Annotated in this window: 57 protein-coding genes; 30 read left to right on the top strand and 27 right to left on the bottom strand. The window is 63.5% G+C overall.

The window, feature by feature from the left end:
- Positions 1-68: 68 nt before the first annotated feature.
- Complete coding sequence (locus tag L2I41_RS13015) at positions 69-1388, bottom strand: peptidoglycan-binding domain-containing protein (RefSeq protein WP_237154005.1); 1320 nt, start codon at positions 1386-1388, stop codon at positions 69-71.
- 242 nt (positions 1389-1630) lie between these two features.
- On the opposite strand from L2I41_RS13015, the gene L2I41_RS13010 reads away from it, so the two are divergent.
- The 3 genes from L2I41_RS13010 (at position 1631) to ybaK (ending at position 3320) form a co-directional block, all read left to right on the top strand.
- A complete protein-coding gene (locus L2I41_RS13010) occupies positions 1631-1876 on the top strand; it encodes a DUF2249 domain-containing protein (RefSeq protein WP_237154004.1) in 246 nt (81 codons plus the stop codon).
- Between the two features lie 145 nt (positions 1877-2021).
- The gene (locus L2I41_RS13005; RefSeq protein ID WP_237154003.1) at positions 2022-2789 is read left to right on the top strand and encodes an alpha/beta fold hydrolase; all 768 of its coding nucleotides are present in this window, start codon (positions 2022-2024) and stop codon (positions 2787-2789) included.
- Positions 2790-2843: 54 nt separating this feature from the next.
- The gene (ybaK, locus tag L2I41_RS13000; protein ID WP_237154002.1) at positions 2844-3320 is read left to right on the top strand and encodes a Cys-tRNA(Pro) deacylase; all 477 of its coding nucleotides are present in this window, start codon (positions 2844-2846) and stop codon (positions 3318-3320) included.
- A 19-nt stretch (positions 3321-3339) separates the two neighbouring features.
- Here the strand turns inward: ybaK and L2I41_RS12995 are convergent, their stop codons facing one another.
- A complete protein-coding gene (locus tag L2I41_RS12995) occupies positions 3340-5307 on the bottom strand; it encodes a putative bifunctional diguanylate cyclase/phosphodiesterase (RefSeq protein ID WP_237154001.1) in 1968 nt (655 codons plus the stop codon).
- Between the two features lie 281 nt (positions 5308-5588).
- On the opposite strand from L2I41_RS12995, the gene L2I41_RS12990 reads away from it, so the two are divergent.
- On the top strand, positions 5589-6578 hold the full coding sequence (locus L2I41_RS12990; RefSeq protein ID WP_237154000.1) for a transporter: 990 nt from the start codon (positions 5589-5591) through the stop codon (positions 6576-6578).
- Between the two features lie 459 nt (positions 6579-7037).
- Here the strand turns inward: L2I41_RS12990 and L2I41_RS12985 are convergent, their stop codons facing one another.
- From L2I41_RS12985 to L2I41_RS12960, 6 genes are all read right to left on the bottom strand, one after another.
- The gene (locus tag L2I41_RS12985; protein WP_237153999.1) at positions 7038-8012 is read right to left on the bottom strand and encodes a 2-hydroxyacid dehydrogenase; all 975 of its coding nucleotides are present in this window, start codon (positions 8010-8012) and stop codon (positions 7038-7040) included.
- An 11-nt stretch (positions 8013-8023) separates the two neighbouring features.
- On the bottom strand, positions 8024-8341 hold the full coding sequence (locus L2I41_RS12980) for a helix-turn-helix domain-containing protein (RefSeq protein WP_237153998.1): 318 nt from the start codon (positions 8339-8341) through the stop codon (positions 8024-8026).
- Positions 8342-8420: 79 nt separating this feature from the next.
- A complete protein-coding gene (gene sucD, locus L2I41_RS12975; RefSeq protein WP_237153997.1) occupies positions 8421-9320 on the bottom strand; it encodes a succinate--CoA ligase subunit alpha in 900 nt (299 codons plus the stop codon).
- Between the two features lie 12 nt (positions 9321-9332).
- Positions 9333-10514, bottom strand: coding sequence for a malate--CoA ligase subunit beta (locus tag L2I41_RS12970; RefSeq protein WP_237153996.1), 1182 nt, complete (start codon positions 10512-10514; stop codon positions 9333-9335).
- Positions 10515-10764: 250 nt separating this feature from the next.
- Positions 10765-11727: an HpcH/HpaI aldolase/citrate lyase family protein gene (locus L2I41_RS12965; RefSeq protein WP_237153995.1), complete on the bottom strand. Its 963-nt coding sequence runs from the start codon at positions 11725-11727 to the stop codon at positions 10765-10767.
- 164 nt (positions 11728-11891) lie between these two features.
- On the bottom strand, positions 11892-13082 hold the full coding sequence (locus L2I41_RS12960) for an aminotransferase class V-fold PLP-dependent enzyme (protein WP_237153994.1): 1191 nt from the start codon (positions 13080-13082) through the stop codon (positions 11892-11894).
- Between the two features lie 416 nt (positions 13083-13498).
- On the opposite strand from L2I41_RS12960, the gene L2I41_RS12955 reads away from it, so the two are divergent.
- Positions 13499-14104, top strand: a complete 606-nt coding sequence (locus L2I41_RS12955) for a LysE family translocator (RefSeq protein ID WP_237153993.1) — start codon at positions 13499-13501, stop codon at positions 14102-14104.
- A gap of 14 nt (positions 14105-14118) precedes the next feature.
- Here L2I41_RS12955 and gcvA read toward each other — a convergent pair whose 3' ends face one another.
- Positions 14119-15015, bottom strand: a complete 897-nt coding sequence (gcvA, locus tag L2I41_RS12950; RefSeq protein WP_237153992.1) for a transcriptional regulator GcvA — start codon at positions 15013-15015, stop codon at positions 14119-14121.
- A gap of 383 nt (positions 15016-15398) precedes the next feature.
- On the opposite strand from gcvA, the gene amaB reads away from it, so the two are divergent.
- From amaB to L2I41_RS12930, 4 genes are all read left to right on the top strand, one after another.
- Positions 15399-16919 (top strand): L-piperidine-6-carboxylate dehydrogenase, encoded by a 1521-nt coding sequence (gene amaB / locus L2I41_RS12945; RefSeq protein ID WP_237153991.1) that lies wholly within the window; start codon positions 15399-15401, stop codon positions 16917-16919.
- 4 nt (positions 16920-16923) lie between these two features.
- Positions 16924-17721 carry a 4-hydroxy-tetrahydrodipicolinate reductase gene (gene dapB, locus L2I41_RS12940; RefSeq protein ID WP_237153990.1) on the top strand — a complete coding sequence of 266 codons (798 nt, stop codon included), beginning with the start codon at positions 16924-16926 and terminating at the stop codon, positions 17719-17721.
- A 272-nt stretch (positions 17722-17993) separates the two neighbouring features.
- Positions 17994-19664: a thiamine pyrophosphate-binding protein gene (locus tag L2I41_RS12935; protein ID WP_237153989.1), complete on the top strand. Its 1671-nt coding sequence runs from the start codon at positions 17994-17996 to the stop codon at positions 19662-19664.
- 129 nt (positions 19665-19793) lie between these two features.
- On the top strand, positions 19794-20972 hold the full coding sequence (locus L2I41_RS12930; protein WP_237153988.1) for an NAD(P)/FAD-dependent oxidoreductase: 1179 nt from the start codon (positions 19794-19796) through the stop codon (positions 20970-20972).
- Between the two features lie 725 nt (positions 20973-21697).
- On the opposite strand, the gene L2I41_RS12925 is transcribed toward L2I41_RS12930, so the two are convergent.
- A complete protein-coding gene (locus L2I41_RS12925) occupies positions 21698-22723 on the bottom strand; it encodes an LLM class flavin-dependent oxidoreductase (protein ID WP_237153987.1) in 1026 nt (341 codons plus the stop codon).
- Between the two features lie 223 nt (positions 22724-22946).
- Here L2I41_RS12925 and wrbA point away from each other — a divergent pair, with 223 nt between their 5' ends.
- Positions 22947-23546, top strand: coding sequence for an NAD(P)H:quinone oxidoreductase (wrbA, locus tag L2I41_RS12920; RefSeq protein ID WP_237153986.1), 600 nt, complete (start codon positions 22947-22949; stop codon positions 23544-23546).
- 74 nt (positions 23547-23620) lie between these two features.
- Here wrbA and L2I41_RS12915 read toward each other — a convergent pair whose 3' ends face one another.
- Entirely contained in the window at positions 23621-24172 is a 552-nt protein-coding gene (locus tag L2I41_RS12915) for a GNAT family N-acetyltransferase (RefSeq protein WP_237153985.1), read from the bottom strand.
- A gap of 57 nt (positions 24173-24229) precedes the next feature.
- On the opposite strand from L2I41_RS12915, the gene nrdR reads away from it, so the two are divergent.
- On the top strand, positions 24230-24688 hold the full coding sequence (gene nrdR, locus L2I41_RS12910) for a transcriptional regulator NrdR (RefSeq protein WP_237153984.1): 459 nt from the start codon (positions 24230-24232) through the stop codon (positions 24686-24688).
- 105 nt (positions 24689-24793) lie between these two features.
- Complete coding sequence (ribD, locus tag L2I41_RS12905; protein WP_237153983.1) at positions 24794-25945, top strand: bifunctional diaminohydroxyphosphoribosylaminopyrimidine deaminase/5-amino-6-(5-phosphoribosylamino)uracil reductase RibD; 1152 nt, start codon at positions 24794-24796, stop codon at positions 25943-25945.
- Here the strand turns inward: ribD and L2I41_RS12900 are convergent, their stop codons facing one another.
- A complete protein-coding gene (locus tag L2I41_RS12900; RefSeq protein WP_237153982.1) occupies positions 25946-27691 on the bottom strand; it encodes a methyl-accepting chemotaxis protein in 1746 nt (581 codons plus the stop codon).
- A 124-nt stretch (positions 27692-27815) separates the two neighbouring features.
- Positions 27816-29060 carry an NAD(P)/FAD-dependent oxidoreductase gene (locus L2I41_RS12895; RefSeq protein ID WP_237153981.1) on the bottom strand — a complete coding sequence of 415 codons (1245 nt, stop codon included), beginning with the start codon at positions 29058-29060 and terminating at the stop codon, positions 27816-27818.
- Between the two features lie 68 nt (positions 29061-29128).
- Between L2I41_RS12895 and L2I41_RS12890 the strand changes: the two genes are divergently transcribed.
- Genes L2I41_RS12890 through L2I41_RS12880 form a run of 3 tightly spaced genes read left to right on the top strand, consistent with a single transcriptional unit; the run spans position 29129 to position 31699 of the window.
- Positions 29129-30037: a dihydrodipicolinate synthase family protein gene (locus L2I41_RS12890; RefSeq protein WP_237153980.1), complete on the top strand. Its 909-nt coding sequence runs from the start codon at positions 29129-29131 to the stop codon at positions 30035-30037.
- A 5-nt stretch (positions 30038-30042) separates the two neighbouring features.
- Positions 30043-31044 (top strand): 4-hydroxyproline epimerase, encoded by a 1002-nt coding sequence (locus tag L2I41_RS12885; RefSeq protein ID WP_237153979.1) that lies wholly within the window; start codon positions 30043-30045, stop codon positions 31042-31044.
- Positions 31045-31054: 10 nt separating this feature from the next.
- A complete protein-coding gene (locus L2I41_RS12880) occupies positions 31055-31699 on the top strand; it encodes a GntR family transcriptional regulator (protein WP_237153978.1) in 645 nt (214 codons plus the stop codon).
- A 7-nt stretch (positions 31700-31706) separates the two neighbouring features.
- Here L2I41_RS12880 and L2I41_RS12875 read toward each other — a convergent pair whose 3' ends face one another.
- From L2I41_RS12875 to L2I41_RS12860, 4 genes are all read right to left on the bottom strand, one after another.
- Positions 31707-32681, bottom strand: coding sequence for an ROK family protein (locus L2I41_RS12875; RefSeq protein ID WP_237153977.1), 975 nt, complete (start codon positions 32679-32681; stop codon positions 31707-31709).
- Positions 32682-32761: 80 nt separating this feature from the next.
- Entirely contained in the window at positions 32762-33211 is a 450-nt protein-coding gene (locus tag L2I41_RS12870; RefSeq protein WP_237153976.1) for a c-type cytochrome, read from the bottom strand.
- Between the two features lie 33 nt (positions 33212-33244).
- Positions 33245-33499 (bottom strand): hypothetical protein, encoded by a 255-nt coding sequence (locus L2I41_RS12865; protein ID WP_237153975.1) that lies wholly within the window; start codon positions 33497-33499, stop codon positions 33245-33247.
- A gap of 105 nt (positions 33500-33604) precedes the next feature.
- Positions 33605-34297: a D-lyxose/D-mannose family sugar isomerase gene (locus tag L2I41_RS12860; RefSeq protein WP_237153974.1), complete on the bottom strand. Its 693-nt coding sequence runs from the start codon at positions 34295-34297 to the stop codon at positions 33605-33607.
- A gap of 206 nt (positions 34298-34503) precedes the next feature.
- Between L2I41_RS12860 and gatB the strand changes: the two genes are divergently transcribed.
- From gatB to L2I41_RS12815, 9 genes are all read left to right on the top strand, one after another.
- Positions 34504-35982 (top strand): Asp-tRNA(Asn)/Glu-tRNA(Gln) amidotransferase subunit GatB, encoded by a 1479-nt coding sequence (gene gatB, locus L2I41_RS12855; RefSeq protein ID WP_390634189.1) that lies wholly within the window; start codon positions 34504-34506, stop codon positions 35980-35982.
- Between the two features lie 103 nt (positions 35983-36085).
- On the top strand, positions 36086-36394 hold the full coding sequence (locus L2I41_RS12850; protein ID WP_237153973.1) for a hypothetical protein: 309 nt from the start codon (positions 36086-36088) through the stop codon (positions 36392-36394).
- A gap of 58 nt (positions 36395-36452) precedes the next feature.
- The gene (locus L2I41_RS12845; protein WP_237153972.1) at positions 36453-36755 is read left to right on the top strand and encodes a type II toxin-antitoxin system RelE/ParE family toxin; all 303 of its coding nucleotides are present in this window, start codon (positions 36453-36455) and stop codon (positions 36753-36755) included.
- Positions 36755-37045 carry an addiction module antidote protein gene (locus L2I41_RS12840; protein WP_237153971.1) on the top strand — a complete coding sequence of 97 codons (291 nt, stop codon included), beginning with the start codon at positions 36755-36757 and terminating at the stop codon, positions 37043-37045. Before L2I41_RS12845 ends, L2I41_RS12840 begins: the two co-directional genes overlap by 1 nt.
- Before the next feature lie 168 nt (positions 37046-37213).
- Positions 37214-37993 carry a motility protein A gene (locus L2I41_RS12835; RefSeq protein WP_237153970.1) on the top strand — a complete coding sequence of 260 codons (780 nt, stop codon included), beginning with the start codon at positions 37214-37216 and terminating at the stop codon, positions 37991-37993.
- Positions 37994-38033: 40 nt separating this feature from the next.
- Positions 38034-38897 (top strand): OmpA/MotB family protein, encoded by an 864-nt coding sequence (locus L2I41_RS12830; protein ID WP_237153969.1) that lies wholly within the window; start codon positions 38034-38036, stop codon positions 38895-38897.
- Positions 38898-39007: 110 nt separating this feature from the next.
- Entirely contained in the window at positions 39008-39715 is a 708-nt protein-coding gene (locus L2I41_RS12825) for a glutathione S-transferase family protein (RefSeq protein WP_237153968.1), read from the top strand.
- Between the two features lie 358 nt (positions 39716-40073).
- Complete coding sequence (locus L2I41_RS12820) at positions 40074-40340, top strand: SEL1-like repeat protein (RefSeq protein WP_237153967.1); 267 nt, start codon at positions 40074-40076, stop codon at positions 40338-40340.
- A gap of 176 nt (positions 40341-40516) precedes the next feature.
- Positions 40517-41194 carry an orotate phosphoribosyltransferase gene (locus L2I41_RS12815; protein ID WP_237153966.1) on the top strand — a complete coding sequence of 226 codons (678 nt, stop codon included), beginning with the start codon at positions 40517-40519 and terminating at the stop codon, positions 41192-41194.
- A gap of 9 nt (positions 41195-41203) precedes the next feature.
- Here the strand turns inward: L2I41_RS12815 and L2I41_RS12810 are convergent, their stop codons facing one another.
- From L2I41_RS12810 to L2I41_RS12785, 6 genes are all read right to left on the bottom strand, one after another.
- A complete protein-coding gene (locus L2I41_RS12810; RefSeq protein WP_237153965.1) occupies positions 41204-41773 on the bottom strand; it encodes a hypothetical protein in 570 nt (189 codons plus the stop codon).
- 177 nt (positions 41774-41950) lie between these two features.
- Positions 41951-42385: an arsenate reductase (glutaredoxin) gene (gene arsC / locus L2I41_RS12805; RefSeq protein ID WP_237153964.1), complete on the bottom strand. Its 435-nt coding sequence runs from the start codon at positions 42383-42385 to the stop codon at positions 41951-41953.
- A gap of 10 nt (positions 42386-42395) precedes the next feature.
- The gene (gene arsB, locus L2I41_RS12800; protein WP_237153963.1) at positions 42396-43466 is read right to left on the bottom strand and encodes an ACR3 family arsenite efflux transporter; all 1071 of its coding nucleotides are present in this window, start codon (positions 43464-43466) and stop codon (positions 42396-42398) included.
- A gap of 29 nt (positions 43467-43495) precedes the next feature.
- Entirely contained in the window at positions 43496-44023 is a 528-nt protein-coding gene (locus tag L2I41_RS12795; RefSeq protein ID WP_237153962.1) for an arsenate reductase ArsC, read from the bottom strand.
- Complete coding sequence (locus tag L2I41_RS12790; RefSeq protein WP_237154106.1) at positions 44016-44369, bottom strand: ArsR/SmtB family transcription factor; 354 nt, start codon at positions 44367-44369, stop codon at positions 44016-44018. The genes L2I41_RS12795 and L2I41_RS12790 overlap by 8 nt, the downstream gene beginning before the upstream one ends.
- A gap of 201 nt (positions 44370-44570) precedes the next feature.
- Positions 44571-45416: an EamA family transporter gene (locus L2I41_RS12785; protein ID WP_237153961.1), complete on the bottom strand. Its 846-nt coding sequence runs from the start codon at positions 45414-45416 to the stop codon at positions 44571-44573.
- A 97-nt stretch (positions 45417-45513) separates the two neighbouring features.
- Between L2I41_RS12785 and L2I41_RS12780 the strand changes: the two genes are divergently transcribed.
- Positions 45514-46011 carry a MarR family winged helix-turn-helix transcriptional regulator gene (locus L2I41_RS12780; RefSeq protein WP_237153960.1) on the top strand — a complete coding sequence of 166 codons (498 nt, stop codon included), beginning with the start codon at positions 45514-45516 and terminating at the stop codon, positions 46009-46011.
- 31 nt (positions 46012-46042) lie between these two features.
- Here L2I41_RS12780 and L2I41_RS12775 read toward each other — a convergent pair whose 3' ends face one another.
- Together L2I41_RS12775 and L2I41_RS12770 are read right to left on the bottom strand one after the other, a co-directional pair.
- Positions 46043-46930 (bottom strand): cation diffusion facilitator family transporter, encoded by an 888-nt coding sequence (locus L2I41_RS12775; RefSeq protein ID WP_237153959.1) that lies wholly within the window; start codon positions 46928-46930, stop codon positions 46043-46045.
- A gap of 206 nt (positions 46931-47136) precedes the next feature.
- Positions 47137-47901 (bottom strand): GntR family transcriptional regulator, encoded by a 765-nt coding sequence (locus L2I41_RS12770; RefSeq protein WP_237153958.1) that lies wholly within the window; start codon positions 47899-47901, stop codon positions 47137-47139.
- A gap of 491 nt (positions 47902-48392) precedes the next feature.
- Here L2I41_RS12770 and L2I41_RS12765 point away from each other — a divergent pair, with 491 nt between their 5' ends.
- From L2I41_RS12765 to L2I41_RS12755, 3 genes are read left to right on the top strand one after another with little or no spacing between them, the layout of a single operon-like run.
- Positions 48393-49370, top strand: coding sequence for a sugar kinase (locus tag L2I41_RS12765; protein WP_237153957.1), 978 nt, complete (start codon positions 48393-48395; stop codon positions 49368-49370).
- 43 nt (positions 49371-49413) lie between these two features.
- Positions 49414-50256, top strand: a complete 843-nt coding sequence (gene kduI, locus L2I41_RS12760) for a 5-dehydro-4-deoxy-D-glucuronate isomerase (RefSeq protein ID WP_237153956.1) — start codon at positions 49414-49416, stop codon at positions 50254-50256.
- A gap of 26 nt (positions 50257-50282) precedes the next feature.
- Complete coding sequence (locus tag L2I41_RS12755) at positions 50283-51068, top strand: gluconate 5-dehydrogenase (protein WP_237153955.1); 786 nt, start codon at positions 50283-50285, stop codon at positions 51066-51068.
- Between the two features lie 101 nt (positions 51069-51169).
- Here L2I41_RS12755 and L2I41_RS12750 read toward each other — a convergent pair whose 3' ends face one another.
- Together L2I41_RS12750 and L2I41_RS12745 are read right to left on the bottom strand one after the other, a co-directional pair.
- Positions 51170-51964, bottom strand: coding sequence for a carbohydrate-binding protein (locus tag L2I41_RS12750; RefSeq protein ID WP_237153954.1), 795 nt, complete (start codon positions 51962-51964; stop codon positions 51170-51172).
- Between the two features lie 213 nt (positions 51965-52177).
- Entirely contained in the window at positions 52178-52933 is a 756-nt protein-coding gene (locus L2I41_RS12745) for a DUF2161 domain-containing phosphodiesterase (protein WP_237153953.1), read from the bottom strand.
- Between the two features lie 781 nt (positions 52934-53714).
- Between L2I41_RS12745 and nusG the strand changes: the two genes are divergently transcribed.
- Positions 53715-54248, top strand: a complete 534-nt coding sequence (nusG, locus tag L2I41_RS12740; protein ID WP_237153952.1) for a transcription termination/antitermination protein NusG — start codon at positions 53715-53717, stop codon at positions 54246-54248.
- A 694-nt stretch (positions 54249-54942) separates the two neighbouring features.
- Positions 54943-55051: hypothetical protein (locus tag L2I41_RS21485; protein ID WP_237154611.1), on the top strand; the 109-nt coding region annotated here is incomplete at its 3' end.

Here is a 55051-nt window from a genome sequence, read left to right as displayed (position 1 = left end):
CTGACGGGCTTGCAGGCGAAGCTGCGAGAGGGATGGAGACCGGGCAGGCCGCCCGGCCTTTGGCCTTGTCAGAACTTCAGATTGCTCGGTACCGCCGCAGGCGCGGCGCTGGCCGCCGGCGCCGCCGAATCGTGGGGCAGGGCGCGACCGTCGAACAGCGACACGCGCAAGCCCGTCGCCAGGCCATCCTTCTCGGGGATCACCGCCGCGAAATAGGCGCCGCAGGTGCCGAGCAACTGCGCCACGCCCACCGCGCCGGTGACCGGGCTGCGGGCGAAGGCGCCAATGGCCGCCTCGCGGGCGTCGAGATCGCTGCCGGCCGAACGGTCACAGGCCGCCGAAGTCGACAGCACCATGTTCGGCGCTTCGATGATCGCCTTGATGGTCTCGCCGAGCTTGCCGACAATGGCTTCCTTGGGAACCGGCTTGGCAAACTCGATGTCACGGCTGAGGAAGTAGACCTTCTGGTCGGCACCCGATCCAATGGCAGCAAAGGAGGCCTTGTCGGTGAAGGCATCCGTCTTGCCGGCGCATTCGGTCAGACTGCCGGACGTCTGGCAACCACCCACGCCATTGGCAAAGGTCTGCGACGCCGCGCTCGCGCCATCGCCGAGATGCACGCCGAGCACGCTCGACTGCTTTGCGATCGCGTCGATATCCGCGTCCCCCAAAGCCTTGGCGGGCGTGATGAGCGAATCGAGCATGGCCTTGTCGGCCGCGCTCGCCTTCGGGGCCTCGACGGCTGCCACCTGCTGCTGGGGAACCTCAGCCGTTGCGATTGCCGGCGCGGCTTCCGCCGCCGCAGCCGGAGCGAAGTTGGTGACCGGAACGGCCACCGGCTGCGGCGCCACGGCCACCGGCACCATGCCTTGCTGTTGCGCCGGAGCGACCATGACAGGCGCCATCGGTGCCATCTGCGGCTGGCCGGTCATCGGTGCGAAGACATAGGCTGGCGGCGTGTCCACCGGTCCGCCGCCCATGGCAACGCCGATGCCGGCCTGACGCATCAGCTCCGAGTATTGTGGCTGCGTCAGCGTGCCGGTCGGCTCGTTGCCGAGGCTGATCTGGAAGTTGCGCACACCGGAACGGGTCCGGTTCCCCGGCACGCCGTCGGGTCGACCGACGCTGATGCCCACTTCATTGAGCGCCTGCTGCACGTTCCGCCAATAGGCCGTCACCGCGGGGTCGACCACCACCACGCGCGGCGCCCGATAGACATGCCGCGGCTGATTGTTCATCTGCGAGCCGACGATCGTGCCGATGATGCCGCCGGCGATCATGCCGCCGACAAAGTCGCCACCGTTCGCCATGGCGCCGCCGACGTTGGAGAGGCTGAGGGCGCAAGCCAGCGCGCTCGCCGAGCAAAGCTTCGTGAGATCGGTCTTCAAGATGAACTCCTCGAAAAAAGAGATGATCCAAACGCAGACTTGAACAGGGGAGAGGCCCGAGCGGGGCGTAGAAAAACGGATCGGACAATCAATCATATGCCAGCGCGCAATTGCTTGCCATTGGGAACACAACCACATGCACGCGGAAAATGCCATCGTCGTTTCGATGTTGTTGCTGCGCAAAGACGGTCGGCCTTGGGCAGGGCAAAATGACGGTCATTCACAGCCAAGGAGCCTTCCCAATGACCGAAGCCACCGCCGAAATCACCGCCGTGCTCGATGTGCGCGGTCTGCCCTGCGCCAACCGCCGCGCCATCATCTTCGGACACTTCGATTCGCTGGTCCCCGGCCAGGCCATCGAGATCGTCAACGATCACGATCCCGTCGGTCTGAAGTCGCATTTCGCCGAGCGTGCCCCCGGCGGCTTCGGCTGGCGCCCGCTTGAGGCTGGCCCCGACGTCTGGCGCATCGAGATCGCCCGCAACTGACGGTCCTTTACGTCAGTCATGCCGATTTCCAGTCTCCGGCTTTCCGTGCTATCGGCGTCAACCCGATCCAGAGGCAAGCCGGAGTACTCATGACCTGTCCCCTTGCGTTCGTCCTGTCCCGCCTTGCGCACCGGGCGGTCTAGCCATGGGCGTCCTTTCCCTGCGCCACCCGGGCGGCACCGGCGCCCCCATGCTGCTCGTGCACGGCTTCGGCGCCGACCATCTCACCTGGTCGGCCAACCAGCCGGCCTTGTCGGCGGCCGCTGACGTCTGGTCGCTTGATCTCCCCGGCCATGGCCAGACCCCTGCTACGGCCGACGAACCCACGCTCGACGCACTTGCCGGCACCGTCGCCGCTGGCGTGGACGACGCGGGCCTGCGGTCGGTCGATCTCGTCGGCCACTCTCTCGGTGGCGCCATCGTCGCGCGCCTTGCCGAACTGCGCCCCGATCTCGTCCGGTCCCTGTCGCTGATCGCACCGGTCGGCCTCGGCGCCACCGTCAACATGACCTTCCTCGCCGAGTATCCCGTGCTCACCGACCCGGCGATTGCGGAAGACCTGCTGCGCCATCTCGTCTCGCGTCCGCGCCTCATCAACCGGATGATGGTGTCCTATGTCCTTGCCGGCCTCGATACCCCCGGTCGCCGCCCCGCATTGACGGCCCTTGCCACCGCCATGCCAGCCATCTTCGCGCAAGCCCGCGCCTGTTTCGACCGCATCGCCACCACCGACCTGCCGCGCCTGGTCATCTGGGGCGAGGGCGACCAGATCCACGCGCTCGACCGTCCACGCCTTCAGGCCTTTGGCGGCAACACTCTGATCCTGCCGGAGTGTGGTCACATGCCTCATGTGGAGCACGCCATGATCGTGAACCGTCTGCTGACTGCCTTCGTCGGCGCGCTCGCCGCTTGACGGGTCGGCAACTGCAAGCTTGGATGCGACGACTTCAGATACCCGGATTCCACAATGTCCAAGACGACCCGTGCCACCCAGTTCCTCGATCGCGCCAAGGTTTCCTACGAAGTCCTCACCTATGACTACGACCCGGGTGCCGACCGGATCGGCATGCAGGCGGCGGAAGCCATTGGCGTCGAGCCCCATCGTGTCCTGAAGACGCTGATGGCCAAGGTGGATGGCAAGCCTGTCTGTGTCGTCGTGCCTTCCGACAAGGAAGTGAGCATGAAGAAGCTGGCGGCCACCTTCGGCGGCAAGACCGCGGCCATGATGCCCCCCGCCGACGCCGAGCGTCTGACAGGATACCATGTGGGCGGCATCAGCCCGTTCGGCCAGAAGCGCCTGGTGCCCACCGCCTTCGAGGCGGCGGCCATGCAGGAGCAATCGGTCTACATGAATGGCGGCCAGCGCGGCCTGCAGGTTCATCTGGCTCCGGCCGACGCCGTACGCGCGCTCGACGCCAAGGTTGCTCCGCTGATGGCCGATTGAGCCTCGCGCCTGCGCGGTGTCACACCGCCGCGCGGGCCGTCGCGCTCTTGATCCCGACCACGCGTTCGCCGGCGATGCGGGCGAGGGCCTCGTTGCCCGTCATCGGCTTGCCGTAGAAATAGCCCTGGATGTAGCGGCAGCCCAGCGTGCGCAGAATGATCACCTGCGCTGCGGTCTCCACGCCTTCCGTCACGCACATGCAGCCGAGATTGCGCGACAGGTCGATGATGGTGCGGATCAGGTCGCGACTGACCTTGTTGGCCTCGATCCCGCCAATGAAACTGCGATCGATTTTGATCTTGCTGAGCGGCAGCTGATGCACATAGGCGAGATTGGACTGCCCGGTGCCGAAGTCGTCCAGGGCGATCGAGCACCCCAGCGCGATCAACGCATCAAGATTGGCCTGCGCCACCGCGGCATCCTTCATCACCGACGTCTCGGTGATCTCGAAACTGATCCGGGCCGGATTGATCTTGGCCGTATCGATGATGGCGGCCAGGCGTTGCCCCATGTTCTTCAGCGACAGATCGTGGACCGACAGGTTGAAGGACAGCCCCACGTCGTCGGGCCAGCGATGCGCCTCGGCTAGTGCCTTGCGGAACAGGATCTCGGTCAGGCGGCTGATCATCCCCGAACGCTCGGCAATGGCAATGAAGGTTGCCGGGCCGATGCTGCCCAAGGCCGGGCTGACCCAGCGCGCCAGCGCTTCAAAGGCGATCGTCTTCTGCGTGTCCGTGTCGACGACCGGCTGATACATCAGGTGCATCTCGGCTTCGAGATTGGCAGCCTGCAGCGCCTGCTCGATGCGCGCTTGCTCGGACAGCTTTGCCTCATGCGAGCCGGAGAAAATGGTCGACTGGCCTCTGTTGTAATGCTTGGCGAAGTAGAGCGCATAGTCGGCGCGCTCGAACAGGGCCGCGCTGGCCCGCCCGTTTTCCGGAAAACGCGCAAAGCCGCAAGAGCCCGAAACGCGCGCGACGATGCCGCTCAGGTTGATCGGTTTGCGCAAAGCCGTACTCAGCTGGTCGCCGATCGCGTGCAACTCGTCGTCACTGGCGGCGCCGGAGATGATGACGCCAAATTCGTCGCCGCCGAGACGCGCCAGAAAGATGCGTTCGGAAGCCGCCGCTTGCAGCCGCAGGCCGGCCTCGATCAGCACCTTGTCGCCGACGGCGTGGCCGAAGGCATCGTTCACCGGCTTGAAGCCGTCCAGATCAATCACACCGACAACGAAAGCCCCGCCCACGGCCTGCGCCTGTGCAACGCGCTGTTCCAGCTCGTAGAGAAAGCGCCGGCGATTTGGCAGTCCGGTCAACGCATCGAGGTTGGCGAGACGGAAGTTCTCGTCCGACAGGCGTCGAGCGCTTTCCGTCTGCACCAGCAACTGCTTGCGCGAGGAGATGAGGCTGGCAAAATCCCGATAGTAGGTCAGCAGCACCGTCAGCATCGCCCCGGAAACCAGCGCGAAGTTGATGGCAATGGCCGTCAGGACGATGGACCCGCGCGTGCCGAAGAAAACCAGGAAGGCCGGCACCACGGCCGCGATCAGTCCCAGAGCCGCCGCCCGCAGATGCATCAGGCAGAAGACGATGCCGATCAGCGTCAGCGACATGTAATAGGCCAGGTGCATGTGCCGTTCCATGTCGCCATAGGGATAGAGCGACAGGCTCCAGACGGAGAAGGCAATGCCCAGCAGCACGGCGAGTGCAATCGTGCTGTTCAGTCGGCGCACCGCGATATTCGTCGGAATCTGGCGCCTGTGCGTACCAATCCAGCCCAGGAACCGCTTGAGGCACACTGCGAACAACGCACAGGGAACGCCCACCGTCAGCCACGCCGGCGCCATGTGGTAATGCGTCACCGAAACAGCGACCGTGTTCACAAGCAAAATGAAGTAGAGCAGGGGGATCTGATGGGCAAAGGCTGCCAGCTGAGCCTGGGCGAGCTCCGGATCATGCCGTGGAAACGAGAAACGGAAACGGGACATTCGGCAAGCTGCCAACTCTGCTGGGGCCGCGGGGACCCCGGGCTGTTCACATTTTGTGCGAGGATACTCGGGAGGTATGGTGGTCCGTGAATATTAACGTCCGGTGTATAGGTAAAAATAATGAACGAGCTGCGATTGTATTTGAACATTCAGATGCATGGCAAACGCTGCGTGCCTGATCATTTCGTTGCACAGAGCGATTGTGACGGATACACGGCTGTCATGAACTCATTCTATCCATGACCTGGAATTTGCCGGCGTAGCATTACGGGGAGCGGACCGTGCTGAATACCGAAATACCCGGCTTCGTCTGGGCTTACCGCTTCGATGGGACGGGCTCCAAGGGCGTCGCCCTGCCGGCGTCGACCAAGGGGCTCGATCTGGTCGTGCCGGAAGGCTTCGTCTGGTTGCATCTTGCCCTCAGCGATGCCCGCGTACCGAAGTTTCTGGAGAGCATCGCCGGCCTTCCGGTCGAGGCACGCGCCACGCTGACCGATCGCGACACGCACGTGACGCTGGCCACTGACGAGGGCGTGCTGCACGGCGTCTTCACCGACCTTGAACGCGCCTTCGACTACGAGACCCACGACATCGGCTGGTTCCGCTTTGCCGTCACCGGCCGGCTGATCATCACCGCCCGCCTGCATCCGCTGCGCTGCATCGAGGCTACGCGTCTTGCGGTCGAACGCGGTCTGTCGCTGCGCGAACCGGTGGAAGTGTTCGAATCCATCGTCCGCGAGTTCGAGCGGGTGGTCGATGGCCTCGTCGCCGACATGCGCGACGAGCTCGACACCATCGAGGACTATGTCTTCGAAGTGGCCCCGCGCGATGAACGCCGTCGCTTGGGTCCCGTGCGCCGCACAGTGGTGCGCCTGAACCGCCAGCTGCGCGCCTCCATCTCGCTGTTGCGCCGGGTCGGCCACGACGCCGATTCGCATGAGCTGCCCGCCGGCTCCGTCGATATGGCCGAGCGTCTGGTCGAGTATCTCGGCCCGGTCTACCAGGAGATCCAGTCGCTGCAGGATCGCGCCCGCCTGCTGCACGAAGAAATCGACTCCAAGATCTCCTCGGAAACCAACCGTCACCTCTACATCCTCTCGGTCATGACCGCCTTCATGCTACCGCCGACCCTCGTCACCGGCTTCTTCGGCATGAACACCGGCGGCCTGCCATTTGCCGGCGAGCATTTCGGAACTTTCCTGGCCTTTGTGCTCGGCTGCGCCTCGGTCGGCGGCGCCTGGTGGTTCCTGAAGCGGGCCGGCATCCTCTGAACGGCACTGTGCCCAACAAAAAAGAGGCCCCGTCCCTTTGGAACGAGGCCTTTTCAGTCTGGGTCCGCGCCCCCTTTGCGCAGACCGGAGGGTCTACATGCCGAGGGCCATTTGCATGTGGCTCTCGGTGTTCCGCATTGGAATTTCTCACGCATCTGTTGCAGGTGAGAAATTGCAGATGATCTCAACGAGCCGATGCGACAGCATCTGAGCGAGTTGGCCAAAGGGTTCGGATCATCCCCGTCCCCCAACGGGGATGATCCGGATGGCGGGGCGGGCAAGGAGAAGCTGCTGCCCGCCGCGCCATGTTTCGAGTAGAGCCTGACCTGAAACTCGCCGGGCTGCGGCAGTTGGCGTTGGTTTCGAGAACCGGAACGGAGCGAACTTGAAGTTCGTGAGTACCGGAAGCACAGAAATCGAAGCCAGATGCCTAGCCCAGTAGAGTTTCGAGGCAGGCTCTCAGGCCACCCGGTCGCGCGGCGTACTGCCGGCGAAGAAGGCCTCGAGATTTTCCAGAACCCGCCAGCCCATGGCCTCGCGGGTCGAGGCGGTGGCACTGCCCAGATGCGGCAGCAGCACCACGTTCTCGCATTCGTAGAGATCGGTGACGATGCGCGGCTCGCCCTCGAACACGTCGAGGCCGGCACCCTTGATCACGCCCTTCTTGAGGGCATTGGCCAGTGCCACCCCGTCGACCACCTCGCCGCGCGCCGTGTTGACCAGAATGGCCGTCGGCTTCATCAGGCTGAGGCGCGCGTCGTTGATCAGGTGATAGTTGTCCTTGCCGCCGGGCATGTGCAGCGAGACGACGTCGGCTTCCTTCAGCACCTCCTCGATGGTGGCGCGCTGCTCGGCCCCTGTCTCCGCTGCCAGTTCCGGCTTCACCGGGAAGGGGTCGAAGTAGATCACCTTCATGCCGAAGCCGAAATGCGCCCGCTTGGCCGCCTCGCGCCCGATCCGCCCGAAACCGAGCACACCGAACACGCCGCCCGACACCTTGGTGCCGATCATGTGGGTCGGGCGCCAGCCCGTCCACTTGTGGGCGCGCACTTCGCGCTCGCCTTCGCCGGCCCGCCGCGCCGCCATCAGCATCAAGGTGATGGCAAGGTCGGCGGTGCATTCGGACAGAACTTCCGGCGTGTTGGTGACGGCAAGCCCCGCCTTCCTGGCCGCTTCCGTGTCGATGTGGCTGTAGCCGACGCCGTAGCTCGCGAGGATCTTCGCCCGCGGGTTCTGAACGTCGAGCACCGCCGCATCCACCTTGTCGGAAACGGTGGGACAGACCGCGTCATAGTCCTTGAGCGCCTGCCGGATCTCAGCCCCGCTCATCGGCACGTCGCTGACATTGAGCGTGACGTCATAGAGCTGCTTCAGCCTGTCTTCGACCGCCGCCGGCCACTTCCGGGTGACCAGAACCTTCTTCTTATCCGACATATCGGTAGCCTCTAGCTGTTGCATTCCTGGCTTTTGTTTTCATCGTCAATTGCAGGTCCGTGACCGATATCTCTCGGGTTTAAAGTAATTCCGCGAAAAGCAGTCGTTATTCCAACGCTGTTGCCCGCTGAAAAGTCAATGCCACGTACTTCGAAGGCGTGACGAAGAGCTTGACGAGTTGCAGGAATTGGAATGCGTTTTTCAGATTCGAAATCGCCAATTGTTCTGGCAGAAACTTGCGCTGTTTCACTTAATTTATCTCTGGTCATATTGAGTGCTGCACGGGCCATACGGCATTGCGCCGGGCTCAGATCATTGATTTTCGACATCAGATAATCCCTTGTTTTGCCTCCATCAAAGCAAAGTAGAGATTAGCAATGTTTCCAGAAAATGGCAATCTTGCTGATTCTATTCGGCGGCTGCCCTCATTCCCAGCATTCCCTGCACCGTCGAGCCGAACTCGGCGGGCGTGGGGACGATGGTTACCCCGCAGGACTTCAAGATCTCAACCTTTTCCGCAGCACTTTCGCCGACCGACGACACGATGGCGCCGGCGTGGCCCATCTTGCGGCCCTTGGGCGCCGAGAGGCCGGCGATATAGGCGCAGACCGGCTTGGTCATGTGATCGCGGGCATACATGCCGGCTTCCACTTCCTGCGGCCCGCCGATTTCGCCGATCATGATCACGGCATCTGTCTCGGGATCGTTCTCGAACATTTCGAGGATGTCGCGATGCGAGCAGCCGTTGATCGGGTCGCCGCCGATGCCCACCGAGGTGGAAACGCCGATGCCGATTTCCTTGAGCTGGCTCGCCGCCTCATAGCCCAGCGTACCGGAACGGCCGACAATGCCGATGCGGCCAGGCAGGTAGATGTGGCCGGGCATGATGCCCACCAGCGCTTCGCCCGGGGTGATCACCCCGGCGCAATTCGGCCCCAGCAGGCGCATGCGGGCTTCCGCCTTGTAGCGCTTCATGTAGCGCTTGACGCGCATCATGTCCTGGGTCGGGATACCGTCGGTGATGACGACGCAGACCTTGATGCCGGCATCGGCCGCTTCCATGATCGAGTCGGCGGCGAACGGCGGTGGCACGAAGACGATGGAGGTGTCGGCGCCGGTGGCTTCCACCGCGTCCTTCACCGTGTTGAACACCGGCTTGCCGTGGGCTTCCGTGCCGCCCTTGCCGGGCGTGACGCCGCCGACCACGGGCGAGCCGTAGCGGATCATGTCTTCCGCATGGAACGAGCCGATCTTGCCGGTGATGCCCTGGACGATGATCTTCGAATTCTTGTTGATGAGTACGGACATGGCACTGGCTCCTCAGGCTGCGGACTTGGTGGCCGACTGGGCGGCGGCGACCGACAGGCGGGCAGCCTCGGCCAGGGTCTTGGCGGAGATGACGTTGATGCCGCTCTCCTCGATGATGCGGCGGCCTTCTTCCACATTGGTGCCCGCCAGGCGGACCACCAGCGGCAGTTCCAGCCCGGCCAGCTCCACCGCCTTCACCACGCCCTGGGCCACCCAGTCGCAGCGGTTGATGCCGGCGAAGATGTTGACCAGCACGGCCTTCACATTCTTATCCTGCGTGACAAGGCGAAAGGCCTTGGCGACACGCTCGGGCGTGGCACCACCTCCGATGTCCAGGAAGTTGGCAGGTGCCCCGCCTTCCAGCAGGATCATGTCCATGGTCGCCATGGCGAGACCGGCACCGTTGACGATGCAGCCGACGTCGCCGTCGAGGCCCACATAGGATAGGCCACGGTCGGCCGCCTGCGTCTCGCGTGGGTCTTCCTGGCTCTTGTCGCGCAGCTCGGAAATGTCCGGGTGGCGGAACATGGCGTTGTCATCGAAGCTCATCTTGGCGTCGAGGGCGATCAGCTGGCCTTCCTCGGTGAAGACAAGCGGATTGATCTCCAGCATGATGCCGTCCTTGTCGCGGAAGGCGCGATAGGCTCCGAGGATCACGCGGGTGGCGTCGGCAATCGCCGAGCCGGGCAGGCCGAGCTTGAAGGCCAATTCGCGGGCCTGGAAGGCCTGCATGCCCACCGCCGGCTCGACGGAGATCTTGACGATGCTCTCCGGCTTGGTCGCCGCCACCTCTTCAATGTCCATGCCGCCTTCGGTCGAGCCGATGACGATGACACGCTGCTCCGAGCGGTCCAGCACGAAGCCGAGATAGAGTTCGCGGGCGATATGCACTCCGCCTTCCACATAGAGGCGGTTGACCATCTTGCCGGACGGGCCGGACTGATGCGTCACCAGCTTGCGGCCGAGCATCTTCTCGGCGGCTTCCTCGACGTCGGATTCCGACTTGCAGACCTTGACGCCGCCCGCCTTGCCACGACCGCCGGTATGCACCTGCGCCTTGACCACCCACACCGAACCGCCGATTTCGCGCGCCCGGTAGGCCGCCTGCTCGGGGCTGTAGGCAAGCCCGCCCATCGGAATGGGGACGCCGAACTTGGCCAGGATCTCCTTGGCCTGATATTCATGAATGTCCATGGTCGTTTTCCCTCGGCAGTGTTTTTCAGGCGGAGACCGGGTTCACCTTGTCTCTGTCCCTCTCCCGCAAGGGGAGAGGGGACGCGGCTGATGCCACGCACCTGGCTGGATTGGCTGTTCTCTCAAGTTCTGCTCATCGTTCCCTCTCCCCTTGCGGGAGAGGGGGGGCGTCTCCGGCTCCGCAGAGCCTGATCTGAAATTCGCTGGGCTGCGGCAGATGCCCGGCCCAGTAGAGTTTCTGGTCAGGCTCTCACGCGGCCTTGGCGTTCTGCGTGGCCTTCGCTGCGATGGCGTCGGCCACGGTCACCACGTTCTGCGCCATGCGGGCGGAGGCGGCGTCGATCATGCGGCCGTCGAGCGAGGCAGCGCCCTTGCCCTGGGCGGCAGCTTCCTCGAGGGCGATGAGAATGCGGCGGGCGCGGTCCACTTCTGCGGGCGGCGGGGAGAACACGTCGTTGGCAAGAGCGATCTGGCTGGGGTGGATCGCCCATTTGCCCTCGCAGCCGAGGACCGCGGCCCGCTTTGCGCCCTTGATGTAGTCTTCGGGGGAGGAGAAATCGCCGAAGGGGCCATCGATGGCGCGCAGACCATAGGCGCGGCAGGCCGTGACCATGCGGTCGATGGCGGCATGCCACTGGTCGCCGGGATAATCGGGATTGAGACCGCCGATCACCACCGTGCGGGAGCGACGCGAAGCGGCGAAGTCGGCAACGCCGAAGTGGAGGGCCTCAAGCTTGCGGGAGGATTGGGCAATGATCTCCACGTTGGACATGCCGAGGGCGGTCTCAATCAGGGCTTCCAGGCCGATCTCGTTCTGGATGTTCCGGCCTTCGCGGATCTGCGCCACCATCGCTTCCACCATGTAGACGTCGCCGGGGACGCCCACCTTGGGGATCAGGATGGTGTCGAGATTCTCGCCGGCCTGTTCGACGACGTCCACGACGTCGCGATACATCCAGTGGGTATCGAGACCGTTGATGCGCACGCACATGGTCTTGCCGCGGGCGCGCCAGGGAATTTCGTTGAGCGCCTTGATGATGTTCTCGCGGGCCGGCACCTTGTCGTTGGGCGCCACGGCATCCTCAAGGTCGAGGAAGATGAAGTCGGCATCGGACTCGAGCGCCTTGGCAAACATGGCCGGGTTGGACCCGGGCACCGCGAGGGTCGAACGCTGAACGCGAGTCTTGACGGGCTTGTACTGGGTGAAGGACATGATGAGGCTTTCCTTGCGTCCGATACCCCCCTCTCCAACTCTCCCCCTCAAGGGGGGAGAGGGATCGAGGCTGGGATCGATCGCAACATTTGAGTGGTGTTGAGACGAGGGGATCGCTTCTCTCTCCCCCCTTGAGGGGGAGAGTTGGAGAGGGGGGTATTCCCTCACGCCGCCTTGGCGGCTTCGATATTCCGGCGGCCGCCATACCAAGTCTGGCAGGCTGCGACGCCGGAGCCGAGCTCTATGTCGGCACCGCAGTCCACCAGCGACATCTCTGCTGCCGCCACCGCGCCGAGCAAGAGCAGCTCCGAGGTCGCGCCGAGATGGCCGATGCGGAACACCTTGCCCGAGAGCTTGTTGAGGCCCGAACCGAAGCTCACGCCATAGCGGTCGAAGGCATGGCGGATCACTTTCACGGCGTCGATATTGGCCGGAACCTTGATCGCCGACACCGTGTCCGAATGCCACTTGGGCTCCTTGGCGCAGAGCTCGTAGCCCCAGGCCTCGATCGCCTTGCGCACGCCGGTGGCGATGTGATTGTGCCGGGCGAACACATTCTCGAGGCCTTCCTCGAACATCAGGTCGAGCGAGGCGCGCAGGCCCCTGAGCAGCGTGGTCGCCGGCGTATAGGGGAAGTAGCCGTCCTTGTTGGTGCGCATCATGTCTTCGAAGGAGAAGAAGCAGCGCGGGAACTTCGACGACTTGTGTGCTTCGAGCGCCTTCTGGCTGACGCAGATGATGGCGAGGCCGGTCGGCAGCATGAAGCCCTTCTGCGAGCCCGACACGATGCCGTCGACGCCCCATTCGTCCATGCGGAAATCGATGGAGCCCACCGACGACACGCCATCCACATAAAGGAGGGCAGGGTGCCCCGCCGCGTCCATGGCCTTGCGCAGACCGGCGATGTCGGAGGTGACGCCCGTGGCCGTCTCGTTCTGCGTCGCCAGCACGGCGCGGATGGTGTGGCCCTTGTCCTTGGCGAGAATGTCGTGGAAGGTCTCCACCGGCACGCCTTCGCCCCATTCGCAGTCGACGACCACGGTCTCGAAGCCGAGACGCTGGCACATGTCGGCCCACAAGAGCGAGAACTGACCGAAGGTGGAGATCAGCACCTTGTCGCCCGGGTTCAGCGTGTTGGTCAGCACCGCTTCCCAACCGCCGGTGCCGGAAGACGGATAGATGAAGGGCTGGCCGGTCTCGGTCTTGAAGACCTTCTTCAGGTCGGCGAACAGCGGCAGCGTCAGCTTCGGAAAGTCCGGCGAGCGCATGTCCTCCTGCGGCAGGTTCATGGCGCGGCGCACCTGATCGGGCACGTTGGTGGGGCCGGGAATGAAGAGGCCGGTGTGATAGCGCATGATCGTCTTGTCCCTCCGAAGTCGCTTGTTAGCGAATACTGACTTCCGAAGCGAACTCTCCCGTCCGTGCCCAAGATCATTTTCAGATCAGGCTCGCTAAGGACTTGAATTGTTCGGCTTCCTCCTGAAAATGATCCTGCTGCCGAAGCGTTTTCGGGAACAGTTCGTTTTTCTTCAGGGCATCAAAGGGAAATCTTAAGGGACTTTGCGGATGGCTTGGGATGCCGGCCTAAAAGGCGTTTTATAAGGTATTTCCGGGATCTGATTGAACTTGTCTATCAATCGACGGATTTTGACTGCGACGCCCGGTCGCGTTTTGTCATTCCTCCGGTGCGAAATCAGCAGACGACTTGCCTTGTCTGCTCCATGTTTCGGGCAGCGAAACGGATGGCGGATCGATTCCGTGGGGAGGGCGCATGTATCTGGTGCAGTTCATCGCCGTGGTGTCGCTGATGGAACTCACGCCGGGCCCCAACATGGGCTACCTCGTGGTCCTGTCGTTGACCCAGGGGCGCCGCGCCGGCCTCGCAACGGTCGCCGGCGTCGCCACCGGACTGACGGTGCAGGCCGTGATTGCCACCGTCGGCTTCGGCGCCATCATCGCCGATCATCCTCCGCTCTATCAGACGATGCGCTGGCTCGGCATCGCCATGCTGGCCTATCTCGCGGTCGAGGCCTGGCGGGAAGAACGCGAGAAACCCTCCGAGGACAGTCTCGCCGCCGATCTGGGGCGCCACTTTCTGCGCGGTTTTCTGACCAACGTGGTCAATCCCAAGAGCCTGGTGTTCTTCATCGCCGTCATCCCGGACTTTCTGCCCCCGCCCCCGGATGCGGCCCTGCATGACATGATCATCCTCGTCGCGATCTATCTTGCGATTGCCACGGCGGTTCACCTCGCCCTGGTGCTGGTCTCCGCGCGCATTCGGCCCTGGCTGTCATCGGGCCGCAATCAGACACTGGTGCGGCGGGCTTCGGCGGTGGCGCTCGCCGGCATGGTGGTCTGGCTGATGCTCGGCACCTGATTGGCTTCCGGCCCTCACCGGGCCGAGATGCTGCGCAGCCAGTCGCCGAAGGCCCGCACGATCCGCGAGCCCGCCTTGGCCTCCGGATAGACATACCAATAGCTGGTGCCCGAATTGAGCGGCAGGTCGAACAGCACCTTGAGCTTGCCCGATTTCAGTTCCTCCTCGATCAGGAAGCGCGGCATCAGTGCCGCCCCGAGCCCGGCCACCGCCGCCTCGGCCACCATGGCGAACTGGTCGAATCGCGGCCCCCGGAAGGCCAGCGCCGACGGTGCGCCGGCCAGATCCAGCCAGTCGCGCCAGGCCGTCGGACGCGTGGTCTGGTGGAGCAGGGTTATGTTGACGAGATCCGCCGGCGCGCCGATCTCATGGCTCGCCGTCAATCGGGGCGAGGCCACCGGCAGCACCTCCTCCGGGCACAGCGCCTCGCAGATCGCCCCCGGCCAGGTCGCTTCGCCGTGGTGGATCGCGGCGTCCAGCGGATCGTCGGCAAAGGAGAAGGGCTCCGATCGCACCGAAAAGTTGATCGTCGCGCCCGGATGTCCGTCGAGAAAGCCGCTCAGCCGCGGCAGCAGCCAGCGCGCCGCAAAGGTCGGCAGCACCGCCAGATTCAGCACCTCGGCCGCCCCCGCCGTCGCCATCACCCGCTCCGTCGCCGACGCCAGCTGCCCCAGCAGCTTCTGCACGTCCTTGTAATAGCTGCGCCCCCCGTCAGTGAGAAAGACGCGCTGGTTCACCCGCTCGAACAGATCGAGCCCCAGATCGGCCTCCAACTGCCGGATCTGCCGGCTCACCGCCCCTTGCGTCAGATGCAACTCATCGGCCGCCCGCGAGAAACTCAAGTGCCGCGCCGCACTCTCGAAGGCGGTCAGCGCCGACATGGACGGCAGGAACAGACGAGCCATGGTCATCCCACTTCATGAGAAATACTCATGATCCTACCATAAATCATCGTTTGCGGGGAATGATCTCTCCGGTGATAAACGCATCACACTGTCAGGGGAACTGCGTGGGATTTCGGTTGGCATTCTCGCCGCCGAGGAGTTCGACCGGAGACCGCGTTACCCCCCTCTCCAACTCTCCCCCTCAAGGGGGGAGAGAGCCCTAGATGGTTCCAGCCATAGCCTTTCGACCTAAAGAGGTTCTGGCGTGAACCGCGCGCATTCTCTCTCCCCCCTTGAGGGGGAGAGTTGGAGAGGGGGGTAACCCAAAGAAACGAAAGCGCAGTCCCTTCAAGGTTGCGCCAACTTTTGCGCCGTCCCCCGGCCCACACACCCAGCCCCAAGAGGCCCCCATGACCGCGTCCGCACTTGCCGCTGAAACCTCCGAAATCCTCGCCCGCCTCGGCGTTGCCGCATCCGCCTTCACCGGCGGCACCATGACCGTGCGCTCGCCCATCTCCGGCGAGGTGATCGGCGCGGTCAAGGAAGCGTCGGCCGCCGACATGTCCGCCGCCATCGGCCGAGCCCATGACGCCTTCCTCGCCTGGCGCAAGGTGCCCGCACCCAAGCGCGGCGAGCTGGTGCGCCTGTTCGGCGAGGAACTGCGCGCTGCCAAGGCCGATCTTGGCCGCCTCGTCACCATCGAGGCCGGCAAGATCACCTCCGAAGGCCTCGGCGAAGTGCAGGAAATGATCGACATCTGCGATTTCGCCGTCGGTCTCAGCCGCCAGCTCTACGGCCTCACCATCGCCACCGAGCGCGCTTCGCACCGCATGATGGAGACCTGGCATCCGATCGGCGTCGTCGGCATCATCTCCGCCTTCAACTTCCCCGTCGCCGTCTGGTCCTGGAATGCGGCGCTCGCCTTCGTCTGCGGCGACTCCGTCGTCTGGAAGCCGTCCGAGAAGACCCCCCTCACCGCGCTCGCCGTGCAGGCGCTCTATGAGAAGGCCGCTGCCCGCGCCGGCGCGCCGGCTGGCCTGTCCGAACTCGTCATCGGCGGCAAGGCCGCCGGCGAGGCGCTGGTCAACGACACCCGCGTGCCCGTCGTCTCCGCCACCGGCTCCACCGCCATGGGCCGCGCCGTCGGCCCGCGTCTGGCCGAACGCTTCGCCCGCGCCATCCTTGAGCTTGGTGGCAACAACGCCGCCATCATCGCCCCCAGCGCCGATCTTGATCTCGTCGTCCGTGGCGTCGCCTTCGCCGCCATGGGCACGGCCGGCCAGCGCTGCACCACGCTGCGCCGCCTCTTCGTCCACGACAGCATCTATGACGCCCTCGTCCCCCGCCTCAAGAAGGCCTATGGCTCCGTCAAGGTCGGCGATCCCCGTGAAGCCGGCGTGCTGGTCGGCCCGTTGATCGACAAGGCCTCCTTCGATCGCATGCAGGGCGCGCTCAGCGCCGCCAAGGCCGCCGGCGGCGTCGTTACCGGTGGCGAGCGGACGCGCGAGGATGTGGGCGCCGATGCCCACTACGTCCGTCCCGCCATCGTCGAGATGCCCGGCCAGGCCGACGTGGTGAAGACCGAGACCTTCGCCCCCATCCTCTATGTCATGCGCTGGTCCGATTTCGACGAGGTGCTGAAGCTGCACAACGACGTGCCGCAGGGCCTGTCGTCCTCCATCTTCACCAACGACCTGCGTCAGGCTGAAACCTTCCTGTCGGTGGTCGGCTCCGATTGCGGCATTGCCAACGTCAACATCGGCCCCTCCGGTGCCGAGATCGGTGGCGCCTTCGGTGGCGAGAAGGAAACCGGCGGTGGCCGCGAGGCCGGCTCCGACGCCTGGAAGGCCTACATGCGCCGCGCCACCAACACCATCAACTACGGACGCGACCTGCCGCTGGCGCAGGGCGTCAGCTTCGACGTGGAGTGAGCCGATGACGATCCGCGTGGTGGTGGCCGGTGCGACCGGCTGGACGGGCAGTGCGGTCGCCAAGGCCGTGCTGGCCGCCGAGGATCTGGACCTCGTCGGAGCGGTCGCCCGCTCCGTCGCCGGCCAGGACGTGGGCACGGTGCTCGGCGGCCCCGAAGCCGGCCTCAAGGTCTCCGCCACGCTCGCCGAGGCCTTGGCCGCCGGCGCCGACGTGCTGGTCGACTACACCAAGCCGCATGTGGTCAAGGCGCATGTGCTCGAAGCTGTCGCCAAGGGCGTTGCCGTCGTGATCGGCACCTCGGGATTGTCCGCCGACGACTATGCCGAAATTGCCGCCGCGGCCGACAGCGCCGGCGTCTCGGTCTTCGCCGCTGGCAACTATTCCATCACCGCCACGCTGATGACCAAGTTCGCCCTCCTGGCCGCCCGCTATGTCGCCGACGTCGAGGTCATCGACTATGCCTCGGCAAAGAAGCCCGACACGCCCTCGGGTACCGCGCGCGAGCTGGCCGAACGCCTCTCCGCCGTCCGTCTTCCGTCCACTGCCAAGCCGGTCGCCGAACTTGGTGGCGTCAAGGAAACACGCGGCGGACAAATAGGCGACGTTCAGGTCCACTCCGTGCGACTTCCCGGTTACATTCTGTCCTGCGAGGCGCAGTTCGGTGCGCCCGACGAGCGCCTCGTCATCCGCCATGACGCCGGCTCGTCCGCCGCGCCCTATGTCGCAGGCACACTGCTCGCCGTCCGCCGGGTCCGTGAAGTCAAGGGCTTGCGCCGCGGCCTCGATTGCCTGTTGGATTGAACATACACGCTTGCGATTGTCATGGTCCGCGAAGGCGGACCATCCATGCAGTCAAAAGCAAAAGAGTAGAATGCAATATGAAGTCGGGATGAACTGCGACGAGACCGGATGTCCGAAGTGAACCCGAATCTGGTTTGACCTTCGGACTTTCCTTGCCTGTGACTGCTTGGATGGTCCGCCTTCGCGGACCATGACAAGCGGATGGGGCGGGAAACGCCGGCTGGCTTGCGAATAGTCTTGGCCATACCGACATCGAACTGGAGTTTGGTTCCGTGACTTCTCAAGCAAAGCCCCGCACCGGTGGGCAGGTTCTCGTCGATCAGCTGATTGCCCAGGGCGTCGAACGCCTCACCTGCGTGCCCGGCGAAAGCTATCTCGCCGTGCTCGACGCCCTGCACGACGCCTCCATCGACGTGATGATCTGCCGCAACGAGGGCGGGGCCGCCATGATGGCCGACGCCTATGGCAAGCTCACCGGAAAGCTGGGAATCTGCTTCGTCACCCGTGGTCCCGGCGCCATGAACGCCGCCCACGGCGTCCATATCGCTGCCCATGACTCGACCCCGATGGTCCTGTTCATCGGCCAGGCCGAACGCGGCATGCTGGAGCGCGAAGCCTTCCAGGAGATGGACTACAAGGCCGTTTTCGGCTCCGTCGCCAAGTGGGTTGTCGAGATCAATCTGGCTGAACGCATCCCCGAACTCATCGCCCGCGCCTTCCGCGTCGCCCTGCAGGGCCGCCCCGGCCCGGTGGTGATCTCGCTGCCCGAGGACATGCTGCTCGACACGGTCGAGGTCGCCGACGCGCCCGTGGTCGAACCGGCGGAAACCTGGCCCGGCCTGCCTGATATGGTGCAGCTCCAGAAGCTGCTCTGGGCTGCAAAAAAGCCGCTGGTCATCCTTGGCGGCACTCGCTGGACCGAGCGCGCCCAGCGCGAGATCATCCGCTTCGCCGAGCGTTTCGATCTGCCCGTCACCACCGGTTTCCGCCGCGCCAGCCTCTTCCCGGCCGATCATCCCAACTATGCCGGCGACGTGGGCATCGGCCCCAATCCCAAGCTCGCCCAGCGCGTCAAGGACGCCGACCTGCTGATCGTCATCGGCAGCCGCATGAGCGAGATGCCGTCCTCGTCCTACACGCTGATCGGCATCCCCACGGCAACGCAGACGCTGGTGCATATCCACCCGGATCCGCAAGAGATCGGCCGCGTCTACCAGCCGGCGCTCGGCATCATCGCGTCGCCGCACGCCTTCGCTTCGGCGCTCTCCACCGTGCATCCGCCGGTGCAGATCCCCTGGAGCGAGCACACCGTCTCCGCCCGTGCCGACTTCCTCGCCTGGACCGAGGTGCCGCTCAAGGTGCCCGGTGACTTCCAGTATGGCGAGGTCATGGTCTGGCTGCGCAACCGCATGCCACCCGAAACCATCGTCTGCAATGGCGCCGGCAACTATGCCATCTGGCTGCACCGCTACTGGCGCCATAAGCGCTTTGCCACGCAGGTCGCACCGACCTCCGGCTCGGTCGGCTATTCCATTCCCGCCGGCGTCATGGCCAAGCGGCAGAACCCGGACAAGCCGGTCGTCGTCTTCGCCGGTGACGGCTGCTTCCTGATGAACGGCGCCGAATTTGCGACCGCCGTTCAATACGATGCGCCCATGGTGGTCATCGTCGTCGACAACGGCATGTACGGTACCATCCGCATGCATCAGGAGCGCGAATATCCGGGCCGTCCGTCCGGCACCTATCTCAAGAACCCCGATTTTGCCGCCTTCGCGCGCGCTTTCGGCGGCCACGGCGAGACGGTGCGCACCACGGACGAGTTCGCGCCGGCCTTCGAGCGGGCGCTCGCCAGCGGCAAGCCGGCCATCATCCACTGCTTCATTGACCCGCAGGCGATCACGCCCGCGCGGACGCTGGACCAGATCGCCGGTCGCGCGCCCTGAGGGCGCTGGCACCGGTGCAATGAGCCGATGCGTCAGCATCCTGGCGAATTGGAAAAGACAAGCGATGTCCGGGCAAGACCTCCCGGTTCGGGCGTCGCATGGGGAACAACAAGAACGAGATCTTGCAGCATGCTCAGCTATGACGTCGTGATCGTCGGCGGCGCCGTCACCGGCTCGTCCACGGCCTACCATCTTGCGTCCAATCCGGACTTCAAGGGCCGCATCCTGGTGATCGAGAAGGATGCCTCCTACCAGCGGTGTGCCTCCGCCCTGTCGGCCGCCTCCATCCGCCAGCAATTCTCCACAGCGGTGAACATCAAGATATCGCTGCATGGAATCGACTTCATCCGCTCCATCGGTGAGCGCCTGGAAGTGGACGGCGACAAGCCCGACATCGGTCTGAAAGAGGGCGGCTACCTGTTCCTCGCCACCGATGCGGGTCGTGAGATCCTCAAGGAAAATCACGTCCTGCAGACCGAACTCGGCGCCGACATTGCCTTCCTCGAGCCTGACGGCCTCAAGGCCACCTTCCCCTGGCTCAACGTCGAGGATCTCAACTCCGGCGCCTATGGTCGCACGGGGGAGGGCTGGTTTGATGGCTACGGCCTGATGCAGGCCTTCCGCCGCAAGGCGCGCTCGCTCGGCGTCGAGTACCGTGCCGCCAACGTGGTCGCCTACAAGCGAGACGGCAATCGCGTCACCGCCGTCGTGCTTGACGATGGCACGGAGATCGCCTGCGGCACCGTGGTCAATGCGTCTGGTGCCGACGGACGCAAACTCGCCGCCACAGCGGGCATCGACATTCCCATCGAAGTGAAGAAACGCATGATCTTCACCTTCAAGGCCGAAGATCGCATCGACAACTGCCCGCTGCTGATCGACCCCGACGGCACCTATGTACGACCGGAAGGCGAGGGCTTCATCTGCGGCTGGGCGCCGCCGGAAGAACAGGACCCCGAGGTCTACAACGACTTCGAGGTGGATTGGTCGCTGTTCGAGGACCACATTTGGCCGACGCTTGCCACCCGCATTCCCGCCTTCGAGCGCATCAAGACCGGTCGCGCCTGGGCCGGCTATTACGACATGTGCGCTTGGGACCACAACGTGCTGATCGGCCCCATGCCGGAAGTACCGAACCTGTTGTTTGCCAACGGCTTCTCCGGCCACGGTCTGCAGCAGTCGCCCGCCGTCGGTCGCGGCCTCTCCGAGCTGATCATCCACGGCCGCTATGTGACGCTCGACCTCTCCGACCTAGCCACCACTCGCTTTCGCGAGGGGCGCAAGGTCAAGGAAAAGAACATCGTCTGAGAGCGTTGCCCGAATTCGAGCATGTCCGGACCGTCGGCACAGCCGGCGGTCTTTTCGTTTCACAACCTGCGCGCAGGTTGCAATCCAATTTCGGTTGTATCATGGTGAACAAATCGAGATCGGAAGCAGCAGCGCCGACCCAGCGGTGCGACCGGGAAAGATTGGCTGTCCCGGCTGTGGCGAGCAGCCCTCGCTCTTGATGAAGGAGTCCAGACGATGCGGTTCAAACCGTGGAAGCTGGAAGTCACCGTCGCGAAGACTGCGGACCGCTGGATCATAACGGTCCGCATAACACTTCGTAGGTGACTAAAGGAGCGGGCGGATGCGACCGCCCGCTCCACTCCCGACTATACCTCATTCATGGCAATTTTCAACAATTACGGCGTGTAGGCGCGGGGTTGCTAGATGCATCTTGCTGCAATCGCTGATATCGTGAACAAATCGAGATCAGAAGCAGCAGCGCCACCCCAGCAGCGCGACCGGGAAAGATTGGCTGTCCCGGCTGTGGCGAGCAGCCCTCGCTCTCGGTGAAGGAGTCCAGACGATGCGGTTCAAACCGTGGAAGCTGGAAGTCATCTTCGCGAAGACGGCGGATCGCTGGGTTGTAACGATCCGCCTAACTTTGCGTAAGTGACTAAAGGAGCGGGCGGCGGCAATCCGCCCGCTCCACTCCCGATTATAGACAAAACCGCCCAAACTTCAAGATTGCGCTTTCCTCGCGCCGATCACATCAGGCCGTTCACGCGCGGCTTCACTTCGGTGCCGAGCAGTTCGATGTGGCGCAGCGCATTCTCGTGCGTCAGCGTCGAACCGTTGAGCAGCATGGTGATGCGCTTCACACCGCCGAGCGACTCGTCGATGTGGAGCATCTTCGCCGCCACGGTCTCCGGATCGCCCACCAGGAGCGCCCCGAGTGGGCCGCGCTGGGCGTCGAAGCTGCCGCGCGTTGTCGGACCCCAGCCGCGTTCGGCACCGATCTTGTTGAAGGTGCGCTGATACTCCGGCCAGAGAATGTCCGCCGCCTTTTCCGTCGTCTCGGCCACGAAGCCGTGGACATGCACGCCCACCCACAGCTTGTCCGGGCTGTGCCCGGCCCGGCGACCGGCCTCGCGATAGAGATCGATCAGCGGCCGGAAGCGGTGCGGCTCACCCCCTATGATCGCCACGATCAGCGGCAGACCAAGCGCGCCGGCGCGGGCAAACGACTGCGGTGTGCCGCCGACGCCGATGATGACGGGCAGGGGGCTCTGCACCGGCCGCGGATAGACGCCTTCACCCTTGAGCGGGGCGCGATGTGTGCCCGACCAGTGGACATTGATCTCGTCGCGCACGGTCAGCAGCAGGTCGAGCTTCTCGGCGAACAGCGTCTCGTAGTCCTTGAGGTCGAAGCCGAACAGCGGATAGCTCTCGATGAACGATCCGCGCCCCACCATGATCTCGGCGCGACCGTTGGAGATCAGGTCGATGGTGGCGAACTGCTGGTAGACGCGGATCGGATCGTCCGAGCTCAGCACCGTCACGGCGCTGGCGAGGCGGATGTTCTTGGTGCGCGCGGCCGCTGCGGCCAGCAGGATGGTGGGCGCCGAGGCGAGATACTCCTCGCGGTGGTGCTCGCCGATGGCGTAGACGTCGAGCCCGACCTTGTCGGCCATCTCGATCTCTTCCAGAAGCTCGGCGATCCGCTTCGCGTCGCCGCTCGGGCTGTCGTGGGTCCACTGGGTCGAGACGAAGCTGTCGATTCCGATTTCCATATGCTATGTCCAATCTGAGCTGTCCGGGAATGACGGAGGCGGTGCGCTTTGCACCGACGGTCGCGAGGAGCCCGGCATTTGTCTTCGCCCTACATATAGTGCACTCATTGTTCGCTGGGCGTGAACAAGGTGTCGCCGAAACCGTGACTGTGCCGCCTGTGCGATTCCCCTATGGTTCGGCGACCCGTCGTTGACGCGAATGGCGGTCCTCAAGGAGGCTGACATGGCAAAGGTTCTTGTTCTCTATTATTCCGCTTATGGCCACATCGAGACGATGGCGAATGCCGTTGCCGAGGGTGCCCGCTCCGCCGGCGCCACCGTCGATGTCAAGCGCGTGCCCGAGCTGGTGCCCGATGATGTCGCCAAGGCTTCCTATTACAAGATGGACCAGGCCGCTCCCATCGCCAAGGTTGAGGAACTCGCCGACTACGACGCCATCATCATCGGCGCCGGCACCCGCTTCGGCACTGTCGCCTCGCAGATGCGCAACTTCCTCGACCAGACCGGTGGTCTGTGGTTCCAGGGCAAGCTCGTCGGCAAGGTCGGTTCGGCCTTCACCGCCTCCGCCACCCAGCATGGCGGCCAGGAATCCACCATCCTCGGCCTGATCCCCACCTTCCTGCATCACGGCATGGTCTACGTCGGTCTGCCCTACGCCTTCCAGGGCCAGATGGGCGTTGAGGAAGTCAAGGGCAGTTCGCCCTATGGCGCCAGCACGCTGACCGACGGTGACGGTTCGCGTCAGCCTTCCGCCATCGAGCTGGAAGGCGCCAAGTTCCAGGGCGCCCACGTCGCCAAGATCGCCGCCAAGATGTTCGGCTGATTGTTCTGCTGATCCGAGAAGCCGCCGCGCGAGACCCGTCTTGCGCGGCGGTTTTCTTTTTCTATCGCAACGCCTTACGACACCGCCCGCCGGTTGCGGACCCACAAGCCGAGCAGCGTGCCATTGGCGTCCACATCGCCGTCCCGCCGGTAGCCGCACTGCTCTGCCAGCCGGATGGATGCCGTATTCTCCGGCGTGATGATCGCGATGGTCCTGTCGTCCATCAGATTGGCATCGGCCCAGGCCAGGCACGCGCCCAGCGCCTCACGCGCATAGCCCTTGCCCTGCGCTTGCGGTGCGAGAATCCAGCCGGCCTCGGGCACACCCGACACGGGCAGCTCATAGGGGCGATGGAAATCGGCGAGGCCCATTTCGCCGATATAGGCGCCGGTCGCCTTCTCCTCGACGCCCCAGTAGCCAAAGCCGAGCAGCGGCCACAGCCCGCCGTAGCGCAACAGGCGCATCCAGCTCTCGTGCTCGTTCGCCGGCTTGCCGGAAATGAACCGTACGGCCTCGGTGTCTCCCCAGATGGCCGACAGCGCCGGGAAGTCCGCACGGGTGATGGCCCGCAGCACCAAACGGTCGGTGACTATCGTTGGTGCAGAGTATGAGACCCTTTGTGGCATGTGCCCTCCCAGACCGGTATACTCTTGTGCCATAACAGATTCGCAGGAGAATGCGGCATGCGGTGCCCCTATTGCAGCAACGAGGACACCCAGGTGAAGGACAGCCGCCCCACCGAGGACGGCACTTCCATTCGCCGGCGTCGCGTCTGCACGGCCTGCGGCGGACGGTTCACCACCTTCGAGCGGGTGCAGCTGCGCGAGCTCGTGGTGGTCAAGCGGTCGGGCCGGCGCGTTCCCTTCGATCGCGACAAGCTGACCCGCTCGGTTCAGATCGCCTTGCGCAAACGCCCGGTGGAGCCCGAGCGCATCGAGCGCATGATCACCGGCATCGTCCGCCAGCTGGAAAGCCTTGGCGAGAATGACATCGAGGCCGGCCAGATCGGCGCATTGGTGATGGAAGGCCTCAAGACCCTCGATCCCGTCGCCTATGTGCGCTTTGCCTCCGTCTATCGCGACTTCCGCGAGGTGAAGGACTTCGAGAGCGTCCTCGGTGAGCTGAACAGCGAAAACGACTAGAGATGTCTTCGACCAGGTTGCATGACCTGGTCGCCCAGCTTCAGCACCAAATCCTTGTTTGAATTGAACTCCACATCGGACTCCTGACCCTGAGGCGGCACGGCAATGGCACCCAACGACCGTCCCCCGACCGAACTCGACCGGCGCTTCATGGCGGCCGCCATCGAGCTGGGACGCCGCAACAACGGCCTCGCCCGCCCCAATCCGTCGGTCGGTGCCATCGTTGTTCGCAAGGAAGCCCATGGCTTCGAAGTCATCTCCCGCGCCGTCACGGCACCCGGTGGCCGCCCGCATGCGGAAGCGCAGGCGCTCGCGCTGGCGGGCGCCCGCGCCAAGGGCGCCACGCTCTACGTCACTCTGGAGCCCTGTTCGCACCATGGCGTAACGCCGCCCTGCTGCGAGGCGATCGCCCGCGCCGGCATTGCCCACGTGGTCGCCGCCCTTGACGATCCGGATCCTCGCGTTGCCGGCAAGGGCTACGACTATCTGCGCCGCCAGGGCATCGCCGTCACCACGGGCGTGCTTCAGCGCGAGGCCGCCTTGTTGCACGCCGGGCATGTCTCGCGCGTCACCCGCGATCGGCCGCACGTCAATCTGAAGCTCGCCGCCTCTGCTGACGGCTTTATCGGCCGGGAAGGCGAGGGGCAGATCGCCATCACGGGTCCGCGTGCCAAGGCCTTCGCCCTGGGTCTGCGTGTCGAGCACGATGCCATCATGGTCGGCATCGGCACGGTCCTCGCCGATGATCCCGCCCTCACCAATCGCCTCGCCGGGTGCGAACGGCGCAACCCTGTTCGCGTGATCCTCGACGCCGACGCCCGCACGCCGCTCACCGCCAAGGTGGTGGCTGCCGCCTCGAGCTCGCCGACCTGGCTCTTTGCCGCGCCAGATGCGCCGGAAGACCGGATGAAGGCGCTGGCACACAAGGGCGTGTTGATCGAAGTCGCCGAACGCGACGCCTCGGGTCGTCTCGACCTGCAGGACGTCCTGTTCCAGCTTGGTCGTCTCGGCATCACTTCGGTCATCTCGGAAGGCGGAGCCCGGGTCGCCCGCGCCTTGCTGGAAGCCGATCTCGTCGATGAAGTGAACCTGGTGCGCTCCGATCTCGTTCTGGGCGCGCGTGGTGTCCCGGCGCTTGCCGGTCTGCCGATCGCGTCATTGGCTCAGGACGAGCGATTCACGCTGATCGAGCGCCGCCGGCTTGGCGAGGATCGCCTGATGCGTCTTTTCCGCCGCTCGGCCTTGCCGAAGGGATGATCAAAGGCGGCTTGCAATGCGCAGTCCGCCCCAGTGCCGCCCCTGAATGACGAGCGGCACGTCCACTTCCTTCATCATCACGATCACGCCGTTGCCCATGTCGCGCGGATAGTTCTGCACCAGGAAGGGGCGCGTGTTGCGCGCCGCCAGGAGCCCGGCGCGATCGTCGAAGATGCGCTTGTTGCGGGCGTTGGCCGCGTTCCAGATCGGATCGTTCGGCCGCTGCGGCTGGGCGAACTTGGCGTTGTGCACCGGCAGATAGCCATTGAGGTCGAGCGCGACGCAGAAGGCGAGATTGGTGTTGCCGCTGACGACACGATCCTGGATGGGGGCCAGCACGCGCTCCAAGGCGGGCAGGGCACGCGTCGTATACTGTTGCGGGTTGGTGCCGGTAATCGGACGATAGTCCGTATCGAACAGGTCGTTCAGGCTGAGCCGACCCGCGCCGATCTCGCTTTCCAGCGCCGAGACCATGGCCCTGGCCGTGTCCTGGCCAAGCGTGATGTGCAGCGCCGCGTCCGCCTTCAGCTTTTCGAGCCGCGCTTCCAGCGCCTTCGCCACGGTGGGTTCTTCGCCCTCAAAGGCAAGATGAAGGCCGAGGGCGCTGCTGCCGGCCACGCGCACCGGCAGCGTACCGATCCCGTCGAGCCGCAGATCACCGCGCCCGCCGCTCGGCTTGCGGTCCGCCTCACAACGAACCAGCGCGCCGCCGCGGCTGATATCCGCCGTCCGTACGGACAGTGATTGGCCGCCGACACGCAACTCGCCGGCGATCTCCACCGGCCAGCGATCATGTCGCCGGCGGTCCGCCCCTTCATTCTGCCGCAACACCGTCAGCATGCGGCCGGAAGCTTCCGTCACGGTCCGATCCATTGCAACCGTGGCGGTCTCCGCGCTCTTGGCTGCGTCCACCGCCGCCTGCGCGGCGGCACTGATTTCTTGTGCCGCAGTGGTCACATCTTCGCTCAGGCGTACCGTTGCGACTGCAGCCTCGTTGATCGTATCGACGGTAGACGCCTGTTCGGCCACCGCAGCGCCAACGCCCTTCAGCACCGGCTGCAGATCCTCGATCCAGTGAATGATCTCCTGCACGGCCCCCACTGCGGCAGCGTTGCGTTCGCGCAGGGCAGCAATGGTCGCGCCGATCCGGTCGGTCGCCTTGCGCGTTTCGACTGAAAGCGCCTTCACCTCGCCGGCCACAACGGCAAAGCCGCGGCCAGCTTCACCGGCCCGAGCAGCTTCAATGGTGGCGTTGAGGGCCAGAAGATTGGTCTGTCCGGCGATGCCGGCGATCAGTTCCACCACCGTCTCGATCTCGGAGATCGCCTGCGCCAGCGCCGCCATCTGGGCGCCGGCATTGCCGGCTCCCTTTTCGGCGTCGCTCAGAATGCCGATCGAGCGATGGGCGCGTTCGTTGATGTCCCTGTTGACGACCACTACGCGCTCCAGCGCCGTCGCCACGTTATGCATGCTCTCGTCGGCGCGCGCCGTCTGTCCGATCAGGCGCTCGGTTCCGGCGCTGATTCCGGCGATCAGTTCACGGCTGGCGCTGACCGCACGCCGCATGTCGACGCCGGATGCCGCAACCTGCTGTCCCATGCGGCGCAGGTCCATTTCCACCATGGAGACGATCGGTTCGACGGAGGCATGTTTGGGCCCGTCCAAGGCCTCGCCATCAGGCGCAGCCTCCACTGCGGCGGGCAACATCTCCTTGGCAACACGCTCCGACCGGAATCTTGCAAACATCGCCTGTACCCGAAATTTCACGTTGGTACATAGTCGGGTTGCATGGTTACCAATCTCTGAAGAATGGCGAAAAACCGGTCAAAACTGCCCGAAAAAATCCGGGTTTTCCATGCGGTGTTTGCTCCTATTTGAAGCGCCCGAGCGAGAAGGGCTCCAGAATCGGGTTGCTGTTGCCGCTTGCGAGCAGGTCCAGCAGGTGGAAGGCCGTGATGGGGCCGAGTGTTAGCCCCAGATGCTGGTGTCCAAAGGCATAGAACAGGTTGTCCACCCCGTCCGCCTTGCCGATGGCCGGCAGATAATCGGGCAAGGTCGGGCGCGAGCCATACCAGCGCCGGAAGGGCGGTCGCAGCGGCAATCCGAGTTCGGCCACATGCTGTTCCAATCGCTCCCAGCGGCGCGTCACAGGCGGCGCGTCATGGCGCGACAGCTCGACAAAGCTCGACGCCCGAACGCCACCGGCAAAGCGCGTGACGATCATCGATCGTTCCTCGAATACCAGCGGCGGCTGGCTTTCAGGCCAGTCGTGGCTCTCGGCCTGAATGTGGTAGCCGCGCTCGGCAATGATCGGCGCCTTGATCCCGAGCGGCTTCAGGAGCGCCGCGCTCTCGACACCGGCCGCAACCAGGATCTGCCGCCCCTGCAGGCGCGTTCCGCCACAGGTCACCGCGACGGCCTGTCCTGCCTCCACATCGATCTTGGACACGCTATCGGCGATGATCCGCCCGCCGGCTTCCAGAAAGGCATCCTTCACCGCCGTCAACACGGCGCCCGGATCCAGCACTTGCCCTGTCTTGCCGAAAGTGACGCCACCGGCGGGCCGCGCATGCAGCAGTGAGGCAGCCCGATCAAGCTCAGCCGTGTCGGACGGGCGACAGGTTGCCGTGCCAATGTCGGCGGCGAACCAGTGATCGGCGCCCCGCCGTGCCGCCTCGGCGCCGTGCCACACCACCATATGCCCACCTTCGATCAGGAGATCCGGGCGGTTCAAATCGGTCACCAGATGTCGCCAGGCGGGCAGGGCGTCCTTCAGCAGCGCCTTCAAGGCCGCCTTGCCCGCTGCAAAGCTGGCAGGCCGCGAGGCCAGCATCAGGCGAAGACCGAAGGGCAGCCACGTCGCGATCTCCTGCGGCGGCAGCGCCAGTGCGCCGCCAGCCAGCGTCAGGCGTCTTGGCACGGACGCCAGCGCGGCCGGCGAGGCCAGTGGCTCCACCTGTTCGGTGGCAATATGGCCGGCATTGCCCCACGACGCCGGCGGACGCTCGCGGGCTGGGTCGATCAGGAGCGTCTGAACATTCGCCTTCTGCAGCGCCAGCGCCGCAGTCAGGCCGACGATGCCCCCACCGACGACGAGCGTCTGATCTCTCTCCACTTGACCGACTCCAATTCATTTTCGTATATCGTATACGATTATAGAAACCCCTTAGCGAGGCTCAGTCAATGCCCACCTCCTGGAAAGGCGTATTTCCCGCCGCCACTACGCAATTTGCCGAGGATCTGTCGATCGATCTCAAGGCCACCCAGGCCGGCTATGACGCCTTGGTGCGCGACGGCGTCGACGGTCTGATCGTGCTCGGCACCTGCGGCGAGAACAACTCGCTCGATCCCGACGAGAAGCGCACCGTCCTGAAGGCGGTCGTCGAGGTGGTCGACAAGCGCGTGCCGGTCATCACCGGCGTGTCCGAATTCGACACCCGCCGCGCGGTCGCCTATGCACGCGCCGCCGAAGCCGCGGGCATCGACGGCCTGATGCTGCTGCCGGCCATGGTCTATGTGCCCAAGACGGAAGAGCTGATCGCCCATTTCCGCGCTGTCGCCGAGGCGGTTAGCCTGCCGATCATGCTCTACAACAACCCGCCGGCCTATCGCGTCAACATCGGCAAGGAAGTGCTCGATGCGCTGGCCGACGTGCCGAACATCGTCGCCGTCAAGGAAAGCGCCCCGGACTCGCGCCGCTTCACCGACCTCATCAACGCCTTCGGCAGCCGCTACGAGATCTTCGCCGGTCTCGACGACGTCGCCCTCGAAGGTCTGATGCTCGGCGCCAAGGGCTGGGTCTCCGGTCTCACCTCCGCCTTCCCGCACGAGTCCGTCGAGCTGGTGGCCGCCGCCGCCCGTGGCGACTGGATGCGTGCCCGCGAGATCTATCGCTGGTTCATGCCGCTGCTGCATCTCGACGCCGAGCATGATCTGGTGCAGACCATCAAGCTGGCCGAACAGATCATGGGCCGTGGCTCCGAGCGCGTGCGCATGCCGCGCATGATCCTGTCCGGCGCCCGCCGCGCCGAGATCATCGCCATGGTGGAACAGGCCGCAGCCACCCGTCCCGTCGGCCCCAAGAAGATTTGAGGTTCATGATGCGCCACACCTTCTTCTGCATCGACGGGCATACGGCCGGCAATCCGGTGCGGCTGGTGGCCGGTGGCGCACCGCTCCTCAAGGGCGCCAACATGTCGGAGCGCCGCCAGGATTTCCTGGAGCGCTTCGACTGGATCCGCACCGGCCTCTGCTTCGAGCCGCGCGGCCATGACATGATGTCCGGCGGCTTCCTCTATCCGCCGACCCGCGAGGATGCCGATTGCGGCATCCTCTTCATCGAAACGTCCGGCTGCCTGCCCATGTGCGGCCACGGCACCATCGGCATGATCACCTTCGGCCTCGAACATGGCCTGATCACGCCCCGCACGCCCGGCAAGCTGCGCGTCGAGGTGCCCGCCGGCGTCATCGACATCGACTATGGCGCCGAGGGCGACAAGGTCACCTTCGTCAAGATCACCAACGTCCCCGCCTTTGTCGCCGTCACGGGCGTGGAGATCGAGGTGCCCGGCTTCGGCCCGCTCACGGTCGACGTCTCCTATGGCGGCAACTTCTACGCCATCATCGAGCCGCAGGGCCCCTACACCGGCCTCGACGACCTCGGCGCTTCCCGGATCATCGAGCTGTCCAACGTCGTGCGTCGCCTGATGCGCGAGAAGGTCGAGCCGGTCCATCCGCTGAACCCCACCATCCGCGGCGTCAGCCACGTGCTCTGGGCCGACAAGCCCAAGGGCAACGGCGCCCACGGTCGCAACGCCGTGTTCTACGGCGACAAGGCCATCGACCGTTCCCCCTGTGGCACCGGCACCTCCTCGCGCCTCGCCCATCTCGCCGCCAAGGGCCTGCTCAAACCCGGCGAAGCCTTCGTGCACGAGAGCTACATCGGCAGCCGCTTCATCGGCCGTGTCGAGGCGATCACCGAGGTGGCCGGCAAGCCCGCCATCATCCCGTCCATCCAGGGGTCGGCCATCGCCACCGGTTTCAACACCATCTGGATCGATCGCGCCGACGACTTCTGGAAGGGCTTCCAGGTCGTCTGAGGGATCACAAATGCTGCAGAAGTCGAACCTGGCCGATCAGATAGCCGCCATCCTGCAGGAGCGCATCGTTGCCGGCGACATCCCCGCCGACTCCGCGCTCAAGCAGGATGCGCTGGCGGCCGAGTTCGGCGTCAGCAAGATCCCCTTGCGCGAAGCCTTCGCCAAGCTGCAGCAGAACGGCCTCGTCACCTCGCAGGCCAATCGCGGCTTCTTCGTCCGGCCGCTCTCGTCAGCCGAGGCCTTCGACGTCTTTGACCTGCGCCTGCGCATCGAACCCGACGCGGCCGCCCGCGGCGCCGAACGGGCCGATGCGGCCGCTCTCGAAGCCACGCGCCGCGCTTTCGAGGCGCTGCACAACGCCGTCGCCGTGCGCTCGTCGCGCGTCGGCGCCTTCAACCGCGCCTTCCACATGGCGCTGATCCAGCCCGCCGGAGCTCCGGTGACGCTGGAGATGATCGAGCGATTGCATGTGATTGGCGAGCGCTACGTGGTGCGCCACCTCAGGCCCGAAGGCCGCACCGAGAGGGCGCAGGCCGAACACGCGGCCCTCTACAGCGCCTGGAAGGATCGCGACGCCGCCAGGGTTCGCGATCTCGGTGAACGGCACATCGCCGCCACGCTGGCCGATCTCCGCGCCGAACTCGACGCGGAGTGATTCACCCTCAGTTCGCGCCGTCCCGCGCCGCCGCCACGGCCGCCTGAACCGCGCCATGCAGACCCGCTTCGCGGCCGAGCGCGCTCACCTCGACCCGCACGGGGAAGGGCAGCAGCTTGGCGAGATTGGCCTTGAGCAGATCGGCAAATTCCTGCCGCGCGCCAATGCTGCCCGCCAGCACCACCACGTCCGGATCGATCAGCGCGACAACGCTCGCCAGGCCGAGCGCACCCGTGCGCGCCACCTGCTCGATCACCGCCTGTGCCTTCGCTTCGCCCTTGGTCGCCCGCTCGAAGATTTCGAACACGCTGGTGCCGTCATCGCTATAGGCGCCGCGGAAGCCGGGCGATCCCACGGCCAGCTCATAGAGCCCGGCCTTGGTCCGCTCCTCGTCCGCATAGGCGTCCCCACCGAGCGGCAAATAGGCGATCTCGCCCGTCCGCCCGCCGACGCCGCGCACCATCTTGCCACCGATCACGAGGCCCATGCCCGCGCCGGTGCCGAAGGAAATCAGCGCCAGCGCGCCGGTGCCGCGGCCATGACCGAGCACGGCCTCGCCGAAGGCGGCAACATTCACGTCATTTTCCACATTCACCCGGCAGCCGAGCCGCTCGCCCAGCACCACCGCCAGCGGACGCGTCGGGTCCAGCTCCAGGTTCGGCGACAGCGAAGCGAGACCCGTCACCGGGTCCACGGCCGCCGGCACGCCGATGGTCACCTGCGCCAGCCGTGACCGTTCCACGCCTGCCGTTTGGCAAAGTTCGGCGACGATCTCTTCGATCTGCCCCAGCACCGGCGCGCCCTTGCCATGGCGGGTCGGCTGCTCGACATTCGCCAGCATCTGGCCATCGAGACCGGCAAGGCCGGCCATCAGCTTGGTACCACCAAGATCAATGCCGATGGCGACGGGGCCGGATGAGGCAGCTTCATGGGGCGCAGAGGCGGCGGAGGGCGTGAGGGCGTGTGACAGTTTTCGGTCCAACGAATGCTGAAATGAGGATGTGCAGGCTTACCGGCACAGCGACGATCCGGTCAAGCCGGATGCTACCTAGTCCACGGGGTTCATTGCGTTTCGTTGCGTAAAGCGGTGAGCGCCGCGATCGATGGCGGGTTTTCACGCGCCTCGGCAAAGTCTCTCGCGCTCGGCACGTCGTCCATCGAGCCGCCGTTCAGCTCCACCAGGATGTAATAGGCGATCTGCACCATGTCCTCGGGGCTCGGCGACAATTGTGCCGGCATCGGCTGATTGCCGTAGGGCGAAGTTCCGCTCAAGAACGTGCCGCTCATGCCCGCCGCCATCACACCGGTGAGATAGGCCCCGGCCTTGCCCCCGAGCCTCGACCACAGATCGGTTCCGGCGATCGGCGGCGCTGACGTCGTCCCCACGCCGCCCGGACCGTGGCAAGCGCCACAGGTCGCCTCATACAGCGTCTCCCCCTGTCCGGCCAGGGCGTCGCCACTGGCCACCACGAGGCAGAACGCCACCATTGCCATCGGAAGCTTCAAGCGCATGCGCATGTCGAAAAACGATTCGCCCTCAGGCGCTCAGTAGAAGGTGTCATCCCGCTTCGCCAGCAGCATCACGGCAAAGCCCATCTGCACGCTGGAGAAGGTCAGCCCCATGGAAAAGGTCAGCACCACCGTCGCCAGCACCCCCGACGAGGAAGAGCCGATCAACGTCGCGATTCCCCCGATATCAAAGGCCAGCAGCAGCCCGACGAAGGTGATCGCCAGCCCGAAGCCGATCAAGGCGTGGCGGAACAGAAATCGCACGAGCTTGGGCAGGGGCTTGGACGGCATGGGCATGTTTTCCTGGTGTGGCCGGGCCAAAGGCGGCCAACACCACGCATGTTAACCCACACCGCCGGCATTTTGAATCATAAATGCCCGACCTCTGCCCTCAACTTAAGCAGACAGCCCCGCAATGTCCGTCACGATGGGCCGGAAAACCGCCGCATCTTCCTCGATCGGGCTGAAGCGAGCCAGCGGCTCGGCAAAGATATTGTCAGTCCGGTCGTCATTGACCGACGATACTTCCCCGGCCACCACGTCGCCGCCTTCGCCCCAGAAGGAGTGATAGGTGGTCGGAAACAGCGTGATCGACTCACCCGGGTTGAGCTTCACCACGCTGCCCGGCGCCAGTTCCCGGACCATCCCGTCGAGATGGGCGACGACAGGCAGGCTCTTCGACAGCGACCCATCTGGAGCTGCCGTATAGAGGCGGATCGCCAGCGTTGCGCCGTCGGTGAGGGCCGCACGGTTGATGATGTCCTCCACCTTGGTGCCATGCCGGTGCATCGGTGTGACCTGATCCCTGCGCGCGATCATGATCTTTTCGGCATAGGGGCGGTTGCCGAAGCCGCCGGCGATCTTGCCGTTGCGCACGGTGAACAGCAGCAGCCCCTTGGTGCCAAACCGTCCCTCGGCGAAATCGGTGACATCCCAGCCCAGTCCCGTCTCGATCATGTCCCTGGCGGGCGCGCGCTGCGCCTTCCAGTCTTCGAGGCTCCATTTGGCAAAGCCGGGCAGGGCAAAACCCACCTTGGCGAAATCCGCTTCCGCCCTGATGATGGCGTCGTTGATCTCGGAGCGCTTCATGAACCTTTCCTCGCAATGGCAGTGACGTGGGCGAGAGATAGCAGATCGGCCATGAATGGTCCCTAGCAATGTTTGCGTAAGCGCAGGTGCCCCCCGCGCGACCGTGGCCAACGCCTTCCCCGTGTCTTTCCTCTTCCGTGAGGCGCGAAAGTGGGTTATCCCCCCATAAGTCAGTCCTCACTTACTTGAGCCCGAGAGAGCCTTCGATGAACATGGCCGTCCGCACACCCGATCCCAAGAAGATGATCAAAGGCGCCACCGGCGACTGGGAAATCGTCATTGGCATGGAAGTGCACGCGCAAGTCACGTCCAAGTCCAAGCTGTTCTCGGGTGCTTCGGCGGAATACGGCGGCGCGCCCAATGCCCATGTGTCGCTGGTCGATGCGGCCATGCCCGGCATGCTGCCCGTGATCAACGAGGAATGCGTGGCGCAGGCCGTGCGCACCGGCCTCGGCCTCAAGGCCGAGATCAACCATTATTCGATCTTCGACCGGAAGAACTATTTCTACCCGGACCTGCCGCAGGGCTACCAGATCAGCCAGTACAAGCAGCCGATCGTCGGTGAGGGCAAGGTCATCCTCGACATGCCTGAGGGTGTGGTGGAAGTCGGTATCGAGCGCCTGCATCTTGAACAGGACGCCGGCAAGTCGATCCACGACCAGCACCCCACCATGTCCTTCGTCGACCTGAACCGCTCGGGTGTGGCGCTGATGGAGATCGTCTCCAAGCCCGACCTGCGCTCGTCCGACGAGGCCAAGGCCTATCTCTCCAAGCTCAGGACCATCCTGCGCTATCTCGGCACCTGTGACGGCAACATGGAAGAGGGCTCCATGCGCGCCGACATCAACGTGTCCGTGCGCAAGCCCGGCGCGCCGCTCGGCACGCGTTGCGAGATCAAGAACGTCAACTCCATGCGCTTCGCCGGTCAGGCCATCGAATATGAAGCGCGCCGGCAGATCGCCATCCTCGAAGACGGCGGCAAGATCGATCAGGAAACCCGCCTCTACGACGCCGCCAAGGGCGAGACGCGCTCCATGCGGTCCAAGGAAGAAGCGCATGACTATCGCTACTTCCCCGATCCGGACCTGCTGCCGCTCGAACTCGATCCCGCCTGGGTCGAGGGTCTGAAGGCGCATCTGCCCGAACTGCCGGACGAGAAGAAGGCGCGCTTCATCGCCGAATATGGCGTCACCCCCTATGACGCCATGGTGCTGACGCTGGAGAAGATCTCCGCCGACTATTTCGAAGCGGTCGCCAAGGGCCGCGACGGCAAGGCCGTAGCCAACTTCATGATCAACGAGCTGTTCGGCCGTCTCAACAAGGACGGCAAGAGCATTGAAAACTCTCCCGTTTCGCCCGATCAGCTTGGCGCCATCGTCGACCTGATCCGCGACGGCACTATCTCCGGCAAGATCGCCAAGGATCTGTTCGAGATCGTCTACACCGAAGGCGGCGATCCCAAGGACCTGGTCGAGAGCCGCGGCATGAAGCAGGTCACCGACACCGGCGCCATCGAAAAGGCCGTCGCCGACGTCATCGCCGCCAACCCCGACAAGGCCGAGCAGGCCCGCCTCAAGCCCACGCTCGCCGGCTGGTTCGTCGGCCAGGTCATGAAGGCCACCGGTGGCAAGGCCAACCCGCAGGCCGTCAACGACCTGGTCAAGGCCAAGCTCGGCGTCGAGTGAGAATGACCTGCCTGTAGTTCCGGACGCCGCTACAAGGGCGTCCCCGAGAGCTGCGGGCAGAGCTTGGCGCGTCGAATGCCGCTCAGGGCATTGGATGTGAGGAATGAGTCTGTTTTTCAGGCTCATTCTCTCTTGCCTTGGGCTATGCCACGGCCTTCTGGCTGGATTCCAGCTGATAGAGGACCGCCCTCTTTGGACGGGTGGAGCCTTCGCTGATTTCAAAGTGCGGCACTATCGCTGCCCCAACATGTCCGCTGACAAGCTGACGTACCAGCGCAATCGGGTGGTCGGGTTGTGCCGTGCCAAAATTGCACTCGATTTTCCTGATCGCTGCCTTAGTGTGGAGTTTCCGGTTTCGGCCCAGTCAGGCGATCTCCACGGCTATCAGCTGTCCTTCTGGCAATCAGACTGAGCTAACCGCTACTGTCGTCAAAATCCTTGATTTCCGTATCCTATGGGATACAATATCCATGATCGAAGTCCGTCAAACTGCCCAATATGTCAAGTGGTTTGCAGGCCTGAAAGACGCGCGGGCGCAGGCGCGGGTGAACGTTCGCATTCGCCGACTTTCCCTTGGCAACATGGGTGATGTGAAGTCGGTCGGCTCAGGTGTCCACGAGCTCCGCATCGACTACGGGCCGGGTTATCGCGTCTACTTCACCTATCGTGGGGTGGAGATCGTGCTGCTTCTGTGCGGCGGAGACAAGTCTTCGCAAGATGCCGACATTCGCCGCGCGCAACGCTTGGCGTCCGAACTTGAGGAGAGCGGGTGATGACGATAGAGATCACCAAATGGGACGCCGCCGACCATCTTGATAGTGATGAGAAGGTTGCGCTTTACCTTGAGGCTGCCTTCGAGGATGGCGATCCGGCCGTGATTGCCGCGGCCATAGGCGACGTGGCGCGGGCGCGAGGCATGGCTCAGGTGGCCAAGGACGCCGGGCTATCGCGGGAAAGCCTCTACAAGGCTTTGAGCGAAGCCGGAAATCCGGCCTTTGCAACGATCATGAAGGTCACCAAGGCTCTCGGCTTCACGATGACCATTGCTGCGCATCGGTCCTGAAACGCAAAAGCTTCTGCTCCTTTCCAGTCGATCTCTGCCGTCTTCATCCCCCGTTAACCCTGTTCCTTAAGCGGCCATTATCCGCATCATCGTTAATCTGATCCTGCTGGGGAAAGGGTGCTTCGGTGCCCGTTCACATGTTTTCAGTCCCCCTGGCGCGGGTTGGCAATGGATATCGCGACGCTTCTCGGTGTGTTCGGCGGCTTCGGCGTTCTCTACATGGCCGTTGTGCTAGAAGGTTCGAACATCATGATGTTCATGAACCTTCTGGCGACCAACGTCGTGATCGTGGGCGCGCTTGTGGCCGTACTGGGTCGCTATACGTTGAAGACCTTCCCCGCAGCGGTATTTGGCGGCTTCAAGGAGGCCGTCATGTACAAGACCCACGACACCTTGCATCTGCTCGAACAGCTGACCGAGATCGCCGAAGTGGCCCGCAAGCAGGGCCCGCTCGGGCTCGAAAAGCTTGAGATCGACGAGCCCTTCCTCAAGAAGGCCATCCAGATGATCGCCGACGGCTATTCGGCCGAAACGATCCAGCATGTTCTCGAACGCGAGCGCGATCTGCAATACGAACGCCTGCACATGGGCCACACCGCCTGGGCCAAGATGTCGGAAGCCGCGCCGGGCATGGGCATGGTAGGCACCATCATCGGTCTCGTCTCGCTGTTCGCCCACATGTCCGATCCCAAGCAGATCGGTCCCGCCATGTCCATCGCGCTGCTGACCACGCTCTATGGCGCCGTCATCGCCAACGTCATGGCCTCGCCAATCTCCGACAAGCTGGGCAACCGCGCCAATCATGAGGCGGAGATCCAGTCGATGATCATCGACGCGGTGATCCTGATCCGCGAAAACAAGAGTCCCAAGCAGGTGCACGAAGAATTGCTGTCCTACCTGCCGCTCAAGCATCGCGCGAAGGCCGAAGCCAGCAAGGAAGCGGCTTGATCGGTTTGCTCTCCAGGGCACGTGCTGAAGGAATGCGTTCATGAGCGGCAAGAAGAAAGGCGGAGGCGGAGGCGGACATGGCGGCGCGCCATGGGTCATCACCTTTGCCGACCTCATGAGTCTGCTCATGGCCCTGTTCGTGATGATCGTGTCCTTCTCCAGCCAGGACGAGCAGAAGCTGCACGAGGCCGCCGGCTCCATGCGCGACGCTTTCGGCTACCAGTCGGTCCAGCGTCCCGCCGGCATGATCGAGCAGGGCGGTCTGCCGGAACGCAAGTTCCTGCGCGACGTCCAGCCCCTCAGCCTCGCCGACACCGTCGAGTTTGCCTCCCATTCCAACGACGCCTTCGAGAACCAGGGGCCGGAAGTGGATACCAACCGCTTCGAGAAGTCAGCCGAGAACAAGCCGCGTGAGTTCCTCACCGCCGCCGAGTCCCTGCGCCAGTCGCTGCAGGACCTGCCCGACTTCGCCGAACTCTCCAAGCAGATCATCCTGCAGAACGAGAAGGACGGCCTGCACATCTCCATCATCGATCAGGACGGCCGGCCCATGTTTGCCTCGCAATCGCGCCAGCCGACCGATCGCATGAAGATCCTGCTGTCGCGCATCGCGCCTGTGATCCAGCAGATGCCCGGCCGCCTGCAGATCATCGGCCACACCGAATCCACCGGCGACATGGCCATTCCCGGCGGTGCTGCCTGGTCGCTGTCGGCCGAGCGTGCCCTCAGTGTCGCCGAGATCATGGGCAACTATGGCCTCGGCGCAGGTTCGCTCGCCCAGGTGATCGGCGTCGCCGACAAGGAGCCGCTGTTCCCCGACGATCCCTTCCTCTCCGGCAATCGCCGCGTCGAGCTGGTCCTGCTCAAGGAGGCCCCGCCGATGCCGGGCGCCAGCCTGTTCTGATCCGCCAGATCCCCCTCTGCATCACCATCTGGTGATCGGCGGTCATCTTTTCCTAAGCGCCCGTTGCCCCTATGTTGGCGGTCCAATCCACGCCAAATCGAGGTAACGGCATGGCCCATACTCAGACCGCCCCGATCGATCTCTATTACTGGCCCACTCCCAATGGCTGGAAGATCTCCATCCTGCTGGAAGAGCTCGGCATTCCCTACAATCTGCATTTCATCAACATCAGCAAGGGCGAGCAGTTCGAGCCGGCCTTCCTCAAGATCTCGCCCAACAACAAGATGCCGGCCATCGTCGATCCCGAAGGTCCGGACGGCAAGCCGATCTCCGTCTTCGAGTCCGGCGCCATCCTGCAGTATCTCGGCCGCAAGTTCGGCAAGTTCTATCCCGCCGACGAGCGCGCCCGCGTCGAGGTCGACCAGTGGCTGATGTGGCAGATGGGCGGCTTCGGCCCGATGCTCGGGCAGAATCACCACTTCAACATCTACGCGCCCGAGAAGATCCCCTACGCCATGAAGCGCTACACCGACGAGACACACCGTCTCTACGGCGTGCTGAACAAGCAGCTCGAAGGGCGTGACTATGTGGCCGGCGACTATTCCATCGCCGACATCGCCATCGTCGGCTGGGCCAAGCTCTGGGACCGCCAGAAGATGGACATCGAGGAGTTTCCCAACGTCAAGGCCTGGCTCGCCCGTGTGCTGGCCCGTCCGGCTGTCGCCAAGGGCATCGCCATTGCCGCGCCGGTCCCGCCGACCAATCTGGCCGACGACAAGGAAGCGCAGAAGGTTCTCTTCAACCAGCGCGCCCGCTGATCTCCCCGCTTTCCGACCTTCCCGATCCCTCGCGACCCCGTCGCGGGGGATTTTTCATTGGCCGGCCGGATTCTAGGTAGTTCTCCGTCCAGAAGAAAATCTCGTCTCTGATTCCATGGTGAAGCTTTCGTTTAAAAAATCCGGCGCTTCGTGAGTCATCGAATCCTGCTTGTTGCCGGCTTTCCGCGGAATCGATGGTTTATATTGATTCACGGTAACCCATGATTCAGTTTTGATTCTGCTCTTGTTAAGTCTGCTATTTAAGACGCTTTTTAATCAAATGCCGCAACATGATCTCAACTTCGGAACACGAAGTAACGAGGCAAAAGACCTCAAATATAAAACAGGGAAATAGATCATGGCTCGTCTTGAACTGAACTCCGTAGATCATCTTGCTGAAGGGGCTAGCGCCTCGGGCGATATCCTCTTCCAGCTTGGCGTCATGTATGCCGTCGGCCGCGACGTGGAGCGCAACTATGTTGAAGCCCACAAGTGGTTCAACATCGCCGCGCTGCGCGGTTCCAAGGATGCGGTCCGCTATCGCCGCGAACTCGCCGAGGAAATGTCCTCTTCCGAAGTGGCGCTGGCTCAGCGCGAAGCCCGCGAGTGGATTTCGATCCATTGATGGAACGCGACGAGACCCCAATCGTCCGCCCGTCCTGCATCTCCAAACCGTCTCCCCGAAAACGGTGGCCTCTCGCGAGCGCCGCCGTTTTTGTTGTTGGGCAGCGCGGGTAAGGCGGGACTCCGGCTTTTCAGTATGCTATGGGCGGCAAAATCCCCGTGCCGAAGGACAAGCTCATGGACAAGTCGTTCATCGCCTCGCAGACCGCCCGCATGATGCTGGAAGTCAAGGCGATCCAGTTCAATCCCGACAAGCCCTTCATCTTCACCAACGGCTGGGCCAGCCCGGTCTATGTGGATTGCCGCAAGCTCATCTCTTTCCCGCGCCTGCGCAAGCGGATGATGGGCTTTGCCGCCGAGATGATCCTGTCGGAAGTGGGCGCCGAGTCCCTCGACGCCGTGGCTGGCGGCGAGACCGCGGGCATCCCCTTCGCCGCCTGGATTTCCGATCGCCTCGAACTGCCCATGCTCTACGTGCGCAAGAAGCCCAAGGGCTTTGGCCGCAACGCGCAGATCGAGGGCGATGTGAAGGAAGGCCAGCGCGTCATCCTGGTCGAGGACCTGACCTCCGACGGCAAGTCCAAGCTCGTCTTCACCAAGGCCCTGCGCGACGCCGGCTGTGAAGTGGCCCACACCTTCGTGGTCTTCCACTACGGCATCTTCAAGTCGTCCACCGAGGCGCTCGCCGCCGAAGGCATCAAGCTGCACGCCCTGGCCACCTGGTGGGACATCCTGGCCGAGGCCAAGGCGTCCAACGCCTTCTCGAGCGAAATGCTGGCTGAGGTGGAGAAGTTCCTGCACGCTCCGGCCGAATGGTCGGCAGCCCACGGCGGTCGCGCCTCCTTCGAGGCGTGAAGCTTCCGCTCAGGCGCCCCGTTGCCCGAACCGCGTCCGCCTGTCGGCGGATGCGGTCGATGCCATGCTGACCCGTTGCACGGCAACGGGCTCTGACGGCGCGATACGAGGCCTCTCCGCGATCCGCAATCGATCGGCCGGATTCGGGGCCTTGCTGGCTTTGGGCAGCGACAGCGTCCAGGCTTCCTTGGTGAAAAGCTCCTTGCCGAAGACAACGAGCAGCGTCAGCACCAGCAGGAAGCCGCCGGAACCCAGTCGATTGCCGATCTCGTTGTAGAAGGGCGCAACGCCTATGCGCCCGTTCGAGGTCGATTTGACCAGCGACAGCGCCTTGGGATCCTGCTTCGTACCGAACACGGCATAGTCGAGCGTGAACGTCTCGCCTGGTCGCTCGCTGCGGCTATAGGCAATGTTGCAATAGGTCACCATCCAGCGGGACCAGCACTCGGCCTTGACGATCTCCGCATCATAGGCCGGTACGGCACTGCCGAAGAACGTGTCCAGCAGCACCGACGGCCCGATGAACACGAACCACATCAGTGTGGCCACAGGAAGCATGATCCGGGTGACGAGGCCCAATCGCATCTTGCCAGTCTCTCTTGCAACAAGCTGCAAAGAGTTTCGCACATCCCATCAGCGGTTGTCGCGTTCTAGGCCTTCTGTTGGTGTCTGTTTGGTTAAGGCATGGGGCGGCTGGCGAGCGCGTCTGGCTTCTGAAGCCTTCTTCCGCAAGTCAAATCGCCCCACGCGCCGATCCTATCCCACGCGCTTGCCGTCAGCGTCCACCATCAGCTCGCCGTCTTCCTTGGCAAACGGCCCGGGCGGCAGTCGGTCGAGGAGGTCGAGCACCGTCTCGCTCGGGCGGCAGAGCTTCACGCCCTTGGCCGTCGCCACGATCGGGCGGTTGACCAGCACCGGATGCTTGAGCATCGCCTCGAGGATTGCCGCGTCGCTCACCGCCGGGTCGGTGAGGCCGAGTTCGGCGGCTGGCGACTTGCTCGTCCGCAAGGCATCGCGCGGTGTCAGGCCGGCGGCGGCGAACAGCGCGAGCAGCTGAGGCCGCGTCCAGCCCTCGCTCAGGTAATCGATGACGGTGGGCGCATAGCCCGCCGCCTCGATCACCTTCAGCACGTTGCGCGAGGTGCCGCAGGCGGGATTGTGGAAGATGACGACGTCGGTCACGGCAGTCATGGGATATCCTTCAGTTGTCGTTGAGTGCCGGTTTGCCGTGATTCCAGGTTCCCGCAAAGCGCAGGGCCACCTGCACCAGCAGGATCAGCGCCGGCACCTCGATCAGCGGCCCGATGACGGCGGCAAAGGCCACCTTCGAGCCGAGGCCGAAGGCAGAAATGGCCACGGCGATCGCCAGTTCGAAATTGTTGCCGGCCGCCGTGAAGGCCACCGCGGTTGTGCGGGGATAGTCAGCCTCGATCAGCTTGCCCATGAAGAAGCTGATGGTGAACTGCAGCACGAAATAGATCGCCAGCGGCAGGGCAATGCGCAGCGTATCCATCGGCAGGGCCAGCACTTCGCCACCCTTCAGGCTGAACATGGCCACGATGGTGAACAGCAGCGCGGCCAGCGTGATCGGCGAGATCTTGGGCACGAACACCGTATTGTACCAGTCCGCGCCGCGCCGGGCGATCAGCGTGCGACGGGTGAGGAAGCCGGCGAGGAAGGGGATGCCGAGATAGATCAGCACAGCCTCGGCGATCGTCCAGAAGCTCACGTCCACCACTTGCCCTTCAAGCCCGATCATCGGCGGCAATACGCTCAGGAAGAACCAGGCGTAGACCGAGAAGAACAGGATCTGGAAGATCGAGTTGAAGGCCACCAGGCCAGCCACATATTGATTGTCGCCGCGCGCCAGCTGGTTCCACACGATCACCATGGCAATGCAGCGTGCCAGGCCGATCAGGATCAGGCCGGTCATGTATTCGGGATAATCGCGCAGGAACAGCACCGCCAGCACGAACATCAGCACCGGGCCGATCAGCCAGTTCTGCACCAGCGACAGGAACAGCACCCGCTTGTCGGCGAACACGTTGTGCAGTTCCTCGTAGCGCACCTTGGCCAGAGGCGGGAACATCATGGCGATGAGGCCGATGGCGATGGGAATGTTCGTCGTCCCGACGCTGAGGCTGTCGATGAAGGCCGGCAAGCCGGCAAATGTCGACCCCAGCCCGATGCCGAGGGCCATCGCGGCAAAGATCCACAGGGTGAGAAATCGGTCGAGGAACGACAGGCGCGAACCTGGCTTGGGCGTGCTCATGGGGGAATGTCCGGCAAGAGGAAGAGAACTCAGGATTGTTGTCTGGCCATCTCTGTGGCGCCGTTCTGGCGGCCGATGTCCTTGAGGTGCGCGCTCAGTCGCAAGCGGTCGAGCGTTGCCAGCGGCAAGGCGGTGAAGAGGCTGATCCGGTTCTTCATGAACCGCATCGTTTCCACAAAGGCGGCTTCCTGCTCCAGGCTGGTTCCGGTGGCTGCTGCCGGATCCTCCATCCCCCAATGGGCGGTCATCGGCTGACCGGGCCAGACAGGGCAAGCTTCGCCGGCGGCATTGTCGCAGACGGTGAACACGAAATCCATCTGGGGCGCCTCCGATCCGGCAAACTCCTCCCATCCCTTGGAGCGTAACCCTTCGATGGAATAGCCGACCCGGTCCAGCACCTTCAGCGCCAGGGGATGAACGTCTCCCTTGGGGTGGGAACCAGCCGAGAAGGCATTGAACCGGCCGGCACCGTCCTTGCGCAGGATGGCTTCGGCAATGATGGACCGAGCCGAGTTGCCGGTGCACAGGAACAGGACATTGAACGGGCGGTCAGGCATGGGAGTCCTCCGGGGAACAGCAGGAAACGGCTTGCGGCGGCAGTGGCGCGCATAGCTCGGGATGGCCGCCGCAGCAGTCCACGATCAGGTGGTTCACGACCGCCCCCAGCCGTTCGAGGCTGGCGCGATAGACAATCTCGCGGCTGCGCCGTTCCGACGTCACCAGTCCAGCTTGCGCCAGTTTGGCAAGGTGGGTGGACAGCGTGTTGTGCGGCACGTCGAGCTGTCGCGCGATCTCTCCGGCCGTCAGCCCCTCGGGCTCGGCTGCCACCAGCAGGCGGAAGGTTGCCAGGCGCGTGTCCTGGGCAAGGGCGCTCAAGGCGTCGATGGTCTGCTTGTCGTCCATATGTCGAGAAATATCGACACGATATGTCACAATCAAGCCCTGAGTTTCGATTCTGGGTGTTTTCTTCGCCTCGTAGCGCGCCGCCCACTCTCCGAATGATGGCGCCGACAGGCAGTCCGGTTTGTGCTCCGTCGCAAGCAATCGTCCGCGCAAGCCGACGAAATCCGGGGGCAGCGTGTCAGTTTGCCCCCGCCTTGGACGTCAGCTCCCGAGTCTCTGGTTTGCCCAGACGCTGCCCAGCACGATCGCCGCGCCCAGGATCTGCAGCGGCGTCATGCTCTGCCCAAGGATGGACCAGCCGAGCACCACGGCCGTCAGCGGGCTCAGAAAGCCGAGCGGTGCCACCGTCGACGGCTGCAGTCGGGAAAGGCCCCGGAACCACAGGATATAGGTCAGCGCCGCCCCGATCAGCGATAGCCACAGGAAACCCACTACATTGGCAAGGCTCAGTGTCGTCAGCATCGGCTCGCTGAGGAGCGCCACCGGCGCCAGCAACAGCCCGCCAGCGGTCAGTTGCCAGGCGGTGAAGGTCAGCGTCGATACTGGCGGTCGCCATTTGCGCGTCATCACCGATCCCGCCGCCATCGAACAGGCGCCGGCGAGGCCCGCGGCGATGCCCACCGGATCGAGCGCCGCCTTGGGGCCAATCACCAGGAGCGCCACGCCGGCAAGGCCGGCTACGCCGATACCGACCGACGCCGGTCGCAACTTGCCGCCGAGCAGGAACCGCTGCAGCACCACCACGATCAGCGGCTGGATGGCCCCCACCGTTGCCGCCACGCCGCCGGGCAGGCGGTAGGCGCTGACGAACAGCAGATACCAGAAGATCGAAAAGTTCAGCGCCCCGAGCACGGCAACCCGCAGCCACCAGATCCCGCTCGGCAGCGTCCGCGTCAACGCCAGCAGCAACAGTCCGGCGGGCAGGGCGCGCAGCAGTGCCACCGTCAGCGGGTGGCCTGCCGGCAGCAGCTCCGTCGTCACGATATAGGTGCTGCCCCAGATCATCGGCGCCAGTGCCGTAATCAGCATGTCGAGGTTGCGGCTCATCGCGCCTCCAGTTATCTTGACGTCAAGATAAACAGGAAAATCTTGACGTCAAGATAAATTGCGCTGCGTCCGGGGCAGGGTGCAGCAGGAGCCTTACATGGATCACGTCGACCGCATATTGGAGCAATGGCATCGCGAACGGCCCGACCTCGACGTCGGCCCCATGGGTCTCTTCGGTCGCCTCTCGCGCCTCATGGTGCACCTGCGCGGCGAGATCGAGGCCAACCTGGCCCGCCACCAATTGTCGCCTTCCAGTTTTGACGTAATGGCGACATTGCGCCGTTCCGGATCACCGTTTCGGTTACCAATCGGCGACATTCTGGGAACGCTGATGATCACGTCCGGAACGCTCACCAATCGCGTCGATCAGCTCGAAAAGCAGGGCTTCGTCGTCCGCGAAATCAACGAACGCGACGGTCGCAGCATCCTCGTCCGCCTCACCGACGCCGGCCTTGCCCGGGTCGACGAAGCGGTCACCACCCACGTGGCGACCCAGCACAAGCTCCTCGACAACCTCGCTCCCGAGGACCGGGAAGCACTGGGATCCTTGTTGCGCCGCTATCTCCAAGTCTTTGAAGGCGTTGGAGAAAAGTGAGTGGATGCAGGGGTAGGGGAGGGGCATCCCCTCACACAATCAGCACGCCCCGATGCTGTGCGTGATTGTCCGGCTCGATGTGGATGGTGGTCACCACATCGGCCAGTTCTTCCTTGAGCGCTTGCTCCAGCCGATCGCAAATGGCATGCGCCTCGGTCACCGAGATCGTTCCCGGCACCACCAGATGAAATTCCACGAAGGTCATCTTGCCTGCATGCCGAGTCTTCAGCTCGTGAATCTCCAGAGCGCCCTCGGCTCCGTTCGACAAAATCTCCCGGATTTTCGCCAAAACATCATCCGAAACCGCCTCGTCCAGCAGTCCGCTGAGCGACGACTTCACGACCTTCCATCCCGACCACAGGATGTTCAGCGCCACCAGTCCGGCCAGCAGCGGATCAAGCACGAACCACCCCGTCACCACCGCCAGCAACACGCCAAAGGCCACCCCGCCCGATGACACCACGTCGGACAACAGGTGATGCCCGTCGGCCACCAGTGCCGGCGATTTGTGTCGCCGTCCCTGGGTGATCAGGATGAAGCACCAGATGCCGTTGATTGCCGTCGCCCCGCCGTTCACCAGCAGGCCCTCAAGTGGCGCATCCAGTTGACGCGGCGCCATGAATCCCTTGTAGGCCTCGATCATGATCAGCACGGCCGCCAGGATGATCATCGCCCCTTCCAGCACCGCCGAGAAGAACTCCGCCTTGTGATGGCCATAGGGATGGTTGGCGTCCGCCGGCATCGCCGCTACGCGAATGGCGATCAGCGCCACAACGGCCGTGGCCACGTTGACGGTGCTTTCCAGCGCGTCCGACATCAGCGCCACCGAGCCGGTGATCCAATAAGCAAGAGCCTTCAGGCCCAGAACAGCGATGCCGACAATCAAACTGCCGATCGCAAGCTGTATTGTCTTGCTCATGCCTGATCCTCCGGGGCGAATATCTATGTAGGGCCTCGGACTATTGCGTATTCGGATGCAAGTCAATTGGAGCTTTGTACAAAATAATGACGAGATGCGCACTTAATATATGCATCTGATAATCAAAAGCATTTGCAGGCAGAGATTTGCTTTCGAACGTGCACCTTGTGTCTTCAAGTTCCAGATATTGAGGGCAGCCACAACGTTCAGGTCTGGTCCGGATCGGCGTGCCCCAGCGTATCGGCGAGCTCGCCGATATCGCCATCGAAATAGTCCGGATTGAGTCCGCGGATCGCTTCAAGGCTTAGTGACAAGCCCTTGAAGTGGCGCACGATTGCGGATTCTGCCCTGTCTCCGTCCCGAGCGCCTATGGCGTCGATGATCGTCTCGTGCTCGGCAATGGCTCGCTCCATCCGGTGCGGCTGCGGCAGGGTCAGGCGGCGATAGCGGTCGAGCTGTACCTTGATCTGCTGGATCATGGTCCAGAGCCCCGGATAGCCGGATACCGCCGCAATGGCCCGGTGCAGCTCTTCGTCATGGCCATGAAAGGCATCGTGATCCACCGCCGCAATCGCCTCGCGCTGCCGCTCGATGATGGCCCTGAGGCCGACAACGTCGCTGTTGCGCGCCCGTTCTGCCGCCGCCCGAACCGTCACGCGCTCCAGCGCCGTCCGGGCGACAATGATCTCAGGCAGGCTTGAAACGGGGATGCGTGAAACGATGGTGCCCGACTTGGGCACGATCTCGACCAGGTTCTCGTCGGCGAGTCTCAGCAGGGCTTCCCGAACCGGCGTGCGGCTGATGCCTGCATTGGCGGCGATCTCCTTTTCGAACACCACGTCACCAGGCCGGCGTTTCAGGGAAACGATCTCGTCCCGAAGCCGCTGGTGCACAGCCTGCGCAGCGGTATGCCCTGAGGCAAGGCCGGTGGCAGGCGAAAGGCGACGGTCGTTCGAACTCCAGATCGGCATTGCCGCATGTCTCCGGGTGTGCAATCGCGGCAGATATATATCAGCCGTCGAGGGCAGGGAACCGGCCTCCTGTCCCTGGGGCACGACGGGGCTTTGTCGAAACTCATGGATATCCAGATGTCGAAAGGAGAAATGCTGGTTTCGGATCGGGGTGAATAATGCTGTCGCACGTCTTTGATGATTGTGGATCGAGCAGATATGAGGAATATGCGCAAATAAAATTATATATCACATATATCTTATATACCAGAAGAATAAACATGAAATAAAGCTATTGAAAAGTCTGGAAACGTGGATTTGATTTTCAAAATGTGAAATTATAATTTGGTGGTTGTCAAAAATTACGTGCAATCAGTATCTCTGGATGGCTTGTGCCCAAGTTGACATTGTGCCCCGGTTGGCAGAAATTGCCCGGCATCATCGGTGAGCATCGCCTGCCAGCGTCCACGGCAGAGCCGAACTCGCCAGAGCGATGGCCGGGAGGAAGGCTGATGTCGGAGAAGGTTGAGCCCCTGCGGATCGCCGCGATCGGCGAGTGCATGGTCGAATTGCAGGAAGCCGCGACTGGCTCCATTTCATCAACCTTCGGCGGCGACACCTTCAACACCGCCGCCTATATGGCACGCCTGACGGCCGGCACCTCCACGCAAGTCGATTATATCTCGGCCATCGGCGACGATCCCTTCAGCGCCGACATGGCCGCCTTCTGGCGGGCGCAGGGCGTGGGTGACGGCAAGGCGTTGCGGCTCAAGGGGCGCCGCCCCGGCCTCTACTTCATCAAGCTCGACGACAAGGGCGAACGCCGTTTCTTCTACTGGCGCGGCGAAGCTGCTGCCCGCGACTGTTTCGAGGCCGAAGGCTCCGACGCCTTGCTCGAAGCGCTCGGCGGCTATGACCTCATCTATCTCTCGGGCATCAGCCTTGCCATCCTGAAGCCCGCCGGCCGCGAACGCCTGCTCGCCCGCCTCGCTGAGCTGGCCGGGCAGGGCGTCGAGATCGACTTCGACTGCAACTGGCGCCCCGTGCTCTGGGACAGCGTTGCCAGCACGCGCAAGGTCTATGAGCGCGTGCTCGGTTTTGCCACGCGCGTCCTCATCACCATCGAGGAGCTCGAAGTCTTCGGCGAGCCGACCACCCCGGAGGCCGGTGTCGCCTATTTTGCCGCCCATCCCGGGCTTGAGGTGGTGATCAAGGCCGGCGGCGATCCCTGTACGGTGATCGCTGGCGGTAACGTCGCCACCATCGCGCCAACGCCGGTTCCCAAGGTTGTCGATACCACCGCTGCCGGCGACAGCTTCTCGGCCGGCTATCTGCTCGCCCGCCGCTTCGGGCTCGACCCGCAAGAGGCGGCGCGCCGCGCCCATGCGGTCGCCGGCACGGTCGTGCAACACCGCGGAGCCATCATTCCCGCAGGCGTCCTGCCGGATGTCTTTGCCGCAGAAAATGCCAGGCGCCGGCCCAGCCTCTGAAACACCAACTCCGCTTCACGCTCAAACCTCGAGGATATCTCTGATGGACATCCGCTATTCCTGCAATCAGCGAGATTTCAAGCGCTACACCACCGAGGAAATCCGCCAGGAGTTCCTGATCTCCGGCCTTTACGTCTCCGACGAGATCCGCGCCGTCTACAGCCACGTCGACCGAATGGTCACCTTCGGCTGCATGCCGGTCAACGATGCGGTCCCCCTCGACAAGGGCATCGACAGCATGAAGTCCTTCGGCACCGGCTACATCCTGGAGCGCCGCGAGATCGGCATCTTCAACATCGGCGGGGCCGGTTCGATCGAGGCTGACGGCGTCACCTACGATCTCGGCTTCAAGGACTGCCTCTACATCACCAAGGGCACCCGCGCCGTCACTTTCCGTAGCGCCGACAAGGCCAATCCGGCCAAATTCTACATGGTCTCCGCACCGGCCCATAAGGCCTGCAAGACCACCTTCCTGTCCATCGACGACGCCAAGAAGAAGCCGCTCGGCGCCAACGAGACCGCCAACAAGCGCGTCATCAACCAGTTCATCCATCCGGACGTGCTGGAGACTTGCCAGCTCTCCATGGGCCTCACCGAGCTCGATCCGGGCAACGTCTGGAACACCATGCCCGCCCACACCCACGAGCGCCGCATGGAGATCTACACCTATTTCGGCATTCCCGAGGGGCAGGCCGTGTTCCACATGATGGGTGAAGCCCAGGAAACCCGTCACATCGTCGTCCAGAATGGCGAGGCGGTGATCTCGCCGTCCTGGTCGATCCACGCCGGCTGCGGCACCTCCGCCTACACCTTCATCTGGGCCATGGGCGGCGAGAACCAGACCTTCGACGACATGGACCACATCAAGATCAGCGATCTGCGCTGACAGACCACCGCCAGGAGGAAAACACCATGAGCTTTCCCGATGCTTTCTCGCTGAAGGGCAAGGTGGCGCTGGTCACCGGCGCGTCCTACGGTATCGGCTTCGCGCTTGCCAGTGCCCTGGCCGAAGCCGGCGCCCGCATCGCCTTCAATGACGTCAATCCGGAGTTCCTCGCCAAAGGGCTCGAGGCCTACAAGGCCGCCGGCATCGACGCGACCGGCTATGTCTGCGACGTCACCGACGAACCGGGCGTGCAGAAGCTGGTTGCCGACATCGAGGCCGACGTCGGTCCGATCGACATCCTCGTCAACAACGCCGGCATCATCAAGCGCATCCCCATGCACGAGATGGAAGCCAAGGATTTCCGTCAGGTGATCGACATCGACCTGACGGCCCCCTTCATCGTCGCCAAGGCGGTGATCCCCGGCATGATGAAGCGCGGCAGCGGCAAGATCATCAACATCTGCTCGATGATGTCGGAACTCGGTCGCGAAACGGTTGCGGCCTATGCGGCGGCCAAGGGTGGCCTCAAGATGCTCACCCGCAACATCGCCTCCGAATACGGCGCCTTCAACATCCAGTGCAATGGCATCGGTCCCGGCTATATCGAGACGCCGCAGACCGCTCCCTTGCGCGAACCCGGCCATCCGTTCAACAGCTTCATCCTGGCCAAGACGCCGGCCAATCGCTGGGGCAAGACCGACGACCTCAAGGGACCCGCGGTCTTCCTCGCCTCCTCGGCGTCCGACTTCGTCAACGGTCACATCCTCTACGTCGACGGCGGTATCCTCGCCTACATCGGCAAGCAGCCGTGACCTGACCGGAGGTGGCGACCGGCTGTTGGCCGCCGCCTCACCTTGTTTCAAGCCTGCGATGACTGGCGCCGCCTTCCGATTGGAAGCGGCGCCCTTTTTCATCAGGCGCCGGCGATCTTGCCCCAGAGCTCGATCTGCGTCAGGGCCGGGAAAGGCGACGGATCCTCCGCCTTGATCAGCTGATCGATGCGCGCCCAGGTGATCGTGCGGGGCGCAATGGCAAAGCTCTGCGCCGCTCCGGTCTTCTCGAAGGTGAAGGCCTCGCTCGAACCATCTGAAAAGCTAACGGTTCCAGCCGTCCACCAGGCGTCATGCGGGAAGTCGGCGCGCAGATAGATCACCACCTCGTCGATCATGGCGGGCAGGCCCAGGTGCACGGTCAGCGCCGCGGCGGGATCACGGTTGATGCCCCAGCTGGTATAGGGCCACAGGCCGTGGTGATCGTTGGCCTTCTCGCCGTCGATGGCATTGCGGGCCGCGAACTGCGCTTCGCCGCGGGTGATCACGTTGGCCGTCGCATGCGGGAAGGAGGTCTCGTTGCCGCCGTGGTCATAGGGATTGAGGCAGAGATTGCGTCGGGCGTTGATCTCCTCGGGTCGCGCATAGCGCGCGTGCAGCCGGTGGCGTGCGCCGGTGAAGGCGCGCAGCGAATAGGGCTGGCGCTGCAGTTCGAACGGTACCGGCTGGGTGATCCGCCCACCGGTGCAATAGACCAGGGCAGGCGCCATGGCGTCGTCGAGCTGCACCACGATGAAGGCATTGGCGCGGTCCGTCGTCAGCACGATCACATCGCCCGGCTCATACTCGGGATGATGCACGAGAAAAGTCTCGTCACCGGGCCGCGACTGGGAACGGATGTCGCCGCTGGCGGCCTCGATGGAAAGGGTAAGCGTCACGGGAAGTCTCCTTCTGGCCGACGAGGGCTGAAACATGGGGCGGATCGATGGGGCAGGGTGCCTATGCCGTGGTTGGCACCAAAAGGTTTTCATGCCGGTCACATGCCTGCGATGCAGAACAACGTCCGTCTTGCCGGCGACCAACCGATACCAGGACCCAATCCTCGTTGCAGCATAGTGAAATGCGTGAAAATTTCACGACATTTCAATGATCTATCCCCGATTTTTGGTCGCTCGGCCTGTCCGTTGGTCCTGCGCGAACCGGCTGCCGCCAACGCCGCACCAAGATGCTGCGTCAATGCTCTCTGTAGCTGGCTGCAAATGGTCAGCCCATGTCACTAGCGCAGCTCTACCGGCGTCCGTCAGTCCATAGACGCCGCGTTCTATTCGCTCGAACCAGTTGTAGACATTGCCTTGCAGGATATTCGCCGCATCTGGCGCCGCGGCCTTGAGGTCACGCGGCCGTAGCGGGGCAGGGGCAAGTGCCTGGGCGATCAGCAGCGCCTGCTGACGATAGGCCGTCATTTGCGGTCGACGCGTCGAACCGCCGACAACGGTGTCCCCCTTGCGGCGGCGAAACTCCTCGACAATGCGAGAGCGCCGCCGTCCATCCCGTCGCGGCTTCCACGGCTCCGGCTCCACGATTACCTCGACGCGCCCCATAGCCGTCACCGCCAGAAGGCCGAAGCCGAGAAAGCGGCAGAGCTTCTTCACCCGTGGATCGCCCTCCCGCCCGCGCCCCCGCTTGGAGGCCGCAACCGCAAGCCAGACCTCGTCACACGCCGCCGTCCGCTCGACGGCCTGCAGGACGAGTTCCAGCGTGAAGCTGCATTTCATCTCGCCGATCACCACCAGTTCCGGCGTCTCGCCGCTGAGCCCCACCAGATCGCACCCCCGCACCTCGCCCTTCACTTCAAGGCCAAGACTCTCAAGGTGTCGCTTCACCGGCAGATAGAGATCGGTTTCCATGATGCGGCCTTGTTGGTGTTGGAATCGCAGCACCAGAGAATGGCGCAAGGGGCGTAAACAATCAGCGTAGGCAGCTGACTTTCCCTGCGAAAGTCTGACGTGCGTGCAATGCAGCATGCATTCCGGTGCCATCCCGTAACCCAAGCAGGTGATGACAGATCGGTGCGTGCCGAAGGAGTCATGTAAATTAACCACGAGTTCCTAAATTGACTTGAAATGAATCCGCTCGTAATGCCATCAAATGGGCGACGGCAAATTTCGGTTTTTAAGTGTATGTTTTGGGTGGCGATATGTTATTGTTTCTATCTTGCGTAGTGTGATTGTATGGTATTGACCGGTTTTGAGGTGAGATGTTGGTTTTCGTGGATGTTATGATTTAAAACGCATTTGTGGTGATGGTGGATAATTCTTGATGTGTACGGTGCATTTGTCGATAGATTGAGGGGTTTTCGAGTGGGAAACTGCCGGCTCATTCGTGCGGGTTTCGCGACAGCCATAGTGGGACGTGAGGCTGAGGCTCTTGAATATGGTGCGTTGCAATAGCTGCGCGCTTTGGTTTTTGGGTGATTTGTGAAGGGCACGCCCAAAGCAACCTTGCTGGCCGTGGTTGTGTGCGGGAGGGGCGTCGGGCCTTGAAGTTTGCACGCGCGAGGTTGGTCATCACTCGGTGGGCTTTGTGGCAGAAACAGTCGCTCTAGTGTTTTCGGAATACGGACTTTGATGCCGCTTATGTCTGGTTTGAACTTTGGTAGTCGGTTCGTGATAGCGCAAAGGTAGGTTGATGGAACTTCTTTCGCCTCTGGTTTCGCCGGTAGCGCGCGAGCGCTGGTATGTTGCGGTCACGCTGCCCAATAGGGAGGCATTGGCGGTCGAGCATCTTGCGCGGCAGAGTTTCAATGCCTTTTGCCCGATGGAATGGGTGGTTCGTCGCCATTCGCGGAAGGAAGTTCGGTGCAAGGTCCCTGTGTTTCGCGGTTACGTCTTTATTTCCATGGATCCGGCGGCCGTGCGGTGGCGTTCGATCAATGGCACTTTGGGCGTGAAGTCGCTCATCACCGCCGATAGCGTGCCTCAACCGGTGCCGTCTGGTGTTGTTGAGACACTGCTGGACTCGGTCGATGAGGCTGGAGTTCTTCGCTTCGTGGATCCGCTGCAGCCTGGCATGACGGTTCGCCTGAAGTCTGGTCCGCTGGCGGAGCAGCTTGGCGTCATCGAGCGGCTGGATGGGAAAAGTCGCGTTCAGTTGCTGTTGAGCGTCATGGGTGGTGCCGTTCGAACAACGACAGGCCGTGATCAGGTGGCAATGGTCGCCTGAAAAGTGGTATGTGTCTTGCTTGTTTTAATTCTGTAACATCTGGTCTACATAACTCGAGTCTACGGTTATGTATTGTAATCCTTGAATATGTTTCCTCCAGGGTGGTGCCAGAGTCACCCTGAGTGCGGTAGCATGGAGCAGGGGGCGGAACATCGAGGGCTGGGTCGTTGCTTCGGCCTGATGGCGGTGATGGCAACGATGACCTTTTTTGCTGTCAATCGAGGCAGTGGTCGTGTTTCGCGGCGAATGGTGAGGCTGAGATCTGTGGCCGGTCCTTTGTTTCTCCCTGTTTGGCGTGTTGCAAGGACCGTTTGGGTTGGTGCCCAGGCACGCGAGCTGAGGTTGGATGAGGAGTCTTGTTGCATATGCCTATGGTCGCAGGTTCTACCCATTGAGACGCCGGCTTCAGTCAGGCGAGAGCCTGCTTCCTTGGGGTGTCGATTTGCCGCGAACAAGCAGCCATGCGACCGGTTCCAGTACGGGCGAGATGGCGGCCAGCAAAGCCTCCAGTGAAAATGCAGGGTGAGGCTGAAAGCATTCGGTCTCGCTGTTGAGCGCTCCGCCGCCAAGGCGTTCAAGCTGGGCAATTACCGTGAGGCAGCGCTGGCAGAGAACGCCTAACGAGCGGCATCAGTTACCAGATTTGACGCAATTGCGTGTTTCTTGGGTCGGCAGTGTTTGTGGAGTATTGGCTTTGAAGATCGTGATGATTGGGTCGGGCTATGTTGGCCTTGTGTCGGGCACCTGCTTTGCCGATTTCGGCCACGATGTGGTCTGCATGGACAAGGCGGTCGACAAGATCG

Origin of the sequence: Oryzibacter oryziterrae, from assembly GCF_021864535.1 — a bacterium.
Classification (GTDB): Bacteria; Pseudomonadota; Alphaproteobacteria; order Rhizobiales; family Pleomorphomonadaceae; genus Pleomorphomonas; species Pleomorphomonas oryziterrae.
The sequence above is the reverse complement of the archived record's forward strand: the minus strand, read 5'-3'. Positions and strand labels throughout refer to the sequence as shown.

Coding starts and splice junctions, on each gene's coding strand:
- L2I41_RS13010 (WP_237154004.1), top strand. CDS start 1,631: ATGACCGAAGCCACCGCCGAAATCACCGCCGTGCTCGATGTGCGCGGT.
- L2I41_RS13005 (WP_237154003.1), top strand. CDS start 2,022: ATGGGCGTCCTTTCCCTGCGCCACCCGGGCGGCACCGGCGCCCCCATG.
- ybaK (WP_237154002.1), top strand. CDS start 2,844: ATGTCCAAGACGACCCGTGCCACCCAGTTCCTCGATCGCGCCAAGGTT.
- L2I41_RS12995 (WP_237154001.1), bottom strand. CDS start 5,307: ATGTCCCGTTTCCGTTTCTCGTTTCCACGGCATGATCCGGAGCTCGCC.
- L2I41_RS12985 (WP_237153999.1), bottom strand. CDS start 8,012: ATGTCGGATAAGAAGAAGGTTCTGGTCACCCGGAAGTGGCCGGCGGCG.
- L2I41_RS12980 (WP_237153998.1), bottom strand. CDS start 8,341: ATGTCGAAAATCAATGATCTGAGCCCGGCGCAATGCCGTATGGCCCGT.
- sucD (WP_237153997.1), bottom strand. CDS start 9,320: ATGTCCGTACTCATCAACAAGAATTCGAAGATCATCGTCCAGGGCATC.
- L2I41_RS12970 (WP_237153996.1), bottom strand. CDS start 10,514: ATGGACATTCATGAATATCAGGCCAAGGAGATCCTGGCCAAGTTCGGC.
- L2I41_RS12965 (WP_237153995.1), bottom strand. CDS start 11,727: ATGTCCTTCACCCAGTACAAGCCCGTCAAGACTCGCGTTCAGCGTTCG.
- L2I41_RS12960 (WP_237153994.1), bottom strand. CDS start 13,082: ATGCGCTATCACACCGGCCTCTTCATTCCCGGCCCCACCAACGTGCCC.
- L2I41_RS12955 (WP_237153993.1), top strand. CDS start 13,499: ATGTATCTGGTGCAGTTCATCGCCGTGGTGTCGCTGATGGAACTCACG.
- gcvA (WP_237153992.1), bottom strand. CDS start 15,015: ATGACCATGGCTCGTCTGTTCCTGCCGTCCATGTCGGCGCTGACCGCC.
- amaB (WP_237153991.1), top strand. CDS start 15,399: ATGACCGCGTCCGCACTTGCCGCTGAAACCTCCGAAATCCTCGCCCGC.
- dapB (WP_237153990.1), top strand. CDS start 16,924: ATGACGATCCGCGTGGTGGTGGCCGGTGCGACCGGCTGGACGGGCAGT.
- L2I41_RS12930 (WP_237153988.1), top strand. CDS start 19,794: ATGCTCAGCTATGACGTCGTGATCGTCGGCGGCGCCGTCACCGGCTCG.
- L2I41_RS12925 (WP_237153987.1), bottom strand. CDS start 22,723: ATGGAAATCGGAATCGACAGCTTCGTCTCGACCCAGTGGACCCACGAC.
- wrbA (WP_237153986.1), top strand. CDS start 22,947: ATGGCAAAGGTTCTTGTTCTCTATTATTCCGCTTATGGCCACATCGAG.
- L2I41_RS12915 (WP_237153985.1), bottom strand. CDS start 24,172: ATGCCACAAAGGGTCTCATACTCTGCACCAACGATAGTCACCGACCGT.
- nrdR (WP_237153984.1), top strand. CDS start 24,230: ATGCGGTGCCCCTATTGCAGCAACGAGGACACCCAGGTGAAGGACAGC.
- ribD (WP_237153983.1), top strand. CDS start 24,794: ATGGCACCCAACGACCGTCCCCCGACCGAACTCGACCGGCGCTTCATG.
- L2I41_RS12900 (WP_237153982.1), bottom strand. CDS start 27,691: ATGTTTGCAAGATTCCGGTCGGAGCGTGTTGCCAAGGAGATGTTGCCC.
- L2I41_RS12890 (WP_237153980.1), top strand. CDS start 29,129: ATGCCCACCTCCTGGAAAGGCGTATTTCCCGCCGCCACTACGCAATTT.
- L2I41_RS12885 (WP_237153979.1), top strand. CDS start 30,043: ATGATGCGCCACACCTTCTTCTGCATCGACGGGCATACGGCCGGCAAT.
- L2I41_RS12880 (WP_237153978.1), top strand. CDS start 31,055: ATGCTGCAGAAGTCGAACCTGGCCGATCAGATAGCCGCCATCCTGCAG.
- L2I41_RS12870 (WP_237153976.1), bottom strand. CDS start 33,211: ATGCGCTTGAAGCTTCCGATGGCAATGGTGGCGTTCTGCCTCGTGGTG.
- L2I41_RS12865 (WP_237153975.1), bottom strand. CDS start 33,499: ATGCCGTCCAAGCCCCTGCCCAAGCTCGTGCGATTTCTGTTCCGCCAC.
- L2I41_RS12860 (WP_237153974.1), bottom strand. CDS start 34,297: ATGAAGCGCTCCGAGATCAACGACGCCATCATCAGGGCGGAAGCGGAT.
- gatB (WP_390634189.1), top strand. CDS start 34,504: ATGAACATGGCCGTCCGCACACCCGATCCCAAGAAGATGATCAAAGGC.
- L2I41_RS12850 (WP_237153973.1), top strand. CDS start 36,086: ATGAGTCTGTTTTTCAGGCTCATTCTCTCTTGCCTTGGGCTATGCCAC.
- L2I41_RS12845 (WP_237153972.1), top strand. CDS start 36,453: ATGATCGAAGTCCGTCAAACTGCCCAATATGTCAAGTGGTTTGCAGGC.
- L2I41_RS12840 (WP_237153971.1), top strand. CDS start 36,755: ATGACGATAGAGATCACCAAATGGGACGCCGCCGACCATCTTGATAGT.
- L2I41_RS12835 (WP_237153970.1), top strand. CDS start 37,214: ATGGATATCGCGACGCTTCTCGGTGTGTTCGGCGGCTTCGGCGTTCTC.
- L2I41_RS12830 (WP_237153969.1), top strand. CDS start 38,034: ATGAGCGGCAAGAAGAAAGGCGGAGGCGGAGGCGGACATGGCGGCGCG.
- L2I41_RS12825 (WP_237153968.1), top strand. CDS start 39,008: ATGGCCCATACTCAGACCGCCCCGATCGATCTCTATTACTGGCCCACT.
- L2I41_RS12820 (WP_237153967.1), top strand. CDS start 40,074: ATGGCTCGTCTTGAACTGAACTCCGTAGATCATCTTGCTGAAGGGGCT.
- L2I41_RS12815 (WP_237153966.1), top strand. CDS start 40,517: ATGGACAAGTCGTTCATCGCCTCGCAGACCGCCCGCATGATGCTGGAA.
- arsC (WP_237153964.1), bottom strand. CDS start 42,385: ATGACTGCCGTGACCGACGTCGTCATCTTCCACAATCCCGCCTGCGGC.
- arsB (WP_237153963.1), bottom strand. CDS start 43,466: ATGAGCACGCCCAAGCCAGGTTCGCGCCTGTCGTTCCTCGACCGATTT.
- L2I41_RS12795 (WP_237153962.1), bottom strand. CDS start 44,023: ATGCCTGACCGCCCGTTCAATGTCCTGTTCCTGTGCACCGGCAACTCG.
- L2I41_RS12790 (WP_237154106.1), bottom strand. CDS start 44,369: ATGGACGACAAGCAGACCATCGACGCCTTGAGCGCCCTTGCCCAGGAC.
- L2I41_RS12785 (WP_237153961.1), bottom strand. CDS start 45,416: ATGAGCCGCAACCTCGACATGCTGATTACGGCACTGGCGCCGATGATC.
- L2I41_RS12780 (WP_237153960.1), top strand. CDS start 45,514: ATGGATCACGTCGACCGCATATTGGAGCAATGGCATCGCGAACGGCCC.
- L2I41_RS12775 (WP_237153959.1), bottom strand. CDS start 46,930: ATGAGCAAGACAATACAGCTTGCGATCGGCAGTTTGATTGTCGGCATC.
- L2I41_RS12770 (WP_237153958.1), bottom strand. CDS start 47,901: ATGCCGATCTGGAGTTCGAACGACCGTCGCCTTTCGCCTGCCACCGGC.
- L2I41_RS12765 (WP_237153957.1), top strand. CDS start 48,393: ATGTCGGAGAAGGTTGAGCCCCTGCGGATCGCCGCGATCGGCGAGTGC.
- kduI (WP_237153956.1), top strand. CDS start 49,414: ATGGACATCCGCTATTCCTGCAATCAGCGAGATTTCAAGCGCTACACC.
- L2I41_RS12755 (WP_237153955.1), top strand. CDS start 50,283: ATGAGCTTTCCCGATGCTTTCTCGCTGAAGGGCAAGGTGGCGCTGGTC.
- L2I41_RS12745 (WP_237153953.1), bottom strand. CDS start 52,933: ATGGAAACCGATCTCTATCTGCCGGTGAAGCGACACCTTGAGAGTCTT.
- nusG (WP_237153952.1), top strand. CDS start 53,715: ATGGAACTTCTTTCGCCTCTGGTTTCGCCGGTAGCGCGCGAGCGCTGG.